The sequence below is a fragment of the Streptomyces antioxidans genome, assembly GCF_000968685.2.
GTDB lineage: Bacteria > Actinomycetota > Actinomycetes > Streptomycetales > Streptomycetaceae > Streptomyces > Streptomyces antioxidans.
Map to the genome: position 1 here is coordinate 1 of NZ_LAKD02000014.1, position 53,531 is coordinate 53,531.

The 53,531-nt window shown below is 71.2% G+C and carries 38 protein-coding genes and 1 pseudogene; 13 read left to right on the forward strand and 26 right to left on the reverse strand.

Translation table 11 applies throughout. The features are described from left to right. The 3 genes from VT50_RS07625 to VT50_RS07635 form a co-directional block, all read right to left on the reverse strand. On the reverse strand, positions 1-8,454 hold an 8,454-nt coding region (locus VT50_RS07625), incomplete at its 3' end, for a non-ribosomal peptide synthetase (protein ID WP_143645191.1). 64 nt (positions 8,455-8,518) lie between these two features. Continuing rightward, a complete protein-coding gene (locus VT50_RS07630) occupies positions 8,519-10,486 on the reverse strand; it encodes an ABC transporter ATP-binding protein (RefSeq protein ID WP_046088587.1) in 1,968 nt (655 codons plus the stop codon). Between the two features lie 54 nt (positions 10,487-10,540). Further along, the gene (locus VT50_RS07635) at positions 10,541-10,747 is read right to left on the reverse strand and encodes an MbtH family protein (RefSeq protein WP_046088588.1); all 207 of its coding nucleotides are present in this window, start codon (positions 10,745-10,747) and stop codon (positions 10,541-10,543) included. Positions 10,748-11,023: 276 nt separating this feature from the next. Between VT50_RS07635 and VT50_RS07640 the strand changes: the two genes are divergently transcribed. Both VT50_RS07640 and VT50_RS07645 read left to right on the forward strand, forming a co-directional pair. Next, the gene (locus tag VT50_RS07640; RefSeq protein WP_020866837.1) at positions 11,024-11,677 is read left to right on the forward strand and encodes a response regulator transcription factor; all 654 of its coding nucleotides are present in this window, start codon (positions 11,024-11,026) and stop codon (positions 11,675-11,677) included. 8 nt (positions 11,678-11,685) lie between these two features. Next, positions 11,686-13,107 carry a sensor histidine kinase gene (locus VT50_RS07645; RefSeq protein ID WP_063893251.1) on the forward strand — a complete coding sequence of 474 codons (1,422 nt, stop codon included), beginning with the start codon at positions 11,686-11,688 and terminating at the stop codon, positions 13,105-13,107. On the opposite strand, the pseudogene VT50_RS07650 reads toward VT50_RS07645, so the two are convergent. The 7 genes and pseudogenes from VT50_RS07650 to VT50_RS07680 all read right to left on the reverse strand — a co-directional run. Further along, positions 13,106-13,897: pseudogene (locus tag VT50_RS07650) on the reverse strand (alpha/beta fold hydrolase); the annotation flags it as partial. The gene VT50_RS07645 and the pseudogene VT50_RS07650 sit on opposite strands and share 2 nt — an antisense overlap. 2 nt (positions 13,898-13,899) lie before the next feature. Then, the gene (locus tag VT50_RS07655; protein ID WP_046088591.1) at positions 13,900-15,393 is read right to left on the reverse strand and encodes a tryptophan 7-halogenase; all 1,494 of its coding nucleotides are present in this window, start codon (positions 15,391-15,393) and stop codon (positions 13,900-13,902) included. A 63-nt stretch (positions 15,394-15,456) separates the two neighbouring features. After that, entirely contained in the window at positions 15,457-16,770 is a 1,314-nt protein-coding gene (gene dpgC, locus VT50_RS07660; protein WP_420822170.1) for a (3,5-dihydroxyphenyl)acetyl-CoA 1,2-dioxygenase DpgC, read from the reverse strand. Then, the gene (gene dpgB, locus VT50_RS07665) at positions 16,767-17,426 is read right to left on the reverse strand and encodes an enoyl-CoA-hydratase DpgB (protein WP_053048704.1); all 660 of its coding nucleotides are present in this window, start codon (positions 17,424-17,426) and stop codon (positions 16,767-16,769) included. The genes dpgC and dpgB overlap by 4 nt, the downstream gene beginning before the upstream one ends. A gap of 41 nt (positions 17,427-17,467) precedes the next feature. Further along, complete coding sequence (gene dpgA / locus VT50_RS07670; RefSeq protein ID WP_046088593.1) at positions 17,468-18,541, reverse strand: 3,5-dihydroxyphenylacetyl-CoA synthase DpgA; 1,074 nt, start codon at positions 18,539-18,541, stop codon at positions 17,468-17,470. 88 nt (positions 18,542-18,629) lie between these two features. Next, positions 18,630-20,003: an aminotransferase-like domain-containing protein gene (locus VT50_RS07675; RefSeq protein ID WP_046088594.1), complete on the reverse strand. Its 1,374-nt coding sequence runs from the start codon at positions 20,001-20,003 to the stop codon at positions 18,630-18,632. A gap of 135 nt (positions 20,004-20,138) precedes the next feature. Next, on the reverse strand, positions 20,139-21,329 hold the full coding sequence (locus tag VT50_RS07680; protein ID WP_075200467.1) for a prephenate dehydrogenase: 1,191 nt from the start codon (positions 21,327-21,329) through the stop codon (positions 20,139-20,141). A gap of 190 nt (positions 21,330-21,519) precedes the next feature. Here VT50_RS07680 and hppD point away from each other — a divergent pair, with 190 nt between their 5' ends. Together hppD and VT50_RS07690 are read left to right on the forward strand one after the other, a co-directional pair. Beyond that, complete coding sequence (gene hppD, locus VT50_RS07685; protein WP_046088596.1) at positions 21,520-22,659, forward strand: 4-hydroxyphenylpyruvate dioxygenase; 1,140 nt, start codon at positions 21,520-21,522, stop codon at positions 22,657-22,659. Then, on the forward strand, positions 22,643-23,788 hold the full coding sequence (locus VT50_RS07690; RefSeq protein ID WP_420822171.1) for an alpha-hydroxy acid oxidase: 1,146 nt from the start codon (positions 22,643-22,645) through the stop codon (positions 23,786-23,788). Before hppD ends, VT50_RS07690 begins: the two co-directional genes overlap by 17 nt. 70 nt (positions 23,789-23,858) lie before the next feature. On the opposite strand, the gene VT50_RS07695 is transcribed toward VT50_RS07690, so the two are convergent. The 3 genes from VT50_RS07695 to VT50_RS07705 all read right to left on the reverse strand — a co-directional run bounded on the left by VT50_RS07695 (position 23,859) and on the right by VT50_RS07705 (position 27,228). Beyond that, the gene (locus VT50_RS07695) at positions 23,859-24,920 is read right to left on the reverse strand and encodes a fatty acid desaturase family protein (protein WP_046088597.1); all 1,062 of its coding nucleotides are present in this window, start codon (positions 24,918-24,920) and stop codon (positions 23,859-23,861) included. Between the two features lie 195 nt (positions 24,921-25,115). After that, positions 25,116-26,081, reverse strand: a complete 966-nt coding sequence (locus tag VT50_RS07700; protein ID WP_075200468.1) for a ParB/RepB/Spo0J family partition protein — start codon at positions 26,079-26,081, stop codon at positions 25,116-25,118. Positions 26,082-26,670: 589 nt separating this feature from the next. Then, complete coding sequence (locus tag VT50_RS07705) at positions 26,671-27,228, reverse strand: LmbU family transcriptional regulator (RefSeq protein ID WP_240529078.1); 558 nt, start codon at positions 27,226-27,228, stop codon at positions 26,671-26,673. A gap of 269 nt (positions 27,229-27,497) precedes the next feature. Between VT50_RS07705 and VT50_RS07710 the strand changes: the two genes are divergently transcribed. Further along, positions 27,498-27,788: a DNA gyrase inhibitor YacG gene (locus VT50_RS07710; protein ID WP_046088600.1), complete on the forward strand. Its 291-nt coding sequence runs from the start codon at positions 27,498-27,500 to the stop codon at positions 27,786-27,788. Positions 27,789-28,045: 257 nt separating this feature from the next. Beyond that, positions 28,046-29,170: an alpha/beta fold hydrolase gene (locus VT50_RS07715; protein WP_046088601.1), complete on the forward strand. Its 1,125-nt coding sequence runs from the start codon at positions 28,046-28,048 to the stop codon at positions 29,168-29,170. Positions 29,171-29,189: 19 nt separating this feature from the next. Here VT50_RS07715 and VT50_RS07720 read toward each other — a convergent pair whose 3' ends face one another. The 3 genes from VT50_RS07720 to VT50_RS07730 form a co-directional block, all read right to left on the reverse strand. Further along, positions 29,190-29,810, reverse strand: coding sequence for a class I SAM-dependent methyltransferase (locus VT50_RS07720; RefSeq protein ID WP_046088602.1), 621 nt, complete (start codon positions 29,808-29,810; stop codon positions 29,190-29,192). 464 nt (positions 29,811-30,274) lie between these two features. Then, positions 30,275-30,487: a DUF397 domain-containing protein gene (locus VT50_RS07725; protein ID WP_046088603.1), complete on the reverse strand. Its 213-nt coding sequence runs from the start codon at positions 30,485-30,487 to the stop codon at positions 30,275-30,277. A 1-nt stretch (position 30,488) separates the two neighbouring features. Continuing rightward, complete coding sequence (locus VT50_RS07730) at positions 30,489-31,319, reverse strand: helix-turn-helix domain-containing protein (protein WP_240529079.1); 831 nt, start codon at positions 31,317-31,319, stop codon at positions 30,489-30,491. Positions 31,320-31,578: 259 nt separating this feature from the next. Here VT50_RS07730 and VT50_RS07735 point away from each other — a divergent pair, with 259 nt between their 5' ends. Continuing rightward, entirely contained in the window at positions 31,579-31,890 is a 312-nt protein-coding gene (locus tag VT50_RS07735) for a hypothetical protein (protein ID WP_046088605.1), read from the forward strand. Between the two features lie 7 nt (positions 31,891-31,897). After that, entirely contained in the window at positions 31,898-33,004 is a 1,107-nt protein-coding gene (locus VT50_RS07740) for an NAD(P)-binding domain-containing protein (RefSeq protein WP_046088606.1), read from the forward strand. Here the strand turns inward: VT50_RS07740 and VT50_RS07745 are convergent. Next, positions 32,975-33,991, reverse strand: a complete 1,017-nt coding sequence (locus VT50_RS07745; RefSeq protein ID WP_046088607.1) for a LacI family DNA-binding transcriptional regulator — start codon at positions 33,989-33,991, stop codon at positions 32,975-32,977. The two genes, VT50_RS07740 and VT50_RS07745, sit on opposite strands and share 30 nt — an antisense overlap. Positions 33,992-34,204: 213 nt before the next feature. Between VT50_RS07745 and VT50_RS07750 the strand changes: the two genes are divergently transcribed. Next, positions 34,205-35,623, forward strand: coding sequence for a sugar porter family MFS transporter (locus VT50_RS07750; protein ID WP_046088608.1), 1,419 nt, complete (start codon positions 34,205-34,207; stop codon positions 35,621-35,623). 81 nt (positions 35,624-35,704) lie between these two features. After that, a complete protein-coding gene (locus VT50_RS07755; protein ID WP_046088609.1) occupies positions 35,705-36,064 on the forward strand; it encodes a universal stress protein in 360 nt (119 codons plus the stop codon). Positions 36,065-36,125: 61 nt separating this feature from the next. On the opposite strand, the gene VT50_RS07760 is transcribed toward VT50_RS07755, so the two are convergent. From VT50_RS07760 to VT50_RS07800, 9 genes are all read right to left on the reverse strand, one after another. Continuing rightward, positions 36,126-37,145: a LacI family DNA-binding transcriptional regulator gene (locus tag VT50_RS07760; RefSeq protein WP_046088610.1), complete on the reverse strand. Its 1,020-nt coding sequence runs from the start codon at positions 37,143-37,145 to the stop codon at positions 36,126-36,128. Between the two features lie 137 nt (positions 37,146-37,282). Further along, positions 37,283-38,296, reverse strand: a complete 1,014-nt coding sequence (locus VT50_RS07765; protein WP_046088611.1) for a LacI family DNA-binding transcriptional regulator — start codon at positions 38,294-38,296, stop codon at positions 37,283-37,285. Between the two features lie 11 nt (positions 38,297-38,307). Further along, the gene (locus VT50_RS07770; protein ID WP_046088612.1) at positions 38,308-39,732 is read right to left on the reverse strand and encodes an L-fucose/L-arabinose isomerase family protein; all 1,425 of its coding nucleotides are present in this window, start codon (positions 39,730-39,732) and stop codon (positions 38,308-38,310) included. Positions 39,733-39,752: 20 nt separating this feature from the next. Then, complete coding sequence (locus VT50_RS07775; RefSeq protein WP_046088613.1) at positions 39,753-41,192, reverse strand: BNR repeat-containing protein; 1,440 nt, start codon at positions 41,190-41,192, stop codon at positions 39,753-39,755. 13 nt (positions 41,193-41,205) lie between these two features. Continuing rightward, entirely contained in the window at positions 41,206-41,535 is a 330-nt protein-coding gene (locus VT50_RS07780; protein ID WP_046088614.1) for an L-rhamnose mutarotase, read from the reverse strand. 11 nt (positions 41,536-41,546) lie between these two features. Further along, a complete protein-coding gene (gene rhaS / locus VT50_RS07785) occupies positions 41,547-42,623 on the reverse strand; it encodes a rhamnose ABC transporter substrate-binding protein (RefSeq protein WP_046088623.1) in 1,077 nt (358 codons plus the stop codon). An 80-nt stretch (positions 42,624-42,703) separates the two neighbouring features. Next, positions 42,704-43,675, reverse strand: a complete 972-nt coding sequence (locus tag VT50_RS07790; RefSeq protein WP_046088615.1) for an ABC transporter permease — start codon at positions 43,673-43,675, stop codon at positions 42,704-42,706. A gap of 13 nt (positions 43,676-43,688) precedes the next feature. Beyond that, positions 43,689-44,750, reverse strand: coding sequence for an ABC transporter permease (locus tag VT50_RS07795; protein ID WP_046088616.1), 1,062 nt, complete (start codon positions 44,748-44,750; stop codon positions 43,689-43,691). After that, on the reverse strand, positions 44,747-46,582 hold the full coding sequence (locus VT50_RS07800) for an ATP-binding cassette domain-containing protein (RefSeq protein ID WP_420822172.1): 1,836 nt from the start codon (positions 46,580-46,582) through the stop codon (positions 44,747-44,749). Before VT50_RS07800 ends, VT50_RS07795 begins: the two co-directional genes overlap by 4 nt. Positions 46,583-46,806: 224 nt before the next feature. Between VT50_RS07800 and VT50_RS07805 the strand changes: the two genes are divergently transcribed. From VT50_RS07805 to VT50_RS07815, 3 genes are all read left to right on the forward strand, one after another. Further along, positions 46,807-50,049 carry an alpha-L-rhamnosidase gene (locus VT50_RS07805; protein ID WP_046088617.1) on the forward strand — a complete coding sequence of 1,081 codons (3,243 nt, stop codon included), beginning with the start codon at positions 46,807-46,809 and terminating at the stop codon, positions 50,047-50,049. A gap of 30 nt (positions 50,050-50,079) precedes the next feature. Beyond that, positions 50,080-51,240 (forward strand): L-rhamnose isomerase, encoded by a 1,161-nt coding sequence (rhaI, locus tag VT50_RS07810; RefSeq protein WP_046088618.1) that lies wholly within the window; start codon positions 50,080-50,082, stop codon positions 51,238-51,240. A gap of 124 nt (positions 51,241-51,364) precedes the next feature. Continuing rightward, the gene (locus VT50_RS07815; protein WP_079343784.1) at positions 51,365-53,401 is read left to right on the forward strand and encodes a bifunctional rhamnulose-1-phosphate aldolase/short-chain dehydrogenase; all 2,037 of its coding nucleotides are present in this window, start codon (positions 51,365-51,367) and stop codon (positions 53,399-53,401) included. Positions 53,402-53,531: the final 130 nt, after the last annotated feature.

Here is a 53,531-nt window from a genome sequence, read left to right on the forward strand (position 1 = left end):
GGCCACGCCCACCCCACACCGGCCGACCATCTCCGCCAACGCCCGCGGATCCCTACGCTCCTCCGCACTCGCCACCGCCAACGTCCCACCAGCGGCAAGAGTGACCGCAACATCGAGAATTGCCGCGTCAAAGCTGAACGACGCGAACTGCAACGCCACCACGCCCGCGTCCATCCCCAACACCGGACGCATCGCCTCGGCCAGATTCACCACCCCACCGTGAGCGACGGCCACACCCTTCGGCCGCCCCGTCGAACCCGACGTATAAATCACATACGCCAACTGCTCCGACGCGATCACCGCCCCCAGCGGCTCCGCCGGGAAGCCGCTCGCCTCCTCCATACGCACAACGCGCGCAACACCGACCGAGACACCATCAAGGCAATCGACCGTGCCCAAGACCACTTCCGCGCCACTGTCCGCGATCACGAAACCCAACCGGTCGGCCGGATACTCCGGATCCAGCGGAACGAACGCCCCACCGGCCTTCCACACCGCGAGCTCGGCCACCACCATGTCCACCGACCTCGGCAGACACAGCGCGACCCGCGACTCACGACCCACACCAACGCCGTACAACAACCACGCCAACCGATTCGCCCGCCGGTCCAACTCCCCGTACGACAGCGCCTCATCACCACACCGCACCGCCACCACATCCGGCGCCGCCCCGGCCCACGCCTCAAACCGCTCCACGATCGAACCGCCTGGCACCACAGCGTCGGTGGCATTCCACTCCTCCACCACCCGGGCCCGCTCCACCTCCCCCACCACATCAATCTCACTGGCCCGCACCCCAGGATCAGCAGCCACCGCCTCCAACACCCGCACCAAACGCCCCACCAAACCCCACGCCGTACCCTCATCAAACAAATCCACCGCAAACAACAACGCCCCACCCAACCCCGCCGGTGCCCCCGCACCATCACGGTGCTCGGCCAGGTCCAGCGACAGATCGAAGCGCGCCGGGACCTGGGCGGCCGCCGGGATCCGCCGGACCCGCAACCCCGGCAGGCCCCATTGCGGCTCGGGGACGCTCTGCAGGGCCAGCAGGACCTGGAACAGCGGGTTGTGGGAGAGCGAACGTGACGGGTTCAGATCCTCGACCAGCCGCTCGAACGGCACGTCCTGATGTGCGTACGCCGCCAGATCGGTCTCCCGCACCCGGGCCAGCAGCTCCGCGAAGGACGGGTCCGCGCTGAGGTCGGCACGGACGACCAGGGTGTTGACGAAGAACCCGGCCAGGTCGTCCAGTGCCGGGTCGCCACGGCCCGCGATCGGCACGCCTATCGGGATGTCCTCCCCCGCACCCACCCGGCTCAGCAACACGGAAAGGGCGGCGTGCACCACCATGAACATGGTGGCGCGCCCACGGCGGGCCACGTCCAGCAGCCGGGCATGGGTCTCCGCGCTGATGCGGATCGGCACTTCGCCACCGCGGAACGAGGACACCGAGGGCCGGGGCCGGTCGGTCGGCAGGGCGAGTTCCTGAGGCGCACCGGCCAGCGCCTCGCGCCAGTAGCCGAGTTGGCCGCTGATCACGCTGCCCGGGTCCCCGGGGTCGCCCAGCACCTCGCGCTGCCACAGCGCGTAGTCCGCGTACTGCACCGGCAGCGGCGCCCACCCCGGCGCGCCACCCGCCCGGCGAGCCGCGTACGCCGCGCCCAGGTCGCGCGCCAGCACACCCATCGTCCAGCCGTCGACGGCGATGTGATGCGCGACGATCAGTAGCACATGCTCCGACGGTCCGGTCCTCAACAGCCGTGCCCGCCACGGCAGATCGACGGTCACATCGAAGCCGCGGTCCGCGTGCGACCCGAGCTCGGCCGCGAGGAGTTCCCCGCTGGTCTCCACGACGACGAGTCGCGGCCGACCCGCCTCGCCCTCCAGCACCTGCTGGCGCGGCTCGCCATCGGTCTCGGGAAACAACGTGCGCAGGCTCTCGTGCCGGTCGGCGACATCGCCCAGCGCGGCCTCCAGCGCGGCGATGTCCAGCTCTCCCGATATCCGCAACGCCAGCGGCAGGTTGTAGACGGCTCCGGCCCCCGGGTTGGTCTCCTCGAGCCGGTTGAGGAACCACATGCGCCGCTGGGCGTACGAGAGCGGCAGGACCTCCGGCCTCGGCCTCGGCGTCAGCGCGGCCCGGGGGGCCGTGCTCCCCGCCCCCGCGACGAGGCGGGCGACCCCGGCCACCGTGGGCGCGGCGAACAGCTCGCCGATGTTGAGCTCGGTGTCGAGGACTGCGCCGATCCGGGCGATGAGCTTCATGGCGAGGATCGAGTCGCCACCGATGGTGAAGAAAGACACCTCGGCGCCGACGCGTTCTAGCCCGAGAACCTCGCAGTACAGGCCGCAGAGGATTTCCTCAGTCGGCGTGGCCGGGCCACGCCCGGTGGCATCGGAGAAGTCGGGTGCGGGGAGGGCGGCGCGGTCCAGCTTGCCGTTGACGGTGACCGGCAGGGCATCCAGGGCGACGACCGCGGCGGGAACCATGTGGTCCGGCAGCCGCCCGGCCACGTACTCGCGCAGCCCGGCGGTGTCGGCGTCTCCACCAGGAACCACGTAGGCCACGAGTCGCTTGTCGCCGGGGCGGTCCTCCCGTACGACGACGGCGACCTGTGCGACGCTCCGGTGTTCAGCGAGAACGGCCTCGATCTCACCCGGCTCGACACGGAAGCCACGTACCTTCACCTGCTCATCGGCCCGGCCACCGAAGATCAGCTCACCATCGGTCGTCCACGTGGCGAGGTCGCCGGTGCGATACATCCGCCCGCCCGTGAACGGGCAGGCCACGAAGCGTGACGCCGTGAGCCCAGGACGCCCGAGGTAGCCACGCGCGAGCCCCGGCCCCGCGACATACAGCTCGCCCAACACGCCCACGGGCACAGGCCGCAGAAACGCGTCCAGCACGAACACCCGCGTATTGGCGATCGGCCCGCCGATCGGCACCGGCCCGGACGGTGACGGCTGCAGCGGCGCGCTCATCGTCGCGCAGACCGTGACCTCCGTCGGCCCGTACGCATTGACCATCCGCCGCCCCGACGCCCACCGCTCCACCAACCCCGGAGCACACACCTCACCCGCCGCCACCAACGTCCGCAGACCCTCCGGCAACTCCTCCACCGCCGCCAACACCGACGGCGGCACGGTGGCATGCGTGACGCCGTACGCGGCCACCGTCTCGCTCAACGACCCCTGCGGCGGCAACCTGTCCGCGTCCGCCACCACCAACACCGCACCCGACAGCAACGCCATACACATCTCGGAGACCGCGGCGTCGAAGCTCAACGACGCCAACTGCAGCACCCGTGCCTCGGCGTCCACCGCGAACCGCTCCACCTGCGCGGCCGCCAGATTGCCAATGCCACGATGGGTCACCACCACCCCCTTCGGCCGCCCCGTCGACCCCGACGTATAGATCACATACGCCACATCATCCAGACCCACCGACACCACCGGCGCCGACACACCCTCCACGGACGAACCCCACACCAAGCACTCCACCCCAGCCGGAACCAACCCCCGCGTCCCCTCAGAACACACCACCAGCGCAGGCCCGGCGTCCTCGACCATCCACCCAACCCGCTCCACCGGATACGCCGGATCCACCGGAACGAACCCCGCACCCGCCTTCACCACCCCCAACAACACCGCCACCAGCTCCGCGGACCGCTCCAGCACCACCGCCACGAGATCACCACGCCGGACCCCGCGCGCGGCCAACGCCCCGGCCACCCGATCCGACCGCTCCCCCAACTCCCCGTACGACCACTCCAGACCCCCCGCACCCACCACCGCCACCGCATCCGGCGACTCGGCCACCCGGGCATCGAACAACTCGCCCAGCGGCCCCACCGGCACCACCCGCTCCGTGGCATTCCACCCCGCCACCACCCGAGCCCGCTCCCCGCGCCCCAGCACCTCGACCTCGCTCACCCGCCGCGCCGGATCCGCCGCCATCTGCTCCAGCACCCGCACCAGCCGCCGTACCACGCCCCGGGCGGCCTCATCGTCGAACGCGTCCGGGCGGTAGTCGAGCCAGAACGTCAGCTCGTCCGCCGGGTCCACTCCCAGCGTCAGCGGGAAGGTGGTGGCCATGCGGGTCGTGCTGGCGCTCAGCCGCAAGGGGGCGGCCGGTCCGGTCTCGTCCGCGTGGAAGTTCTCGAAGGCCATCAGGGTGTCGAAGGTGGCGCCAGGTCCGGCCAGGCGCTGGATCTCCTTGAGGCCCAAGTGCTGGTGGCCGAGCAGCGCGGACTGCTGGGCCTGCACGACCGTGAGCAGGTGGGCGATCGAGTCGGCCGGGCGCAGCCGGACCCGTACGGGGATCGTGTTGATGAAGAGCCCCAGCATGTCCGCCATCCCCGCCAGCTCCGGTGGACGTCCGGCCACCGCGGCGCCGAACACCACATCGCTCCGGCCGGTGAGCTTGCCGACGACCTGGGCCCAGGCCACCTGGAGGACGGTGTTCAGCGTGACGCCGTGGGTGCGGGCGAGCTCTCGCAGCGCACCGGCCAGATGGTCGTCGGTCTCGGCGAGGACCTTGCGGGTGAGGACGGGTTTGGCCTTCGGGTCGAGCGCGGCGACCGCCGTCGGTTCGGTCACGCCGTCGAGCGCCCGCCGCCAGGCGGCGCGGGCGGCCTCCCGGTCCTGGCGGCGCAGCCAGGCCAGATACTCGCCGTAGGGCGTGGTCGGCGCCAGTTCGCGGGGGTTGCCTCCGGCCGCGTAGACGGCCCACAGCTCGCGGATGAGGATCCGTAGCGACCAGCCGTCGAGCACGATGTGGTGCAGGGTCACCACCATGCGGTGGCGGTCGGGGCCGGTCTTCACCAGCAGGATCCGCACCAGGGGCGGGGCCGCGAGGCCGAAGCGGCGGGCCCGTTCCGCGCTCTCCAGCCGGTCCGCGCGGTCCCGCGCCACCTCGGGATCGAGGTGCGAAAGGTCCTCCTCGCGCCAGGGCAGGGTGATGTGGCGGGCGATCACCTGGACGGGTTCGTCCACGCCGACCAGGCGGCGGAAGCCGGTGCGCAGACTGCCGTGTCGCTCGGCCAGCGCCTGCCATGTCGCGCGCAACTTACCTGCGTCCAGGGGCCCTTGGAGCTCCAGGACCTTCTGCTCCACATAGATGTCCCGCTCCCGCTCATCGAACATCGCGTGGAAGAGCAGGCCCTCTTGAAGCGGGGACAGCGGCAGTACGTCGACCACTCCGCCCGCGACCTCGGCCTCAAGCTCTTCGATCTGGGCTTGGTCGAGTGCCATCAGCGGGAAGTCGGAGGGCGTATGGCCGCCGCCGGAGTGTGCGGCGAGGCCGGACAGCATCTCCGCCCACGCTTCGAGCAGCCTCCGGGCGGTCGGTTCGGTGCGGAGGGGTTGCGTCCAGTCCAGGCTGAGGACCAGTTCGGCTCCCTCGACGCGGGCGGCCACTTCGAGGGGATGCGTGGGCGGCGAGTGGTCGTCGCCCGGGGCCGTGAAGCCGAGCCGCGGGGTGGGCAGGGCGGCGAGGGCGGCGGCCGTGTCGGGGTTGAGATGGCGCAGCAGGCCATAGCCGAGTCCACCGCCGGGGACGGCTCGCAGCTGTTCCTTGATGTGCTTCATGGCCCGGCCCGCGGCAGGCCCGCCGAGGCGGATCTCCGCGAGGTCGAGTGTCCCGGTGTCGAGCCGTACGGGGTGGCGGTGGGCGAACGAGCCCACGGTGCGGGAGAGGTCGGCGCCGCTGCCCAGGGTGCCGCTGTCCAGAGCGCCGCCGCCGAGAGCGCCACTGCCCAGGACACCGCTGCCCGCAGCACTGCTGTCCAGGTCACCGCTGCCCAGGGCGCCACGTCCGTGGTCCGGCGCCGCCACGTCCACGAGGAAGCCACCGGTTCGGCCCCGGCCGTCGCGCCAGGTGGCGAGGGCCGCGGTCAGCCCGGTCAACAGAGCGGTCTCGGGGCCGGTGTGGAACGCGTCCGGCAGTGCGGTCAACACTGCCGCCGTGGTGTCGGCCGGGATGCGTACGGAGACGCGGAGCACCGGGGCGTTCGCGTCGCGGGGCGGGTCGGCGGGGCGGTTGGTGAGCAACGGGTCGCCGGGGGCGAGGAGTTCGGTCCATGCGGGCAGCTCGGCACGCCGCCGCGGACTGTCGGCCTGCGTGGCCAGGGCCCGGGTCCAGTGGCGGAACGACGTCGTAACCGGCGGGAGCTCCCGCCCCGCGATCGCGGCGGCCACGTCCTCCAGCAGGATCCGCCAGGACACCGCATCGACCACCAGCCGGTCCGCGACGACGAGCAGCCGCCCCGGCGCGCCAGACCCGCCGTCGTACCACACGGCCTGGGCCATCACCCCGGCCCGGCGGTCCAGCCGCCGCCCGGCCGCGGCCGACTCGGCGGTCAGCAGCCGCTGGAGGCGATCGGCGTCCATGCCGGCCGCCGCCACCCGCCGTGTCCACGGCCGTACGGACACCGAGCCCGCCGGGGGCACGGTCAGCCGTCGTTCCGGCGTGGTCTCCAACCGGGCCCGCAGCATGTCGTGGCGGTCGACGACGGCCTGCAGCGCACGGGCGATGTCGTCCAGGTCCAGCCCGGCCGGGACGTCCAGGACGTCCGACAGCACCGCCGACAGCGCGGCCGGCCGGAAGCCCGCGGCCCCCTCGGGTCTCGAGGGGGCCTGAAGTCCCTCGTGGTCAAGCAGTTCATGCATGGCCGGGGAGAGCGGCAGGTGTCCGGCGCCACGGGCCCGGTCGCCCGCCGTGGCGCCCTTGTCCAGCGGTTCGGCGACATCGGCGAGGCGGGCCGGGGTGGCGAGCTCGAACACCTGGTACGGGGCGATCACCAGCCCGGCGCGCCGGGCCACCGACACCAGCAGCATCGTCAGAATCGAATCGCCGCCGAGCTCGAAGAAGGAGGCCTCCGCGCCGACCCGTTCCAGGCCGAGGATCTCGCCGTAGAGCCCGCACAGCAGCTCCTCGGTGGGTGTCCGCGGGCCACGGCCCTCCGCCGCGTCGGTGAAGTCGGGGGCGGGGAGGGCGGCGCGGTCCAGCTTGCCGTTCACCGTGACCGGGAGCGCGTCCAGGGCGACGACCGCGGTGGGCACCAGGTACTCCGGCAGCCGCCCGGCCACGTACTCCCGCAGCGCGGCGGTGTCCACGCGGCCCCCGTCGGGGACGACGTAGGCGACGAGCCGCCGGTCCCCGGGGCGGTCCTCCCGTACGACCACGGCGACGTGGCCGACACCCCGGTGCCCGGCCAGGACGGCCTCGATCTCGCCCGGCTCCACCCGGAAGCCACGCACCTTCACCTGTTCATCGGCGCGCCCGCCGAAGACCAGCTCACCCTCAGCGGTCCGCCGGGCGAGGTCGCCCGTGCGGTACATCCGCCCGCCCGTGAACGGGCAGGCCACGAAGCGTGACGCCGTCAGCCCCGGGCGGCGCAGATAGCCCCGGGCAAGCCCGGGCCCCGCGACGTACACCTCGCCCAGCACCCCTTCGGGAACCGGCCGCAGTCGCTCGTCCAGTACGCGGACAGTGGTGTTGGCGATCGGCCCGCCGATCGGCACCGGCCCGGACGGTGACGGCTTCAGCGGCGCGCTCATCGTGGCGCACACGGTGACCTCGGTCGGGCCGTACCCGTTGATCATCCGCCGTCCTGGGGCCCACCGCTCCACCAGTCCCGGCGGGCACGCCTCACCCGCCACCACCAGCGTCCGCAGGCTCTCCGGCAGCTCCTCCACGGTCGCCAGCACGGACGGCGGCACGGTGGCATGCGTGACGCGGTACTCGGCCACGGTCTCGCTCAACGACCCCTGCGGGGGCAGCCTGTCGGCGTCCGCCATCACCAGCGCGGCGCCCGAGAGCAACGCCATGCAGATCTCGGAGACCGCGGCGTCGAAGCTCAGTGACGCCAGTTGCAGCACCCGCGCACCGGCGTCCACCGCGAACCGGTCGATCTGCGCGGCGGCCAGGTTGCCGATGCCGCGATGGGTCACGAGCACACCCTTGGGGCGGCCCGTCGAGCCCGAGGTGTAGATCACATACGCCACGTCATCGGCGGCCACGGACACCGCGGGCGCCGACTCGCCCTCCGCGGCCGGATCCCAGAGCAGGCACTCCACCCCGGCCGGAACCAGCGCCCGTGTCCCGGCGGAGCACACGGCCAGCACCGGCCCGGCGTCCTCGATCATCCATCCGATGCGCTCGGCCGGATACGCGGGATCCACCGGAACGAACCCCGCCCCGGCCTTCGCCACCCCCAGCCACACCGCCACCAGCTCCGCGGACCGGTCCAGCACCACCGCCACCAAGTCACCGCGCCGGACCCCGTGCGCGGCCAGCGTCCCGGCCACCCGGTCCGCCCGCGCCCCCAACTCCGCGTACGACCACTCCAGACCCCCCGCACCCACCACCGCCACCGCGTCCGGCGACTCGGCCACCTGGGCGTCGAAGAGCTCGCCCAGCGGTCGCCAGGACTCGGTCGTGCCATGCATGGATGTCTCCCTCTGCTGCGGTACGCGATGGCGGTGGTCGGGCTACCCGATGGTGGTGGTCGGGCTACCCGATGGTGGTGGGCGGAGCTCCCTGCGCGTGTCCATTGCCCATCGGCCCGTGGCCAGGAGGCGGCACCGGTCCGTGTCCGTTGGGCGGCGCCTCATGGCCGCCCGGTCGTCCGCCACGCCCCGCGAACTGCGTGCGGTACAGCTCCGCGTAGAGCCCGTCCCGGGCCAGAAGTTCCTCATGGGTGCCGCTCTCCCGCACCCGGCCGCCGTCGATCACGAGGATCTGGTCGGCGTCGCGGATCGTGGACAGCCGGTGGGCGATCACCAGCGAGGTGCGCCCCGCGAGCGCGGTCTCCAGCGCCCGTTGCAGCGCGGCCTCGGACTCGGAGTCGAGGTGTGCGGTGGCCTCGTCGAGCACGACCACCGGTGGCGCCTTGAGCAGCAGCCGGGCCATGGCGATGCGCTGTTTCTCACCGCCGGAGAGCCGGTAGCCGCGGTCGCCGACGACGGTGTCGAAACCGTCGGGCAGGGACTCGATCAGGCCCCGGATCTGGGCGGCCTCACAGGCGTCGATCATCTCCTGCTCGGTGGCCTCCAGGCGGGCGTAGCGGAGGTTGTCGCCGATGGTGGCGTGGAAGAGGTAGGCGTCCTGGGTGACCACGCCGACGGTGTCGTAAAGGGACTCCAGCGTGAGGTCCCGCAGGTCGTGTCCGTCGATGCTGACGGCGCCCTCGCCGGGGTCGTACAGCCGGGGTACGAGATGGGTGATGGTGGTCTTTCCGGCGCCCGAGGGGCCGACCAGAGCGGTGAGTTTCCCGGCGGGCAGCCGGAAGCTCAGCTCGCGCAGCGTCCAGTCGTTCCTGGCGCGCTCGGACCGCGGTATGGCGATCGACTCGAGGGAGGCGAGCGAGACGTCGGCGGCGGCCGGGTACGAGAACGAGACGCCGTCGAAGACGATCTCGGGCGCGCCGTCGCGGGGCAGGGCGATCGCGTCGGGCTTCTCGGAGATGAGCGGCTTGAGGTCGAGGATCTCGAAGAGCCGGTCGAAGCTGACGAGGGCGGTGACCACGTTGGCCTGGGCGCTGGAGAGCTGGTTGATCGGGCCGAAGAGCCGGGTGAGCAGCGTGGCCAGGGCCACCAGGGTGCCGATCTCGAACGCGCCGTCGATGACGAGGCGGCCACCGACGCCGTAGACCACGGCGGTGGCGAGCGCGCTGAGGAGGACCATCGACAGGAAGAGCAGCTTGCCGTTGACGGCGGTCAGCACGCCGAGGTCGCGGACCCTTCCGGCCAGCTTGGTGAACTGGCGCAGCTCCCGGCCGGGCCGCCCGTACAGCTTGGCCAGCAGCGCTCCGGTCACGTTGAACCGCTCGTTCATCAGCGCGCCCATCTCGGCGTTCTGCTCCATCTGGGAGCGCATGAGCCGCTGCAGCCGACGCCCGACGACCTTGCCGGGGAGGATGAAGAAGGGCAGTACGACCAGGGAGATCAGGGTGATCACCCAGGACAGGTAGAACATCGTGATGAGGACGAACAGCAGGGTGAACGCGGCCGAGACGACCGTGGACAGCAGGGAGGTCAGGGCCTGCTGGGCCCCGACCACATCCGCGTTGAGCCGACTGACCAGGGCGCCGGTCTGGGCCCGGGTGAAGAACGCCAGCGGCTGGCGCTGCACATGGTCGAAGACCTCGGTGCGCAGCCCGTAGACGAGCCCTTCACTGACCCGGGCCGAGTACCACGCCTCGCCGAACCCCAGCAGCGCGCCGAGGAGCGCCAGCCCGCCGACCGCCACGGCGATACCCACGACGACATCGGAATCATGTTCGGCGATGCCATTGTCGATGAGGTATTTGAAGAGGATGGGGACGGCCACGACAATGGCGGCGTTCGCCACGGTCATGAGCAGCAGCAGACAGATGCTGACGCGGTACGGCCGGGTATACGGAACGATCCGTTTCGCGGTCCCTGCCTTTATTTTCTGCTTGGTCACGGATGGGTCGGGGCCCACCGCGCGAATCATCATCGGCCCTGGGCCGCCTATGGACACGACGCTCTCCTCGGCTTGGGTCGGTCCGACCTATGTGAGCTGGTCGATGAGGCTCTTGGGGCGCATGTCGCGCCAGTTCTCCTCGATGTAGTCCAGGCAGTTCTTGCGGGTGTCCTCGCCGAATACGACGCGCCAGCCGGCCGGTACCTCGGCAAAGGCGGGCCACAGCGAATACTGGCCCTCGTCGTTCAGCAGGACCAGAAAGGAACCGTTTTCGTCGTCGAACGGATTGGTCATCTTCACTCCTTCCAACTTCCCCGGAGCGGGCCGAAATTCAAGGTAACGAGGGCCCATCGGGAGCGGCAAGGTCGACTATTGAAGTGCCGTCCAACCGCGTATTCTCGGCACTTGGACAAGGGGGCAGCGGATCGACGGTCAGCCGGTCAAGGGCCAAACCGATCAACGGGTCAACGGGTGAAACCACGCGGAAACCGGAGCCGGGGCATTCTGGATCCCGTTGTCCAGGGGGCAAGGCCGGGCGGGGCCGTTGGACAGACCGAGGAGGGGGAGCGGGTGCGCGTGCTCGTGGTGGAGGACGACCAGGAAATGGCGCAGGCGGTGGCCGTCGGCTTACGGCGGGCCCAGCTGGCCGTCGACGTGGCGTTCGACGGGGAGAGCGGTCTTGAGCGGGCGCTGCTCAGTGACTACGACGTGATCGTGCTGGACCGGGATCTGCCCGGGATGCACGGCGATGAGATCTGCTCCGAGCTGATCGCGTCCGGCTGCCGCAGCAGGGTGTTGATGCTGACCGCGGCGGCCTCGGCGGAGGATCTGGTCGACGGGCTCAATCTGGGGGCCGATGACTATCTGGCGAAGCCGTTCGACTTCCCGGTGCTGATCGCCCGGATCGGGGCGCTGGCGCGGCGGGCGCATCCGGCCGTGCCGCCGGTGGTGCACCACGGCGATCTGGTGGTGGACACGGCGCGCCGCAAGGCCGCCCGGGCGGGCCGACCGCTGGAGCTGGCGCCCAAGGAGTTCGGCGTGCTGGAGCTGCTGCTGTCGGCGAAGGGGCGGGCGGTCTCCGCGGAGGAGCTGCTGGAGCGGGTGTGGGACGAGGCGGCCGATCCGTTCACCAGCGCCGTGAAGATCACCATCAGCAGGCTGCGGGCCAAGCTGGGTGATCCTCCGGTGATCGAGACCGTCGCCAAGCGCGGCTACCGGATCTGAGGCCGCCGATGCCTGTCGTGTCCCGGCTCATGTCCGCGCCGTCCCGGCTCATGTCTCCGCTCTCCCGGCTCACCGCCCGGCTCGTGCGTGCGCCACTGCCCCGGCGTACGGTCCGGCTGAAGCTGACGCTGCTGTACGGGGCGCTGTTCCTGCTCTCCGGGGCGGCGCTGCTGACGATCACGTATCTGCTGGTGCTGGGTTCGGGCGGCGGCTCGCTGTCCGGCGGGCAGCCCGCACCGGACGGCGGTGGGCCGCGGGCGGGCGAGACCGACGGCCACTCCGCGCCGGTGCCACCGCCACGGGGACACATCGGGGAGAACACCCGTGATGTCCTCCCGGCCGCGGCGCGGGAGATCATGGAGCTGCAGCGGGACGCCGTGCTGCACGACCTGCTGGTGCAGTCCGCGATCGCGCTCGGCCTGATGTCGGTCATCTCGATCGCGCTGGGCTGGGTGGTATCCGGGCGGATACTGCGCCCGCTGCGTACGGTCATCGGCGCCGCCCGGGAGATCTCGGCGACCAGCCTGCACCAACGGCTCGCCCTCGAGGGCCCGAGCGATGAACTCAAGGAGCTGGGCGATACGTTCGACGGTCTGCTCGGCCGGCTGGAGACGTCGTTCGAGGCACAGCGGCGGTTCGTCGCCAACGCCTCCCACGAGCTGCGCACCCCCCTCGCCCGGCAGCGGACGCTGGGGCAGCTGGCCCTGTCGGATCCCGACGCGGACGTGACATCGCTGCGCGCGGCGCATGAGCGGATCCTGGCCGCGGGCGCCCAGCAGGAGCGCATGATCGAGGCGCTGCTGACCCTGGCCCGTAGCCATGCGGGGATCGAGGTGCGGCGGCCGTTCGACCTGGACCGGCTGGCGCGGGAGGTCGTGGCGGGCCGCCGGACGGATGCGGAGCAGCGGCGGGTCACGCTGCGCCGTGCGCTGGCGGCCACGGTCGCCGCGGGCCATCGCCCGCTGGCCGAACGGCTCGTCATCAACCTGGTGGACAACGCGTTGCGGCACAACGAGCCGTACGGCTGGGTGGAGGTGGCCACGGCGGACGCGCCGGACCGGGCCGTACTGACCGTGGCCAACTCCGGTCCGGTGGTGCCGCCGAGCGCGCTGGACCAGCTGTTCCAGCCGTTCCAGCGGCTCGGCGACCCGCGGACCAACAAGGACGGTCTGGGCCTCGGGCTGTCGATCGTGCAGGCCATCGCGGTGGCGCATGACGCCACGCTCGCCGTGGAGGCCCGCCCGGAGGGGGGCCTCGTCTTCACGATCGGCTTTCCGCACCCACCGGGACACCGACCGGGACCGCCACGGGACCACCGGAAGGAGCCGCCACGGGACCACCGGCCGGGATCGCCACCGGCCCACCGGAAGGAGCCGCCACCCGCCCACGGCCCGGTGCCGCCACCGCAGCGGCGGGGGGAGCACCGGTGAAGAAGCCGACGAGCGCGGCGTTCACCGCCGTTGGCTTCTCCAGATAGCCGTAGTGTCCGCAGCCGGGGATCTCGGTGTAGCGGGCGCCCGGGATGGCGTCGGCGACCTCCCGGGTCAGCTGCGGCCGTACGATCAGGTCGTGCTCGAAGCCCAGGACCAGGCACGGGCAGCGGATGGCCGCGTACGCGCGCAGCCGGTTGGGGATCAGCTGCAGGCCGAGCTGGCCACGGACCGAGGCCAGGTCGACGGCGGAGATCTCGAAGATGTCCAGCCAGTCGCGCAGCCGCTGGTCATCGGCCAGGGTGTGCGGGGACAGGCTCTGCAGCGCGTTGACATAGGCGGCGTAGCGGGGCGGCAGCTTCACCCCGCTGTCGGCCAGGTCCATCTCCGCGATCGCCTGGGCGGTGGCGAAGGTGTCGGCCCGGCCGCTGGTCGCCATCAGCACGGCCGACCGGACGAGTTCGGGCCGGGCCAGGAGCAGTTCCTGGACGATGATGCCGCCCAGGGAGAAGCCCACGATCCGGCACGGGCCCGCGCCGAGGTGTTCGATGAGGCCCGCGATGTCCGCCGCCATGTCGTCGAGGGTGAAGCCCTCGGCGCCGGGATCGCTCGGCGGGATCCCGCGGTTGTCCACGGTGATCACCTTGAAGCCGGACGCCCTGAGCGCGGGCACCTGGTGGGTGCGCCACATCCGGCCGGGGGCCCCGGTGCCGGTGACCATGACGATCGGGTCCCCCGTTCCGTGCTCCTCGTAGTGCAGCTGTATCCCGTTGATCCGGACGACGGGCATCGTCAGGCCGGTCCCGGCTGCCAGAGCATGCCGTCGTCGGAGGTGATGAGCCCGCCGGGGAACATCGGCACATCGGGGCCGAGGTCCTCGCCGAGGAAGGCCCGGCTCTGCACCTGCGCACCCTCCTGCATCGCCTGGCGCACCGCGGAGGAGCGGAACAGCGGCGTCATGTTCCCCTCGGCGTCGGTGGACATCTCGTCGATGGCGGAGACGAACTCGGCCGACTTGGACTTCATGCGCAGCGCGGCCGACTCGGCCCCGTCGAGGTCGAACTCCGAGGACGACACGCCCGCCACCAGCTCGACGAACGACTCCAGCTCGGTGTGCTGGTTGTGGGTGACCTTCTTGGCCGACCAGAAGTAGGAGTCCTCGTCCACGTGCATGTCGTAGAAGGACATCAGGAACTCGTAGAAGACGCCGTACTCCCGGCGGTAGCGGGCCTCGAACTCGGTGAACGCCGCCTCCTCGGAGACGATCCCGGCCAGGCTGCTGCTGATCGAGCGGGCCGCCAGCAGCGCGCTGTAGGTGGCCAGGTGGACGCCGGAGGAGAAGACCGGGTCCACGAAGCAGGCGGCGTCGCCGATGAGCACGAGTCCGGGCCGCCAGAACGTGGTCTGGTGGTACGAGTAGTCCTTGCGCACCCGCAGCTGGCCGTACTGGCCCTCCGTCACCCGGGTGGCGTCCGACAGATGCTCCTTGATCAGCGGGCATTCGTCGATGAGCGCCATCAGCGCCCGCTCCGGATCGCCCTGGATCCTGTCGGCGTTCTCCCGGCGGACGACGGCGCCGACGCTGGTGAGGTCCGGGGTGAGCGGGATGTACCAGAACCAGCCGCTCTCGAACGCCACGGAGAGGATGTTGCCCGCGTTGGGGGCGGGCAGCCGCTTGCCGCCCTCGAAATAGCCGAACAGCGCGAGGCTGCGGAAGAACTGCGAGTACTCCCGGGTGCCGCCCACCCGCTTGTGCAGCCGGCTGCCGTTGCCGGACGCGTCCACGACGTACGTGGCCCGCACCTCGTGTTCGGTGCCGGCCGCGTCGGTGTACCGCACACCGGTGACCCGCTCACCGTCCTCGAGCACATCGGAGACCGACGCCAGGAAGCGGACCTCGGCGCCCTTCTCCACCGCGTGTTCCAGCAGGATGGTGTCGAACTTCGAGCGCTCGACCTGGTACGCGTGCGAGGTGGCCCCCGCGATCTTCGGGGACACCGAGAAGGAGAACGTCCACGGCTCGGGGTTGGCACCCCAGCGGAAGGTGCCGCCCTTCTTGGGGGTGAACCCGGCCGCGGCCAGCTTCTCCGCCACTCCGGTCATCCGGCAGACGCCGTGGATCGTGGACGGCAGCAGGGACTCGCCGATCTGATACCGCGGAAACGTCTCCTTCTCCAGGATCAGGACCCGGTGGCCCCGCATGGCGACGAGCGCGGCCAGTGTCGAACCACCGGGACCGCCCCCGACCACCACGACGTCGTACTGTTCACGATCCTCACTGCTCATCGCTTCCCCCTACCTGGCGTTGTCCATTGCTCTTCTCGGTTGTGCACCGGGGCGCGGCAGCGGTCATGCGCTCCGCCCCGCGAACCGGCCGACCTTGCCGATGACGTCCTCGCCGTACAGGCGCAGCGCCTGCTGGAGCGCGAACTCGGCCATATAGCGGCGGAACTCCTCGACCGGCTCCTCGGCCCCGCGCAGCATCCGCCGGTTGGGCACGACCGCCGGGCCGCCGAGCCGCTGCACGGCACCGGCCACGGCCGTGTCCATCTCCTCGGGCTCGACCACCTCGTCGATCAGCAGCCGGGCGTCGGGTTCGGTGGCCCGGATCCGGCGACCCTGCAGGATGACCTGCCGGGAGATCCGCGGTCCGGTGTGGCGGCCGAGCCGGAAGTTCGCGGCCCCCGGCACGATGCCCTCGCGGGCCGCGGGCAGGCTGAGATGGGCGTCCGACGCGGCGAGCACGTGGTCGAAGACGAGCAGCAGCTGGGTGCCGCCGCCGATGGCGAACGTGTCGACGGCCGCGACCCACGGCTTCTCGACCGTCGGGGAGTGCCAGGGGGCGGTCTCGGTGCGCACTCCCCTGACCAGCTTGTGGAGATAGCCAAGCTCGCGGCGGAGCAGAAAGCCGACCAGCGAAATGGCCCCGGCGTGGAGGCTCTTGAGGTTGATGCCCGCGCTGAACACCCGTCGGCCGCGGTAGCGGGGATGGCTCATCGGGCCGCCGCGCACCACCCCGACCCTCACCTCCGGGTCGAGCAGCGCGAGGTCCACGGCGGTCTCCATGTCGTCGACCTGCTGCTCGTCCTCGGCGTTCAGGCAGTCGTCCCGGCACATCGTCAGGTGCGCCGCGCCGTCGCGCCGCTCCATCCGTACGGATGTCGTCTCGAGGACGCCGGTCCTGGTGAACTCCGGCAGCAGCCGCAGCGCGCGTGGCGTCGGCCGGAGCATCGCGTCGAGCAGCCGCGGCCCGGACCGGGGCGAGGCCAGTACGGCGCGCAGGAAGATGCCCTGGTCGATCTCGTGCCCCTCCTTGTCCGCCTGCCGCCGGGCGCGGTCGGCGGCGAGCTGACCGGCCGTGGGCAGCAGCGCGGGGAAGGCGTCCGCGGCGGCGGCGACGAGTTCGGCGATGTGGAGCTCATCGGCGCCGCCGCTGGTGAGGTGGTCGTACACGGCGTCGGCGTGGGTGTGGAGATAGCGGGTCCGCAGCGCCCGGGCGGTGTCCTTGGCCGCGGCGAGCTCGGCCCGCTCCTCGGGTGTCCGGACGCCGGGGTCGGGCAGCTTCGCCACCAGTTCGTCGACGCGGTGCGCCGCCTGCCGCAGCTCCGGCCAGAGCGGGACGGACGCCTCCGGCGTGGTCATCAAGCCCATCGGCACCGTCATGACGCCTCCGCGACGGGCCGCCGCAACTCGCGGTCACAGGCGGCCAGATGGGGGCCGAGGGCGTCCTCGAAGCTGGTCGTCGCGGCGTCGAAGAGCAGTTGCCGACGGATCGCGAGTTCCTTTCCCGCCAGCCCGCCGGCCAGCCGGGCGGCGGCCGCGATCGCACCGGCCGGATCGTCGGCCAGCTCGTCGGCCACGCCGAGCGCAATCGCCTCGGGGGCCTCGATGGGCACGCCGAACAGCAGTGCCCGGCGGACCCGCGCGGGCCCGGCGAGCTGGACGAGCCGATAGGCCGCCATGCCGGGCCAGGTCGCCGTGGTGTCGCCGTGGACGAGCAGCCGGGTGCCCGGGGTGACCACCCGGATGTCGCAGGCGAGGAAGGCGTCCAGGGCCGCGCCACCGCAGTCGCCCGAGGCCACCGCGACGGTGGCCCGGGGCAGCCGCTCCAGACGGCGCAGCGCCCGCTCCCACTTGCTGATGCGCATCACATCGAGGTCGCCGGTCCAGCCCGTGGCCGGGGCGCCGCCGACCCGTACGGCGACGAGTCCGCGGCCGGGGCGGTCCTCGGCCTGGTCGCATGCGGCCTGTACGGCGCTCACGGTCGCGGCGGTCGGCGGCTCGGCCCCGTCGATCACCACGGTCAGCGGTTCTTCCATGACACCCTCCGCGCTCATCACCGGGCCAGCGCCTTCCGCGCTCACCACTGGACCAGCGCCGTCTCGATGGTGGAGCCGGGCCCCATGGTCATCAGCACGCCGTACTCACCCGGTTCGGCGACTCCCTCGTCCAGGAGCCGTTCGTAGGAGAAGAGGAACGAGCCGCTGGACACGTTGCCGTAGTCGCGCAGCACGCCGACGGTGTGCCGGACGTCGTACCGGGTGAGCCCCAGGTTGACGACGACGGCGTCGATGACCTTCTTGCCGCCCGAGTGCACCAGCCAGTGCGAGATGTCCCGGCGGCGCAGCCCGGTGTCCGCCAGCAGCCGGTCCACGACCAGTTCGGCGTGGGCGCCGACCACATACGGGATCTGCGGGTCCAGGTAGAAGCTGAAGCGGCCCTGTTCGCGGTCCCAGTCGTAGCGCATGGCGTCGGAGGCGTCCGGGATGATGCAGCTGGCGAACTTGAGGATGCGCGGCCCCTCGGGATCGGCCACGCCGTCCGGCCCTGAGCGGAGCGCGATCGCGCTCGCGCCGTCCCCGAAGAGGCTGTTCACAACGGCGGTGCGCATCGTGGAGTCCATCGCGTACGCGGCGGAGCAGGCCTCGGCGCAGAGCACGACGGCGAGTTCGCCGGGGTGGGCGGCGGCCCAGCCCGTGACCACGCCCAGCGCGTTCAGCCCGGCGTTGCAGCCCATGCCCACGATGTCCGAGCGGCTGCAGTGCCGGTCGATGCCGAGCTCCTTGATGAGCAGGGCGCTCAGCCCCGGGGTGAGCAGTCCGGTGGAGGTCACACAGCACAGGTGGCGCAGCTCGGCCAGCTCGGCACCGGCCCGCTTGAGGCAGGCGCGCAGCGCCTCGGCGCCCATCTCGATGGCCTTGGCCTTGTGCTTGTCGAGCAGATCGCCCTGCGGTTCGGGGACACGGCCGCCGTTGCCGTCCGGTGGCGGAAGCGTCAGATGGCGGCGGTCGATGGCGCTGTTGAGGAACACCGAACGGATCTTGGGGTCGATGATCTCGAAGGCGTCGAGCACTTCTTGCTGGGTGTACGACGTGGAGGTCACCGCCGTCCCCACGCCGAGGGCGCGGGGCCGCAACTCGGCTGCCAGGGTCATCGGAAGGTCCACCCCCACATGCGGGGCTTGCTCCGGGGTCGGCGACTGCGACTCAGTCCGGACACGGGCCTCACCTTTCTCGCTCTTCTCACTGGGATCCGCTGGTGCCGTGCGGCGCGCTGGACGTGGTGTGCGGCGCGCAGTGCGCCTCGATGAAGCGCGCGAGCCTCGCCGTGCCCTCATCGATCTCGGCGTGGGTCAGATAGCTGATGGACAGCCGGATGCCGTGGTGGCCGCCGGTGCCGGGGTAGAAGTGCGTCATCGGCGTCCAGATCACGCCGAAGTCCTGTGCGGAGGTGGTCAGTACGGTGTTGTCCACCCGGAACGGGACCCGGAGGGTGAGGAAGAAGCCACCGCTGGGCTCGTTCCAGCGCACCCCGAGCGCTTCCCGGCGGGCGGCGGGCAGCCGGGCGTCCAGCCGCCGCAGCATCTCCCGCATCGCCTCGCCGTAGTACGCGGCCGCTTCGGCGTTCAGCTCCGACAGGCGGCCCCGGGCGCCGAGCAGCGCGCCCGCCACGGCGGCCTGGCTCAGCGATGGGGTGTTGACCGTCACCATGCTCTTGATCTTGGCGAGTTCGTCGGCCAGCAGCCGCTCACCGCCCGCGGTGTCCCGGACCCGCTGGTCGGCCACGGCGAACCCGACCCGGGCGCCGGGGAAGACCGTCTTGGAGTATGAGCCCAGCTGCACCACGCGGCGGGCCCGGTCCCCGGACTTCAGCGTCGGCAGCGGGGTCCCGGGGCTCACCTGCCGGTAGGGGCTGTCCTCCAGCACCAGGAAGTCATGGCGCTCGGCGAGCTCCAGCAGCTCCTCCCGGGCCTTCGGACCCATGGTGTTCCCGGACGGGTTGGAGTGGTCGGGCACCACGTAGAACGCGCGGGGGCGGCGGCCGCGCGCCCGCTCCGCCAGCACCGCGGCCTCCAGGTCGGCGGCGTGGAACCCGTCCTCGCGCTCCTCCACCGGGCGCACCGGCACGTCCAGCAGCCGGGCCGCGCCGGTGATCCCCACATAGCAGGGGCTGGATACCAGCAGGACGTCGTCGGGGCCCGCGAAGAGCGCGCGCAGCACCAGCAGCATCGCCTCCTGGGCGCCCACGGTCACCACGATGGACTCGGGCGGCACCTCGGTGTCCTCGTCCACGCGCAGCGAGTCGGCGATGATCTGCCGGATCTGCCCGGCGGTCGGCCCGTACTGGTAGAGCGCGGTACGGATGTCGGCCGGTGAACTCCCCCGCTCCGCCAGGTGGTCCAGATAGTGGCGGATGTGGGTGAAGACCTGCTCGGTATCGAAGAAGCCGTCGTACGGACGGCCCGGGGCGAAGGAAATCGCGTCCGGATAGCGATGGGTCACCTCATTGAGGAAGTTCATCGTGTCCAGCACCGGCTCGGAAATGCTGCCGTGCAGCTCTGCCATTTCCAGATGGTCCCGTGGCCGGGTCTGCGCGGCGATGGTGGTTCCTGCCATGAATTCCCCCGGGCGGTAAATGAATGAGGGCGGCTCGGATGCTTCAGCATCACACGCCCGTCGGTCTTTCGACAATGCCGTCCAATTGCTCGAACTGCGCGCTTGGACGGGCTTGTCGGCGTCCCTCGTGGAGCGCTATCGGGCGGGCACCGATTCGGCCGCTGCCCGCTCCCAGCCGTCGGCGCCCAGCTTGGCCCCGATCCGCTCGGCGTCGGTGGCGGGAACGGGCACGCGCACTTGTAGACCGCTGTCCTCGGCGGCCTCTGCGGGCTCCACGGTCTCGGCCGTCCCTGCGGTCTGCGCGGTCTGTGCGGTCTGTGCGGGCTGTGCGGGCTGTGCGGGCTCCACCGTGACGTCGTCCGCGGCGATGCCGAGCGCCGCGACGGCTGCCAGCAGCCGGGCCAGCTCCCCCGGGCGGTCCGGGACCAGGATCCGTAGCGCCGCCTGGGGCGCGGGCGGGCCGACGCCAGGGCGGCGCGGCAGCCCCGCGAGCCCGGCGGCGCCCCGGGCCAGCAGGTCCTCCAGGGTCCGTACGCCCTGGTCATGGCCTGCCTCATGACTTGCGTCCTGGTCCTCGGCGAGCGCGGCGAGCGCCGCCGCCACCCGGGCCAGATCGGCCCGCAGCTCCGTCACCACCCCGGCCATGGCGGCCGCGTTGGACCGCAGGATGTCGCTCCACAGCCGGGGGTCCCCGGCGGCGATCCGGGTCACATCGCGCAGCCCCTGACCGGCGAGCAGCGGCACCCCGGCCGGGCCGTCGCGCAGCCGGGCGGCCATCACGCTGGCCAGCAGATGCGGAACGTGCGAGGTCAGCGCCACCACCTCGTCATGCTCCCGGCTGCGCATCACCACCGGGGCGGCGCCGCACAACTCCGCCAGCTCCAGGCCCCGGTCGAGGGCGGCGCGCGAGGTCAGCCGGTGCGGTGTCAGCGCCCAGGGACGGCCCCGGAACAGCCCGGCCCGCGCCGCCAGCGGCCCCGACCGCTCCCGACCGGCCAGCGGATGGCCGCCGATGTAGCGGGAGGGCTCGGGGGCGCGGGCGAGCACGGCCCGCTCCGGGCGCTCCTTCACGCTCGCCACATCGGTGTAGGCGCGGGCCAGACCGCGTTCCTGGGCCGCGATCAGCACCTCGGCGATCCGGCTCGGCGGCACCGCGAGCACGGCCAGGTCGACCGGCTCCGGCGGGTCCTCCGCCCGGCCCGCGCCCAGCGCGGCGGCGGTCCTGGCGGCGGCCCGGCTCCGGTCGGAGAGGTACACCGACACGCCCTCCTCGGCAGCGGTGAGCGCGACCGACGTACCGATGAGGCCGGTGCCGATGACGGCCATCGTGCGTATCACAAGACATCACCCGTCCAAGGGGAGCGCGACCCGGAAACACAGAACACGGCGCAGCTTATGGAGAGGGCCCGGCGTCCACGAGTTCCGCTAACCGCCGGAATGGCGTCGATGGCTGGACGCGCCGATGGCCGCCTAGAGTTCTGCGGGCTCGGTTTTCTTCCGCATCTGGGGGTCCATTGTGAGGAATTCACCGAAAGCCGCTGAGCCGCTGGCGGATCTCGCCATCGACTACGTCGAGTTGTATGTGGAGAACCTGGATTCGAGTGCGTTCCAGTGGGTCGACCGGTATGCGTTCGCCATCGTCGGGAGCGGCGGTTCCGCGGACCACCACAGCCTGGCGCTGCGGCACGGAGGGATCACGCTGGTGCTCACCCAGGCGACCTCCGACCGCCACCCCGCCTCGGCGTATGTGCTCAGCCACGGCGACGGAGTGGCGGACATCGCGCTGCGCACCGCCGACGTGCGGGCGGCCTTCGGGGCGGCGGTGGCGAACGGCGCCGGTGTCCACCGGCAACCGGTCCGGCACACCGGTGACGGCCCGTCCGTCACCGCCGCGGTGCGGGGCTTCGGGGACGTGGTCCACACGCTGGTGCAGCGCGCGCCGGACGCGGGCCCCGGGCTGCCCGCGGGTTTCGTACCGGCGGATTCCGTACCGACGGAGAACCGGGCGCGGCCCGGGGGGCCGGGCTCCGAGGCTGACGTGGCCGAGGGCGCGGGCCTGCTCGACATCGATCACATCGCGGTCTGCCTCGGCACCGGCGACCTCGGCCCGACCGTCGCGTACTACCAACGGGCGCTGGGCTTCCGTGACGTCTTCGCGGAGCACATCGTCGTCGGCGCCCAGGCGATGCACTCGAAGGTCGTACAGAGCCCGTCCGGCACCGTCACCCTCACGCTCATCGAACCCGATGACACGGCCCTGCCGGGCCAGATCGACGAGTTCCTGAAGAGCCACCAGGGCCCGGGCGTACAGCACCTGGCCTTCTCCTCGCACGACGCCGTCGGCTCCGTGCGCACCCTGTCCGACCGTGGCGTCACGTTCCTCACCACGCCCGGCGCGTACTACGACCTGCTGGGTGAGCGAATCGGCCTCAGCCCGCGGCGGCTGGCCGATCTGCGCGCCACCGGGGTGCTCGCGGACGAGGACCACGACGGGCAGCTGTTCCAGATCTTCACCGCCTCGACCCACCCGCGGCACACCCTCTTCTACGAGGTCATCGAGCGGCAGGGCGCCCAGACCTTCGGCAGCGCGAACATCAAGGCGCTGTACGAGGCCGTGGAGCTGGAGAGGACCGGACAGCGTGACTTCCGGCGCTGACCGCACCGCTGGCGGTGCGGCGGGGGCAGGCACGACCGGGACAGGTGCCAGCGCCGTCGACGGTATCGAGTGTCTCGCCGATCTCGAGCGCGCCGCCGCTGCCGTCCTGCCCCCCGACGTCCGGGACTTCGTGGCGGGCGGCAGCGGTGACGAGCTGACGCTGGCCGCCAACCGCGCGGCGTTCGACCGCACCTTCCTCGTGCCCCGGGTGCTACGGGACGTCTCGCGGTGCACGACGGATGCCACGCTGCTCGGCCGTCCGGCGGCGATGCCGCTGGCGGTGGCCCCGGTGGCGTATCACCGGCTGGTGAGCGGGGACGGCGAACTGGCCACCGCCCGGGCGGCGAAGGCCGCGGGGGTGCCGTTCGCGGTCTCCACGCTGAGCAGTGTGCCGGTCGAGGAGATCACCGCGGTCGGCGGGGCCGTCTGGTTCCAGCTGTACTGGCTGCGCGACGGCGCTCGGACGCTGGAGCTCGCGCGCAGGGCGGAGGACGCGGGCTGCGAGGCGCTGGTGCTCACCGTCGACGTCCCGTGGATGGGCCGCCGGTTGCGGGACGTCCGCAACCGGTTCGCGCTCCCGGCCGAGGTGCGCGCCGCCAACATCGACGCGGGCGGAACGGCACACATCCGGCCCGCCGGTGACTCGGCGGTGGCCGCGCACACCAGCGAGGCGTTCTCCCCCGCGCTGACCTGGGCCACGGTGGACCGGCTGCGCGAGCACACGCGGCTGCCGCTGGTGCTCAAGGGTGTGCTGGCGCGGGAGGACGCGCTGCGCGCGGCCGAGGCCGGGGTCGACGCGCTGGTGGTCTCCAACCACGGCGGCCGTCAGCTCGACGGAGCCGTGCCGAGCCTGGACGCGCTGGCCGAGCTGGCGCCCGTGCTCGACGGCCACCGCTGCGAGCTGTTGCTCGACGGCGGTGTCCGCAGCGGTACGGACATCCTCAGGGCCCTGGCCCTCGGCGCCGCCGGGGTGCTGGTGGGACGGCCGGTGATCTGGGGGCTGGCCGCGGCGGGTGAGGCGGGGGCGCGGCGGGTGTTCGAGCTGCTGGCCACCGAACTGCGGACGGCCCTGGGGCTGGCGGGCTGCGCCGATGTCACCGTGGCCCGGACCTTGCGCACCGTACGGTGAGCGGCGTCCGCAGGGGCGGCAGCGACACCATCGGCCGGCTACTCCCCCAACGACGCCGCTGAGCGGTCACCTACACCTCCAACGACGCCGCTGACCGGCCGACCGTGTGCATGTGCCGCAGCCCCTGCCGATAGGAGTCCAGCAGCCCCGTCTCGGCGTACGGCAGCCCGAGGAGGTGGCAGTGCTGTCGCACGAGTGGCCGTGCGAGCCTGAGGTGGGGCCTGGGCATGCTCGGGAAGAGGTGGTGTTCGATCTGGTAGTTCAGTCCGCCGAGCAGCCAGTCGGTGACCGCACCGCCGCGTACGTTGCGCGAGGTCAGGACCTGTCGGCGCAGATGGCCCCAGCGGCGTTCGGCCGCCGGGTCGGGCATCTCCATGCCCTTGTGGTTGGGGGCGAACGCCATGCCCAGATGGAGCCCGAAGAGCGCCTGGTGGAGCAGGGCGAACACGATGGCCTTGTCCACCGGCAGGCAGATGAGCAACAGGGCTCCGTAGCCGATGGCGTGCAGCGCCAGGAGGGCGCCTTCGACGGCCCGTTCGCGAACCGGCTGCCGTCGCAGATCCCGGACACCGCTCACCTTCAGCGCGATGCCCTCGAGAAGCAGCATCGGGAGGAACAGCAGGGCCTGATGGTGCGTCACCCAACGGGCGGGGCCACGGCGTGCGGCGGCTTGCTCCGCGGTCCATACGAGTGCGCCGACACCGACGTCGGGGTCCTTCTCGATGTGGTTGGGGTTGGCGTGGTGCCGGTTGTGCTTGTCGTTCCACCAGGCGTAGCTCATGCCCAGGAGCAGATTGCCGTGGAGGAGCCCGAGGGCCCGGTTGGCCCGGCGGCCGGAGGCGATCTGGGCGTGTCCGGCGTCATGGCCGACGAAGGCGGTACGGGCGGACAGGACCGCGAGCGGCGGGGCGAGCAGCAGCGACCACCAGGTGTTCCCGGCGAGGGCGAGCACCGTCACCACGGCGGCCAGGGCGAGGAGGTTCACGGTGATCATCCGCGTGTACCAACCCCTGCGCCGCTCCAGCAGCCCCTGCCTCCTGACCTCCCTCAGGAGGGGAGCGAACTCACTCCCCTGCGACACGGTGCCACGGGCGAGTGCGCGGGGCTCGGACGGCATGGTGGCCTGCGGCATGAAGGACTCCGGTCCTGTAGCGGCCATAAGACTCTGACCTGCACAAACGTAGGGACCGAAGGCCAATCGGCGCTATGGCGGCACCACCCCGACCGCAGGGGGGCCAGCCCCCAGGTTCCACAGGGGGCTGGCTACACCTCTCCTGCTCCCGGTGTCCCGACTCACCGGGCCGGATGGCGAAACGCGGCTGCGGTACTAGGCGAGCTGGAGATCCACCCGGACCGCGATCTCGTCCCACATCCCCGCGCACTCACGGGCGAGACTGGCGACGATGCCGCTGCAGTGCGGCGGCACGTTCGCGATGATCTCCTGCCATTCCTCGGCACTGAGCATATTGACGTTGAGCAGCCTGAGCAGCCTGCGGCCCGTTTCGTTGAACCGCAGGGCGGGGTCCGAGGTGAGGCGGTGTACGGCCGCGAGGCGGTCCGCCATCGGGACCACCTCGGCGGTGGCCGCGCCCGCCGTGGACCGGCTCAGCGCCTCGGTCCGCCGACCCCCGGCCTTCGCCGCGCCGCGCGACCTCGGCAGGGGGTCCTCGCCCCTGTTCATTCGGTTCCTGACGTCCCGCGCGGTCTCCGGGGAGATCCCCGCGGCCCGGGCGATCTGGCGCAGCGACAGACCCGGGTTCGCCGTGATCAGCCTGCTCGCCAGCTCGCGCCCGGCGGCACTGTTGATGGGACGGACCCGGCCGTCCTGACCGATACGGCTGCCACCGGCCGCGTCCTCGGCCGATGTCCGCCGCCGGATCTCCGCGACGGTACCCGCCGAGATGCCCGAGACCGACGCGATCATGCGGTCCGACCACTGGGGGTGCGACACGATGATGCGCGCGGCCGCGGACTTGCGGTCCGCCATCGACAGCGGCAGGCCATGGGTGATGTTGGAGCCGACGGCCAGGACGAACGCGTCGGCCTTGCTGCCGTCGAAGAACGTGACGCTGATCTTCTGGTCGCCGCGGAGCTCCGCGGCCCGTAGCCGGTGGGCGCCGTCGACCACCCGCATCGTGGACCGGTGAACGATGATGGGCGGTAACGTGGCGTCCGTCTCCGCCAGTGCTTGGATGTGCTCCGGGTCCTCCCCTGAACTTCGTGGTGACTCCGCCGTCGAAATCGACGCGATGTCGACTTCGACGACCACTTCCTCAAGTTGCTGATCGAACATCGCCAAACCCCCCGCTCCAAGGCGAGCTCGCCTCGAAAGAAACTCCATCCGGGGGTGGCAGGCATACCGTGAACACCACGTCGAAGATCGCCGACCGTGGCCGATTGCGGCTGATCTTCGTCGATCGTCGCTGATTGCCGCCGATCGTGGCCGATCAATATCGACCACCCCCCGTTGCGCCACTTCGCGAAATCGCGAAAGGCCGTTCCAGCTTTCGACGCAGACTCTAACAGCGGTCAGACGGTTTGACACCTCGTATCCCCGCGCGGCGCGCCGCCGTTACTCAACTAGAACTCACGGTTTCGGATAGGGCGATCACCATCGGAAGCGAGACGTTCTGTATGTGCTTACTGATACCAGCGGGACAGGACGCGCCAGATGAGGCGAATGCAGCTCCGTTCGGCCACTCACCTGGTCTTTCCCATCTCTCCCCGGAACCTTCCGGAGCCCTGGAGCGTGTACGAAATGCTTTCACGGGACATGCGGAAACGCCAAATGAGGGGACCACGCGAATGCCGCTCCCGAATCCATCCCGCTGTCCCGCCGGCGGGACGAAACGCATTGGCTAGAAGGTTCTACGAAGCGCTGTTTACGCCCCCAGGGCAGAGGGGTCGGCGGCGGGTCCGGGAATGTGCGGAACCGGACCGTCGGCCGCCTCGTCCAGCATCTGGACGATCCAATCCATAAGCCCGAGCCCGGCGATCTCCGCCGCGCGCTCCCAGCGGATTCTGCGCTCGGCGACCACGCTCACCTGTACGACGCCCGACTCGTCCGCAGCTTCCGGGGACTGCCGCCACATCCGTATCTGGCGACGTAATGCGTTGCGGGTCCAGCCGCCCTCCTCGGCCCGGGTCAGCCACTCCTCCTGCTCGGACTCGGCAAGGGCCGCCACCTCCGCATGGTGCTGGAAGCTCAGCTTGCCCCGCCGCCTGTCCGGCTCGAACTTGCGCGCCACCCATGCGTAGTTGCGCAGCGTCTGATAGTCGAGCGAGGTCTGCTTCAGCGCCTGCCGGTAGCGGTCGGGGTAGTGGTCCTGGCCGAAGATGAGCCAATCGCCCAGCCACCACGCGGAGGAGTCGGCGATGACGTGGATCTGCTGACCGAGGTGGCGCCACTCGGACAGCGGCAGATCGGGAGGGAGTGACAATCCCGTTCGCCGGGTGGTTGTCCGCCCGTTCGCGGGGATGGACATCGTGCACACCTCACCTGCCCTCGTCTTCGGCGCACTCATCCTCCGCGGCGGGAGGTTTCGGTGAGGTTTCATCGCGTCTGGCCTTGGTCTGGCCGGTTCTCAACGGCCGGCAAGCACATGCCGCGCGGGCAACCGGGGGCGTTACGGTGCCGAAACCCCTGCGCCGGTGTACTGGGCGGATGCATGCGGAACCGGTCTCACCGCGAACCGACAGAGGAGGCTCCATGGACACCGCGGCCCGGCGGTGTGCCGAATGCGGCGCCGAGTTCACCTGGACCAGCAGGAACCCGACGCGCCGGTTCTGCGGCTCCAGATGCAAGACCCGATGGTGGCGCGCCCACCGGCGCGATACGGACACCGCGGACACCAGGGACACCGCCGACCGGACGCATCACCGGTCGCCGCCACTGCCGCTGCCCCCGCTCAGCACCGGGCACGAGTGCCCGAACTGCGGTCAGCGCATCACCGTGCTCAACCTGATCGTCGCGGCCGAGGCGAACGCGTCCTCCACGTAGCGGAAGACGAACGGCGGAAGGCCGGGAACACCACGCCCGGCTTCACCGGCCGCCCGCCGCGGGCTGTCCCCCTGCCCGCCCCTTGCCGCAACTGGGGCTCCGCCCCACACCCCGGACCGGGCACCGCTCCGCCCTAGACCGCGGTGGAGCTGGCGAGGGCCCCGCCGGGGCGCCGTAGTGTCTTCCTTGCCGGAGGGGGTAGGTGCCGGTCGTTCCATTCGATCAATGCCGCCTTCCCCTACGGCCAGGAGAGACACGTGCCCAGAGCGCTCGTCACCGGGATCGCCGCCACCGCCCTCGCCACCGTCCTGCTCACCGGCTCCGGAGTAGTGAGCGCCACCGCCACGGCCACCGGGCCACGTCAGCCGCACGCCACCGATGTCCACCGGGTCCATATCCAGGATGACTTCGACTCGCTCGGGCCCGAGGTCCGGGCGCTGAAGCTGGGCTCGGGGCGCACCGCCCACTACATCGACGACGGTCCCCGGGACGGAAGGCCGGTGCTCTACATCGGCGGCACCGGCACCAGTGCGCGGGTGGCCCATATGACGGACTTCCTGCGCAGCACCCGGAAATCCCTCGGGCTGCGGCTGATATCGGTCGAGCGCAACGGTTTCGGGGACACCGGGTTCGACAAGAGCCTGGGCAAGGCCGACTTCGCGAAGGACGCGCTTCAGGTGCTGGACCGCATCGGGGTGCGCAAGGTCAGTGTAGTCGCCATCTCGGGCGGCGGACCGTACGCCGCCGAGCTGGCGTCCCTGGCCCCGGACCGCGTGCAGTCGCTGCACCTGGCCGCCGCCCTGCCGCCGTACGGCGCCAAGCCGTCGTACTGCTCGATGTCCGACGAGGAGCTGGGCAAGTCCCTGGAGAAGCAGGTCGCCGACCCCCGGGTCTGGTGGGCGTTCCCGGACGACAGCCCGACCAAGCGCATCCCCGGCTTCGGGGACACCGCCTTCGAGGACGGCGCCCGCACCTACAACCAGCACGGCCAGAAGGCCGACCCCGCGGCTCAGGTGCATGAGCAGAAGCTCTACTGCCAGCGGCCCGGCCCCGATCTGTCACGGCTGACCGCCCCCGTCACCCTCTACAGCGGGAAGAAGGACACGACCGTGCCGCCCAGCACGGTCGACACCTGGAAGCGGCACCTGCCCGGCGGCCCGGCCGTGCGCAGCTACGCCGACTCGGGTCACGATGTGCAATACCGCCACTGGGACCAGATCCTCGTCGACCTCGCCGGACACACGGACCGCACGGTCATCTGCTACCGGGGCCACAGCACGATGCCACCGGCCCGGATCGCCGACCCGCTGGTCGAGAAGGGCCGCGCCACGCTTGGCAGCTGCGCCTGGCAGAAGGCCGGTGAGGACGGCCCGGTCGGCTGAGGCGAGGTCCCGGGATACGTCACGGTCGGCGCGCCCAGAACAGGGCGTGGCCGCCGTCCCCCTCGGGGGCGAACTCCTCTCCCGCGACGGTCAGTCCGGCCTCGGTGAGCCACGCCCGATAGGTCGCGGCGTCGGCGTGGCTCCACCACATCGTGGCGCCGCCGCCGAGCCAGTTGTCGTCGGTGCCGGTCCAGGCGGTGTGCCCGGTGGTGGCCAGCAACCAGCCGCCGGGGCGTAGCCAGGTGGCGATCCTGGTGAGGAGGGGAGGTTGTTCGGCCAGTGGGATGTGGATCAGGGCGTAGAGGGAGACCACGGCGTCGAACGTGGCGGCCGGGAATTCCACGGCCGTGGCATCGGCCTGACGGAACTCGGCCTCCGGCACGAGCTCCCGGGCCCGGCGGATCTGCTCCCCGCTGATGTCGACACCGGTCACCCGGTGTCCGGCCGTGGCCAGAGTGCGGGCCACCGGTACGCCGCTCCCGCACCCCAGGTCCAGCACGGTGGCTGCGGCCGGGATGCGCTCCTTGAGGGCGCCGAGCCAGAGCTGGTACTTGGTCTCGGTGGCGTAGGACTGCTCGTAGTGGCGGGAGAGCGCGTCGTATCCGCGCCTGACCACGTCCTTGGGGTCGTCAATGTCCACGGCGGGGCACGGTAGTTCGGGGCGCGCGCGTGCCGCGAACGGTTTTCGTGCGTCGCGCGGCGCCGTTCGCGCCTTCGGCGCCTTTGAGCATGGGTCGGGGGTGCCCTGGCCGGGCTCCGTCGCCGACCACCGGGCCGGTGGAGCGAAGCCCGGTGGCGGCCCCCGCCAGGTCATGTTAGGGACCGTTCCGGACTGCGGCGGGGGGTACCCATGGAAAGTGTTTGACAAATTGGTTGTGCCAGATCAAGCGTTCTGGAAGGGGGTACCCGGGAGGGGCGGGAGCGAATGCGACGCCGGGTCAGCCGGGGCCTTCCCTGGGCGGTCCAGCATCGCACTCGATGAGATCTTGCCCCACCGGCCCGGCGGACGGCGACGGTGCCGCGCCCCCGCCCCCCACCGCCGCTGCTCACATGCGCCGAAGGCGCGAGACGGTGCCCGCGCCCGGTCGCCCGTCCCCAACGCCGTCAGACCTTGCGCACCGCAGCGACGAACTCCGCCCAGGCCCGCGCTGGAACGACCAGCGCGGGCCCGCCCCTGTGCTTGGAGTCGCGGATGCCAACCTGGGCGGTCTGGGACAGGTGCGCGATCTCCACGCACGCGGTGCCGTTGTTCTCGCTGTAGGACGACTTGAACCAGGCACCTTCGGGTGCGACATCAGAAGCTATGCGGTGTGTCATGTCAGATCTCCCGTACTAGTCGTTGCAGGAAAGCGGGTGTCTCGCCAGGCGCGAGAGCGCCTGCCCGCAGGGCTTCGAACCTGCGGGCGAAACTCCAGATGGTGGTGTCCTTGTCGCTGATCTCCGACCCGTCGGCGGCATCGCTTTGCACCACTGTCGGAAGCGGGCTGCCGAACTCCAGCAGGGTGAAGTTGGCACCTGTCCGGTAGGTGGCCGTGGTCATCGGGAGGATCTGGACGGTCACGTTGTCCAACTGCGCGAAGGCAAGAATCGCCTCATACTGCTCACGCATGACCTCCGGGCCACCCACCACCCGCCGCAGTGTCGCTTCCTCTTGGATGACCCAAAGCTCCACCGGGCTGTCTCTGCGCGTCAGAGCCTTCTTGCGTTCCATTCGGATCTGGATGTGTCGCTCGACGAACTCCGTCGTCGTCTCCTCAACCGGCTTGGCAGTCTGGAACATCTCACGGGCGTATCGCTCGGTCTGCAACAACCCGAGGACCACATTCGGCTGCCAGGCCCGGATGGTCCGAGCACCGCTCTCCAGCCCGATGTACATCCCCATGCCGGACGGCAGCACGCTGCGATAGAGGGACCACCAGCCCCGGTTGAGCGAGTCCCGGTGGATCTCGACCAGGAAATCCACGTCCTCCTCTTCCTCGACTCCATAGCGGTCCAGCAGAGTCCGCAGCTCCGCAGTGGTCCTGAGGCCGGTCAGCCCGTTCTCCACCCGATGGAGCTTCGAAGGGGAGAACGTCAACCCGTTCACCGCCTCCGCCAGGGTGAATCCAGCCTTGTCTCTCAACCGCTTGAGCTCCCAGCCGAGTTGCATGCGACGGACCGTGGGTCCTGTTGGCGCTGCCACGAGTATGCCTCCCGGTGGGTTGAGCCTGCCATGCCGTGGTGCGAGTTCCGAGTCTGGCACCGGAAACCCGCTTTGTTCCGACAACAGCCCACTCGGTCACATATGCCATCTCAAGCGAGAAATTCAATCACCCTTGCACAGCAACTCTTACGGCCATGAAGCTGTTTCCGCCACCGCCTCCTCACTCGCGGTAGCCGAACGAACCTCGAAACGCCATGGAGCCCGCATGCCTTCCTCACGCCCCCGTCTGCTGCCCTGGCCCGGACTGAACGGGCAGCCCTGCTTCCTCGTCACCGACAACACCGGCACCGGCTACCTCTCCCGGCTGGCCGACGAGATGGAGGCCGTCCAGCTACGGACCGGGGCCGACCTCCTCGGGCATGCCCGGCCGCTGCTGCGGGACCGCAAGGTCGACGCCTGTGAGCTGCGCTTCGTGGGGCACCGGCTCGCCGAGGCGCTGCATGACGCGCTGCGGGTGGCGCAGAGCCGGGGGCGGCGGCTGGAGGACGGGGAAGAGACCGCGACCGGGGAGAGTTAGTAGAAACATGAACAACAGCGTGGACGTCGTGGTCATCGGTGCCGGACAGGCGGGGTTGTCCGGGGCCTATCACCTGAGGCGGGCCGGGTACGAGCCCGGGACCGGCTTCGTGGTGCTTGACCACGCGCCCGCGCCCGGCGGGGCGTGGCAGTTCCGGTGGCCCTCGCTGACGTACGGCAAGGTGCACGGGATGTACGACCTGCCCGGCATGCGGCTGACCAGCGACGACGCGGATCCCGAGCGGCCCTCGTCCGAGGTCATCCCGGCCTACTTCGCACGCTACGAGCGCGCCTTCGACCTGCGGGTGGTGCGCCCTGCGCACGTCGGCGCCGTACGGGACGGGGACAGCCGTCGACTGCTGGTCGAGACCTCGGCCGGGACCTGGGCCGCGCGGGCGCTGATCAACGCGACCGGGACCTGGGACCGGCCGTTCTGGCCGCGCTACCCGGGGCAGGAGACGTTCCGGGGGCGGCAGCTGCACACCGCGCGGTACCCGGGGCCCGAGGCGTTCGCCGGGCGGCGGGTGATCGTCGTCGGGGGCGGCACGTCCGGGGTGCAGCATCTGCTGGAAGTCGCGGAGGTGGCGGCGGAGACGACTTGGGTCACCCGCCGCCCACCGGTCTTCCGCACCGGGCCGTTCGGCCAGGACCAGGGCCGCGCCGCCGTCGCGCTGGTCGAGGAGCGGGTGCGGCGGGGGCTGCCGCCGCAGAGCGTGGTGTCGGTGACCGGGCTGCCCATGACGGAGGCGATGGAGCGGGCCAGGGAGAGGGGGATACTCGACCGGCTGCCGATGTTCGAGCGGATCACCCCGGACGGGGTGACCTGGGCGGACGGGCGCCACGTGGAGGCGGACACCATCCTCTGGGCCACCGGTTTCCGCGCCGCGATCGACCATCTCGCCCCGCTGCGGCTGCGTGAGCGGGGTGGCGGGATCGCCGTCGAGGGGACCCGGGCGGTCCGTGATCCCCGGGTGCATCTGGTCGGCTACGGGCCGTCGGCCAGTACGGTCGGCGCCAACCGGGCGGGCCGGGCGGCCGTACACGAGATCCGGGCGCTGCTGGACGCCGACCCGCATCCGGCGTGGTCAGCGGAGAAGGCCGCCGTCGGGCGGTGACGGGGTGCGGGGCGGGCCGGTGCTCCCCCGGACCACGAGGGTGGGGTCGAGGACGATGTCACGGTCGGCGGTGCGCCCCTCGTCGAGCCGTTCCGCGGCGGCCCGGACGGCGAGCTCGGCCGCCTCGGCGGCCTCCTGGCGTACGGAGGTCAGGTCGATGAAGGACAGCCGGGCGAGCTGGCTGTCGTCGTAGCCGACGATGGACACGTCGTCGGGCACCCTGAGGCCCGCGCGCAGCAGCGCGCCGAGCAGACCGTGCGCACAGCGGTCGTTCCCGGCGATGACCGCGGTGGGCAGCTGGGCGGGGGCCCGCGCGAGCAGGGCCCGGGCCACCCGGGCGCCGGATTCCTCGGTGTAGTCGCCGGGGTGCACCCGGATGTGGTCGGCGAGCCCGTGGCGGCGCATGGCGGCGCGGTAGCCGCGTCGCCTCTCGGTGGCGCCGGGCATGCGACCGCCGTCGATGTGCGCGATGGCGCGGTGCCCCAAGGCCACGAGGTGGTCGACGGCCTGGCGTATCCCCTTGCGCTCCGCGGTCCGTACGACGTCCACACCGGCGGCCCTGGTACGCGGGTTGATCTCCACGATGGGCGTCCGGCCGACACCCGTGGTCAGGTGCTCCCAACTGGACGTGGCGCCAATGGTGATGACGGCTTCACTGCGCAGTCCGAGCAGTTCCTCCATCGACTGGCGCTCACCGCGGGTGGCGACCATGGCGTTGAGCACGAGGGTGTAGCCGTGCTTCCGGGCGGCGGGGTACAGCGCCTCGACGACGCCCACGTCGAACGGGTGGCGCATGGTGAACAGCACACCCAGCTGCCGGCTCCGGGTGCGCCGCAGCAACTGGGCGGCGGTGTCGGGACGGTAGCCAAGTTCCTCGGCGGCCTGGAACACCCGTCGGCGGGTGTCGGCGCTCGCCCCGGGTTGGTTGCGGAACACCAGTGACACCAGGGCCTGGGAGACCCCGACCCGCGCGGCGACATCGGACATGGTCGGCCGTTTGCGGCGCCCCGCCGAGGTTCCCGGCCCGCCCGAGGCGCCCGCTCCCCCTGGATCCCCCATCCCGCTGCCTCCTCGCGCTTCATGTCTTGACATGCGTCACACGCCGCTCCCATAGTACGTAGCGCTTGTACGTACTAGTTGTACTGACAAGCAGACAAAGGCCACCGGCCTGATGACCGACGGCGTCGGAGCGCACTAGCCATGACCGGAACCCCCTCCCACCCGACATCCACCGAACTGCCCGCGGACACCAAGGGCCCGCACTCCCGACGGCTCGGGCTGGTCGCCGTCATCGTGACCTTCGGCGGGCTGCTGTTCGGCTATGACACCGGCGTCGTCAACGGCGCCCTCGACCCGCTCACCGACGACCTCGGTCTCACCGCGTTCACCGAGGGAATCGTGGTCAGCAACCTGGTCTTCGGGGCCGCCTTCGGCGCCATGATCGGCGGGGTGCTGTCCGACCGGCACGGCCGCCGCCACAACATTCTGCTGCTGTCCCTGGTGTTCATGATCGGCACCCTGGGCTGTGTGCTGTCGCCGAGCTGGCAGGTGCTCGCCCTCTTCCGCTTCGTCCTCGGCCTCGCCGTGGGCGGCGCCTCGGCGACGGTCCCGGTCTATCTGGCCGAGATCGCCCCGGTCGAACGCCGCGGCTCCATCGTCACCCGCAACGAGGTGATGATCGTGACCGGCCAGTTCGCCGCGTTCGTCATCAACGCGTTCATCTTCAACCTCTGGGGCGAGACCGACGGCATCTGGCGGCTGATGCTCCTGGTCGCCATCCTCCCGGCGATCGGGCTGTTCCTCGGCATGCTGCGGCTGCCGGAGAGCCCGCGCTGGCTGGTCTCCCAGGGCCGTGACGAGGAGGCGCTGGCGGTGCTGTCCCAGGTGCGCACCCCCGAGCGGGCCCAGGCGGAGATGGCCGAGGTCCACCGGCTCGCCGAGGAGGAGCGGATCGCCAAGACCGCGGGCCGGGTGGACCTCGGGGTGCGCTGGGTGCGGCTGCTCATCCTGATCGGCGCGGGCCTCGGCATCTGCCAGCAGTTCACCGGCATCAACTCCGTCATGTACTACGGCACGCAGCTGCTCGGCGACGCCGGGTTCTCGGGGAACTCCGCCATCATCGCCAACACCCTCAACGGCGCCTTCAGCGTCATCGGCATCGCGGTGGGCGTATCGGTCATCAACAAGCTCAAGCGGCGCACCATGCTGCTCGGCGGGTTCGCCCTGACCACCACGTTCCACCTGCTGGTCGGGCTCTCCGCGATGCTGCTGCCCGAGGGCGGGGCGAAGGCGTGGTTCATCCTGGTGTTCGTCGTGCTCTTCGTCTTCTCCATGCAGGCCACCATCGGTCCGCTGGTGTGGCTGATCCTCTCCGAGATGTTCCCGCTGAAGATCCGCAGCCTGGCCATCGGGATCAGCATCTTCGTGCTGTGGATGGCGAACGCCCTGGTAGCCCTCGGCTTCCCGCCCGTCGTGAAGGCGCTGGGGATCTCGAACACCTTCCTCGCCTTCGCCGCCTTCGGCGTGCTGGCCATCGCCTTCATCGCGACCTGTGTACCCGAGACCAAGGGCCGCTCGCTGGAAGAGCTGGAGGACGACTTCCGTGCCCGCTACTCCTGATCCGATCCGGTCCGGCAGATTCCTGACCCGGTCCGCTCCGGTAGATGACCCGATCCGCTCCGGAAGAAGGGCTCCCGCACCATGACCGTCATCACCGCCGTCGCCGAGGGCCGCGAGGGAGACCACGCGCTGGCCGCGGGAATCGCCGAGGCCCGGCTGCTGGGCACCGATCTGGTACTGGTCAACTTGCGTCTGTCGTCGCTGGACCGCTCCGGGGTGCCCGGGGACCCGGAGACCACGGTCGTCGAGCGCAGCGGTCCGGGTGACCGCGACCCCGTGGACGCCGTGCTGGACGAGATCGGGGCCAGGCCCGGCGTCGACCGGCTGGTCATCGGCCTCCGTCGGCGCTCGCCGGTGGGGAAGGCGCTGCTGGGGAGTGTGAGCCAGCGGCTGCTGCTGGAGAGCCCGGTGCCCGTCGTGGCGGTCAAGCCCCCGGCCTGACCGCGTGGTCAAACCCTCCGATCCGGCGTACGTCGTCAGGCGCCCGGCGTGACCCCCGTGGTCACATCCCCGGCCTGGACGCGAACGTCGAGTCCCGCACCACCAGTTCCGGCTGCAGCACGATCCGCCGGTGCTGGTGGATGTCCGCCTCGTCGCCCGTCTCCTCGATCAGCAGCTCGGCCGCCGTACGCCCCATCCGGAACGCGGGCTGGCGCACCGACGTCAGCGGTACGGCAGCCGCCGCCGCGAACTCGATGTCGTCGTACCCCACCAGCGCCACCTCCGCCGGCACCGACACCCCGGCCGCGAAGAGTGCCTGCAGCACCCCCAGCGCCAGCAGGTCATTGGCGCAGAACACCGCCGTCGGCCGGGGTGAGATGCCGAGCAGCCGGGCGCCCGCGTCGCGGCCCGAGGCCACGTCCAACCGCTCGGCCTCGATGTGCACCACCGCCTCCTCCGCCAGCCCCTCCTCCGCGAACGCGCCGAGCAGCCCGGTGCGCCGGTCCTGGCACTGCGGGAGCACCATCGGGCCGCTGACGTAGACCGCGGAGCGGTGCCCCTGGGCGATCAGATGGCGCCCGGCGAGCGCACCGCCCTCGATGTCGTCGACCGACACCGAGCAGCCGTCGGCGCTGGGCACCTCGCGGTCCACGAAGACGAACGGGATGTCATGGCGCCGGAAACCCTCCAGGTTGCCGCCGGTGACATCGGCCGGGGTGACGAGCACTCCGCGCACCCGGTGCTCGGCGAAGAGCCCGAGGTAGTCGGCCTCCTCCTCCGGGCTCTGCGCACTGTTGCACACCATCACCCCAAGGCCCACCTCCCGCGCCGCGCGCTCGGCACCGCTCGCCACGTCCACGAAGAACGGGTTCGCCATGTCCAGCACCAGCAGCGAGATGATCCGGCTGCGCCCCGCACGCAGCTGCCGCGCCGACTCCTGGCGTACGTAGCCCAGGCGCTCGATCACGGCCTGTACCCGGTCGCGGGTGGCCTCGGCGACCATCTCGGGCCGGTTGATCACGTTCGAGACGGTGCCGACCGACACTCCCGCCTGCCGCGCGACGTCCTTGATCCCCACCATGCGTCCCACGACCCGGGCCTCCGCCTTCCCGCGACCCACCGCGGTCGCGGGAACATCGTAGTGCGCTGTTCGGCGGGCCGGGCGGGACCGGGCCGCCGCATGGGCACTGGGACCGACGCGGGGTGGCGGACCCCCGCTCAGCCCCGGGCGCGTACCAGGCTCGAACCGCGGACCACGAGCTCGGGCTGGAGGACGATCCGCTGGTGGCGGTGGTCCCCGGCCCGCTCTCCCGTCTCCTCGATCAGCAACTCGGCCGCCGTACGACCCATCCGGAACGCGGGCTGGCGCACCGACGTCAGCGGTACGGCAGCCGCCGCCGCGAACTCGATGTCGTCGTACCCCACCAGCGCCACCTCCCCCGGCACCGACACCCCGGCCCCGTACAGCGCCTGCAGCACCCCCAGCGCCAGCAGGTCATTGGCGCAGAACACCGCCGTCGGGCGCGGGGACATGCCCAGCAGCCGGGCGCCCGCGTCCCGGCCGCAGTTCACATCCAGCCGGTCCACCTCGACGTGGCGCAGCGCGGACTCACCGAGCCCCCGCTCGCGCAGGGCGCGCAACACGCCCTCGCGGCGGTCGCGGCACTGGGCCAGCCGCATCGGCCCGCTCACATAGGCGACGCCGCGATGGCCCAGGCCCAGCAGGTGGCGGGCGGCGAGCTCACCGCCGGTGACGTCGTCGACCGACACCGAACACCCCTCGGCGCTGGGCAGCACCCGGTCCACCAGGACGAACGGGATGGGCTGCCGCCGGAAGGAGGCGAGGTTGCGCCCGGTCATATCGGCCGGGGTCATCAGCACCCCGCGCACCCGCTGCTCGGCGAAGAGCCCGAGGTAGTCGGCCTCCTCCTCCGGGCTCTGCGCACTGTTGCACACCATCACCCCAAGGCCCGCCTCCCGCGCCGCGCGCTCCGCGCCGCGCGCCACGTCCACGAAGAACGGGTTCGCCATGTCCAGCACCAGCAGCGAGATGATCCGGCTGCGCCCCGCACGCAGCTGCCGCGCCGACTCCTGGCGTACGTAGCCCAGGCGTTGGATGGTGGACAGCACCCGGGCCCGGGTCTCCTCGGACACCGAGTCCGGGCGGTTGATGACGTTGGAGACCGTGCCGACCGAGACCCCGGCCTGGCGCGCCACCTCCTTGATGCCCACGCCGTGAGTCCTCAAGCGGCGACTTCCACCAGGTCCAGGCCGGTGAGATCGGCCAGTGCCCGCAGTTGGGGCAGCAGCGATCCGGTGGCGAGCGCCCAGTGGTGGCCGACGCCACTGGCGCTCCAGGCGTCCGTCCACTCACCGGGGTCGACCCCGAAGTCCACGCGCGACGTGGTGTTGCCGATCCGCAGCAGGGGTCCGCCCACCACCTCGCCCTCGGCGGCCACCAGCCGGTAGCGGCCGTCCCGGGTCTGGCCGAGGCCGACGAGGGTCACCGGGCCGTGCCGCACGTCGAATTCGACCGACACGCCCCAGCCGCGCTTGCCGTGGTACACGCCGAGGCCGCGCAGCAGGGGCCGGCGCTCGCTGATCGCGAGGTGGCCGGGTCCGTCATGGCCCATCTCCACCACGCCGTCGCGGAAGTTGAGGGCCTGGAGTTCCGTGAAGGAACCGCCCGCGCCGAGCCGGTCACAGATCAGCATGGCCAGCGAGGTGCGCAGCTCGTATTCGCCGGCCGCGGGGACGCCGCGGGCGGTGAGCAGCGAGGCACCGAGGATCATGCCCGCGCCGAGCTTCTCGTGGATCTCACCGCCGAGTCCGCGGTGGTAGTAGGCGAGCGAGTCGAGGTCGAAGTCGGCGACGAGGCGGTCGAGGCCGACGGAGACCCGTGCGGCCCAGGCCAGGTCCTCGGGGACGACGGAGTCGGCCAGCTCGAAGACCTCGCGGGTCTCCGCCAGTTTGGCCTCCACCTCGTCGTCCCCGGCCTTGTCGACCCGGGTCCGCAGATCGTCGAACTCCAGCACCTCGACATGGCCGCCGAGGCTGGCGGGGACCATGGTGAGGTCGGTGGAGACGTCGTACATTCCCGGGTAGAGGTGGCCCATCAGCCCGTGCCGGCCCTCCCGCAGCACGGACCGCACGCCGGCGGCCCGGATCCACTGCCCGATCCGGGCCCAGGCACGCTCGTCCTCCAGGTAGCCGGAGACGGAGCGGAACGGGATCCCGGTCCGCTCGAAGGCATTGGCCATCTCGGGCAGCGGGCAGGCACCGCAGTAGGCGAGCCAGGCACCGGTGTCGAAGGACTCGTGGTCCATGGACTCGGTGGGCTGGAGGTTGATCAGCAGCACCGGGGCACCGCCGCGCCGGGCGATGGGCACCAGCATGGTGGCGGTCATGTAGGTGGTGAGGAAGCCGACGATGAGATCACAGTCGGCGGCGCGCAGCTTCCCGGCGGCCACGGAGCCCTCCTCGGCGTCCGAGATGAAGCCCACGTCGACGACATCGGCGTCGAACATCCGCATCCGTTCGGCCACCCGGGCGGCCGAGTGCCGCAACTGAGGCAGCAGCTCCGGGAATTGGGGCCAGTACGCGCCGAGTCCGCCCGCGACGAGTCCGATCCGTGGCTTCCGGGAGACAGCGGGAATGCGTGCGCTCATACCGTTCCGTTCCTTTGGCATCAGGAGGGGAGCCTGAAGTCGATGACGTGCAGGGCCGAGGGGGTGGTGCCGCTCGACTTCCGCTGGTACATGAACGACAGCACACCGTCCTGGGCGAGGCGGGTGTCGTCCACGACGACCTCGCCGAAGGCGTCCAGCCCGCTGCCGTCGAAGAGGGTCTTCCAGTCGGTGTATCCGGACGCGCTGGAGGCGGCGACGATGCGGCCGTACGGCATGACGGCATAGGCGTTGTCGTATCTGTCGAAGGCCAGATGGGTGCGCTGGCTGGAGTTGAGCGCTTCCGGGATCTCGGTCTTCCGCCAGGTGCCCGCGGCGTTCTCGAAGAGGTGGAAGGTGCGGCCGCTCCTGGTGCGGTCGGCCACGTAGTCGGTGGTGCACTGGCCGAAGCGGCCGGGGACGTAGCTGATGAGGGCGTGCGGGCGCCCGGCGGAGTCGGTGGCCTGGCTCTCCTGGTTCATCAGCGAGTGGTCGGGGTTCAGCGGGTCGACGACCGTGCCGGGGTCGCTCACGGTCACCTGGTCGGCGCCGCCGGTGGTGCCGACGACCGTGCCCGCCGCGTTGCGCCAGGTGCGGCCGCGGTCGGAGCTGTGGACGTAGCCGGTGTCGTGGTTGGTGAGGCCACCGGCGTCGCACATCACCGCGTTGTTCTGCTCGCGCCAGGTGTAGAAGGCGTGCAGGCGGCCGTCCGGGCCGTAGTCGATGCCGTGCAGATACATGTTGCGGGCGGTGCTGGAGCCGTGCCCGCTGGTGTACGTACCGGTGGACGCGGACCACTCGCCGAGGTTGGTCCACTTGGTGCCGTCGTACTCGGCCAGCGCGTTGCGGCCGTTCCCGGAGACACCGGCCCGGTAGCTGAGCTGAAGGCGGCCCTCCGGGGTCGCCACGAACTGCGGGTAGGTGAACTGGGAGGTGAGCGCGAGCCCGTCCAGAGTGGTCTGCACGGCGCCGAACCGCGTGCTGTCCCAGGGGTGTCCCGCGGGGTCGTCCACCAGCCCGGCCACCGACTTCACGTAGAAGAAGCCGCTGCTGTGCGAGTCCATGTTGAGGTGCAGCCGGCCGTCGACGCGTGAGACCCCCATGGAGATCACGTTGTGCGAGTCGTCTGCGGTGAGCTTGTGCGGCAGCCGCACGGTCTGCCAGGCCGTCTGGTTCAGCGCACGGCGCCCGATGACGGCGGTGCGGTCACCGGTGTACCAGGCGGCGTACTGGTAGCCCCGGTACGTCAGCAGCCCGTTCTTCTGGAACGCGTTGTTGTTGACCAGGCCGTTGTACGACTCGAAGTAGACGGCCCGGGAATCGAGCCGGGTGTCGGCGATCTCGCTGACCGCAGGGGCGGGGGCGCTCGGGGCCACGGCGGTCGCGCTCTCGGCGGGGACGGCGGCGGGGACGGCAGCGGTGAGCAGTGCGGTGGCCAGCACCGCGGCGGCCAGTGGTCTCATGTCCGGCTGTCTCCTAGGTGTCTTGGGCGAGGTGGAACACTTCGGTGAGCGGCTTCATGGCCTCATCCGGCGTGGCGCCGTCGAGCGCTTCGAAGAAGCCGGCCATCTCCGCCTGCCACCGCGCGTTGACCTCGGTGGCCGCCATCGCGGCCTGGGCCGCCGCGAAGTCCTCGGTCTCCAGATAGCCGACGAGCAGCCCGTCCTCGCGCAGGAAGAGCGAGTAGTTGTGCCAGCCGGCCGCGGAGAGCGCCGCCCGCATCTCGGGCCACACGGCTTCGTGCCGCTCCCGGTACTCGGCCAGCCGATCCTGGCGGACCTTCAGCACGAAGCACACTCGGGGCATCACGGACCGCCTCAGAAGTGGTACTTGTCGATGTTGGACTTGTCGAAGACGGTGGGCGGGCCGAGGATGACCTCGCCGTCCTTGCCGACCGTGTACTCGCCCAGCTTCCCGGCCTTGAACTTCTCCCCCTCGGCCCCGGTGATCTGCCCGGAGGCGAGCGCCGCCGCGGCGTACGAGCCGAGGTAGCCGAGCTTCTTGGGGTCCCAGAGCGCGAACTGCTCGACGGTGCCGTCCTTGACGTACTTGCGCATCTGGTTGGGCGTGCCGAGGCCGTTCAGCACCACCTTGCCCTGGTACGAGGAGCCGCTGACGTAGCGGGCGGCAGCGGCGATGCCGACCGTGGTGGGCGAGATGATGCCCTTGAGCTTGGGATACGCCTTGAGCAGGCCCTGGGTCTCCTGGAAGGACTTCTGGTCGTCGTCGTCCCCGTACACCGTCTTGACCAGCTTCATGTTCTTGTAGGCGGGCTTCTTCAGCTCGTCCTTCATGAAGCGGATCCAGGTGTTCTGGTTGGTGGCGTTCTGGGTGGCCGAGAGGATCGCGATCTGGCCCTTGTAGTCGAGCTGTTTGGCGAGGTGCTGGACCTGGCTGCGGCCGATCTCCTCGGAGCTGGCCTGGTTGATGAAGAGCTGGCGGCAGGCCGGGGCGCTGTCGGAGTCGTACGCCACCACCTTGATGTCCTTCTTCATCGCCTGCTTGAGCGGGCCGCACACCGCGTTGGGGTCGTTGGCCGCGATCAGGATGGCGTCCTGGCGCTGCTGGACGAGGGTGTTGATGTACGACACCTGGGAGGAGGCGCTGGCGTCGGACGGGCCGACCTCCTTGCCCTTGCCGTCGAACTCCCCGGCCGCCGTGATCCCCGCCTCGTCGACGATCTTCTCGTAGGGGTTGTTGATCTGCTTGGGCAGGAAGGCCAGCTTGAGGCCCTTCTTCAGGGGGGCGTCGGGGTCGGCCTTGGCATCGCTCTTCGCGGCGCCACCGTTGTCGTCGTCGTTCTTGGTGGTGCCGCCGCAGCCGGTCAGGGCCACGGCCAGGGCACAGACCACTGCGGCGGCGGTGGCGGCGCGGCGGCGCCCGGGGGAGCTCATCATGAGAGGACCTTTCGCGGTGCGTGGGGTGCGTGAGGTGCGTGGGGTCGTGTGGTGCGTGCGGTCATGGGGTGCGTGGATCAGCTGGTCGAGGCGGCGGCGCGCCGGTGACGCCAGGCGCTCACGGTGGTGATCAGACGGGGGGTGAGGACGGAGGCCACCAGCAGCAGTCCGGTGACGATCACCTGGACCTCGTTGGCCACGTCATTGAGGGTCAGCAGGTTCTTCAGGACGCCGATGAGCAGCACTCCGGCGACGGCGCCGAACAGCGTGCCCTTGCCGCCGTCGAAGTCGACCCCGCCCAGCAGGACGGAGGCGATGACGAGCATTTCGAAGCCCTGGCCGTTGTCGGCCCGCGCGCTGCCGTACCGCAGGGTGAACACGACCCCCGCGAACGCCGAGACCAGCCCGCTGACCACGAACAGCAGCAGCTTGACGCGTTTGACGCGGATGCCCGCGAAGTACGCGGCGTCCTCCTGGGCGCCGATGGCGAACAGCGACCGGCCCACGCCCGTGGCGTGCAGCACCACGGCGGCGACGACGGCCAGCACGATGAACAGCGCCACCGGATAGCTGAGGAAGGTGCCGGGCACGGTGGTGGTGTCCACGGCCCACTTGGCGTACGTCTCGGGGAAGTCGGTGATGGCGTTGGAGCCGAGCACCACCGACGCGAGACCCCGGTAGAGCGCGAGCGTCCCGATGGTGACGGCCAGCGAGGGCAGCCCGACCCGGGTGACCAGCCAGCCGTTGAGCAGCCCGCCGACCACCCCGACCAGCAGCACGATCGGCACGATGGTCTCGAACGCCCAGCCCGCGTCCCACAGTTGGCCGGTGAGCGCGCTGGACAGGCCGAGCATCGAGGCCACCGACAGATCCACCTGCCCGGCCACCACCAGCAGTGTCATCGGCAGCGCCATCAGCGCCACCTCGACGATGTCATTGAAGGCGAAGGCGAGGTTGTCGCGGCTGCCGAAGCCGTCCGTGGTGCCGAGTCCGGTGAGGAAGACGGCCACCAGCAGCACTCCGACGGCGGTGTCCCACCTGAGCTTCATCGGGCACTCCTCTTCATCGTGCGCTCCTCTTCCTCAGCGCGCGGGTCATGCGCACCCGTACGATCCGGTCCACGCTGATGGCCGCCAGCAGCAGCGCACCCGTGATGGCGTCCTCCCAGAAGGAGTCGACCTTCAGCACGGCCAGGGCGCTGCCGATGGTGGTGAGCAGCAGCGCGCCCAGCGCCGCGCCCCACACCGTGCCGGTGCCGCCGACGATGGCCACGCCACCGACCACCACCGCGCTGACCACGGTGAGTTCCCAGCCGTGGGCGTTGTCGGCGACGACGGTGCCGAAGCGGGCCAGCCACAGCGCTCCCGCGAAGCCCGAGACGGCGCCGGAGAACACATACGCGGTCAGCACCCGCCGTCGGATCGGCACCCCGGCCAGCCGGGCGGCCTCCGGGCTGGAGCCGATGGCGTACAGCTCACGGCCCGCGCGATAGGTGCGCAGGACATACGCGGTCCCGGCGAGCACCACGAAGGCGATCAGCGGGAGGTACGGGATGCCCAGCACGCTGCCGCTGCCGAGGTCCAGCACGGGCTGCGGCACATCGGCGGCGTTGATCTGCTCCCCCTGCGCCCACCAGTAGTCGACGCCCTGGATGATGTAGAGCATTCCGAGGGTCACCACCAGCGCGGGCACCCGTCCGAAGCTCACCAGCGCACCGCTGACGATGCCGCAGCCCGCGCCGACGAGGAGGCCGAGGGCCAGGACCGTCAGCGCCCCGTGGTCGGTGCCGGAGACGAACTTGCCGCAGGCGAAGGCGGACAGGCCCACCACGGAGCCGACCGACAGGTCGATGTTGCGGGTGATGACCACGACCGACTGCCCGACCGCGAGCAGCACCAGGATGGCGGCGTTGAGCAACAGGTCCTTGATGCCCTGGCCGTCGAGGAAGCGCGGTTCCGCGATCCAGGTGAACAGCACCAGCAGCGCGAGTGCCCCGGCGATGCTGATCTCGCGGGCGCGGAAGACGGCGTCGACGAGCGAGCGGGCCGAGCGCGGCGAGCGGACCGTCTCCGGTGCGGCGGCGGGCTGTTCGGGCTTCTCGGGTTTCTCGATGGTCACGCTCACGTGCGGGTCCCTTCTGCGGTGGCGCCGGTGGACCCGGTGGTGCCGGTGGACCCGGTCGCGCCCGTGGGCCCGGTCGCTGCGGGGTCGCCAGCGGGCCCGGCCCCGGCGGCCTCACCGGTGTGCTCGGCGGCCCCGGAGGGCCCGGTCGCGCCAGTGGGCCCGGTGGCGCCCGCGTCACCGGTGGCATCGGTGTGCCCGCTCGCTGCCGCGTCACCGGTGGCGCCGGTGGGCCCGGTGGCTGCGGGGTCGCCAGCGGGCCCGGGCGCGCCGGTGTCACCAGCGACACCAGCACCACCGGTGGCACCATCGGCGCCTCCGGCGCCATCCGTGAGTCCCGTAGCGGCGGCCATCACGGACTCCTCGGTCGCCGCGTCACGCGGAATCTCGGCCACCAACCGGCCCTCGTGCATCACCAGGACCCGGTCGGCCATGCCCAGCACCTCGGGCAGATCGGAGGAGACCATCAGCACCGCCAGCCCCTCGGCGGCCAGCGACGACAGCAGCCGGTGCACCTCGGCCTTGGTGCCCACGTCGATCCCGCGCGTGGGCTCGTCCACGATCAGCACCGTGGGCTCGGTCGCCAGCCACTTGGCGAGCACGACCTTCTGCTGATTGCCGCCGGAGAGCATCCCGACGTGATCGGCGAGGCTGCCGTACTTCAGCTGCAGCCGGACCGCCCAGTCGGCCGCCCGGCCGCGCTCCAGCGCCCGTTTCACCAGGCCCGCGCGGCCCAGCCGGTCCAGGCCGGTCAGCCCGATGTTGCGCTCGATGGACATCTCCATCACCAGCCCCCGCTGGCGCCGGTCCTCGGGGACGAGCGCGAGACCCGCGTCCATAGCGGCGGTCGGCGAACCGGGCCGCAGCACCACCCCGCCGACCCGCACCTCGCCCGCGTCCGCCCGGTCCACGCCGAACACGGCCTGGGCGACCTCGGTGCGCCCGGCGCCGACCAGCCCGGCGAGCGCGACGATCTCACCGCGCCGCACCTCGAAGGAGACGTCCCGGAAGACGCCCTCGCGGGTCAGCCGGTGCACCGACAGCACGGTCTCGCCGACCCGGCTGTCCTGCTTGGGGTAGAGCTCGGCCAGGTCCCGGCCGACCATGCGGCGGACCAGGGCGTCCTGGGTGAACCCGGCCAGCGGCTCGGAGGCCACCCACCGGCCGTCCCGCAGGACGGTGACCCGCTGGCAGAGCTCGAAGATCTCCTCCAGGCGGTGGGAGATGAACAGCACGGCGGCGCCCTCGGCGCGCAGCGTCTCGACCACCGAGAAGAGCCGGGCGGTCTCGCTCCCGGTGAGCGCCGCCGTCGGCTCGTCCATGATCAGCACCCGGGCGTCGAAGGAGAGCGCCTTGGCGATCTCGACGATCTGCTGGTCGGCGATGGACAGACCCCTGGCCGGCCGGTCCGGGTCGAGTTCGACGCCGAGCCGCGCCATCAGGGCGGCGGTGGCGATCCGTACGGCCTTGTGGTCGATCCGGCCGAGGGCCCGGCGCGGCTGACGGCCCATGAAGATGTTCTCGGCGATGGACAGATCGGGGAAGAGCGTCGGCTCCTGGTAGATGACGGCGATGCCGGTGTCACGGGCGTCGGCGGGGCCGTGGAAGACCACCGGCCCGCCGTCCAGCAGCACCCGGCCGGAGTCGGGCCGGTGCACCCCGGCGAGGGTCTTGATGAGCGTCGACTTGCCCGCCCCGTTCTCACCGGCCAGGGCATGGGCCTCACCGGCGAAGAGCTCGAGCGAGACGTCCCGGAGGGCCCGTACGGCGCCGAAGGATTTGTTCACCCCCTCGAGGGCGAGGACCGGCACACCGGTCGAAGCAGACTGGCTCACGGAGTCTCCTGACGCGTACGCAGGGGCAATAAATGAAATGTTTCAATGCCGGATTCCGGGAAGCTAGCCGCGCCCCATGCGGTCGTCAAGGGGGTGTGCACGGGATATGCCCACATCGGTGCAGCCCCCTTGACGGGCCCCGAGCCCCGGCCCTACGGTCCAGGCGCCTTGGGTTGAATCGTTTTCATCGATCGTTCCCATCCAGCCGTTACGGGAGGACGCCCGTGATCAGCAGACGCCATCTGCTCGCCACCACCGCTGTCAGCGCCGCCACCGGTACGGCCCTCACGGGTCTGCCGGCCCTCGCCCCGTCCGCCGCCGCCGAGGACCGCTCCGCCGCCGCCGAGGACGGCCCGGGCGCGGGGCTGCGGGTCCGGAGCACCACGGTGGAGTACGCGCCCCATCCGCTCGGCCTCGACACCGCCCGTCCCCGGCTGAGCTGGATCCTCGACTCGGACGCCCGGGACCAGCTCCAGAGCGCGTACCACATCCGCGTCGCCACCTCCCCCGACCGGCTCGGCGAAGCGGACGTCTGGGACAGCGGCAAGACCGCGTCGCGCCAGTCGGTCCTGGTCCCCTACGACGGCCCGGCGCTGCGCCCGCGCACCCGCTACCACTGGTCGGTGCGGGTCTGGGACGGCCACGGCCGCCCCTCCCCGTGGTCCGCCCCCGCCTGGTGGGAGACCGGGCTGTTGAACTCCGGCCAGTGGCAGGCCCGTTGGGTCGCCGCGCCCGTCGCGCTGACCGCGCCCCCGTCCCTGGAGGGCGCCTCCTGGATCTGGTTCCCCGAGGGGGATCCGGCCACCGAGGCCCCGGCGGCCACCCGGTGGTTCCGTACCTCCGTGCACGCCCCGGGCCCCGTCCGGCGCGCCCGGCTGGTGGTGGCGGCCGACGACGGCTTCACCGCCCGGGTGAACGGCACCGAGGTCGCCGCCCGCGAGGCCGTGGGCGTCCTCAAGGCATGGAGCCATCCGGCCACCGTCGACGTCACCGAATTCCTCGACGGGGGCGCCGCCACCCTCGCCATCGCGGCCACCAACGCCGAGCAGAGCCCGGCCGGACTGCTCGCCACCCTGGAGCTCACCACCGAGGACGGCACCACCCACCACCACACGGACGCCACCTGGCGCACCACCGCCACCGAACCCGCCGCCACCTGGGCGGACCCGGACTTCGACGACAGCGGCTGGGCCACCGCCAAGGAGCTGGCGGCCTGGGGCAGTGGCCCCTGGGGCGACGTGTCCCCGCTCCAGGCCCCCGCCCAGCTGCGCCGCACCTTCCGGCTCACCAAGCCCGTGGCGCGCGCCCGGCTCTACGCCACCGCCCTGGGCCTCTACGAGGCCCACCTCAACGGCGTCCGCGTGGGCCGTGACCAGCTGGCGCCCGGCTGGACCGACTACCGCAAGCGCGTGGCGTACCAGACCCACGACGTCACCGACGCCCTGCGCCGAGGGGCGAACGCCCTCGGGGTGACCCTCGCCCCCGGCTGGTACGCCGGAAACATCGCCTGGTTCGGCCAGACCCAGTACGGCGACCACCCCGCGCTGCTCGCCCAGCTGGAGGTCACGTACACCGACGGCAGCACCGAGCGCATCACCACCGACCAGCAGTGGCGCGCGGCCACCGGCCCGCTGCGCACCGCCGACCCGCTGATGGGCGAGGAGTACGACGCCCGCGCGGAGACCCCGGGCTGGACCTCACCGGGCTTCGACGACACCGGCTGGCAGCCCGCCGTCACGGCCACCGACATCACCGCCGAGGTGGTGGCCCAGACCGACGCCCCGACCCGGGTGGAACGCGAGATCAAGCCGGTTGAGGTCACCGAGCCCGCCCCCGGTGTCCACCTCTTCGACCTGGGCCAGAACATGGTCGGCAGCGTCCGCCTCAGCGTCTCCGGCCCGGCCGGTCATAAGATCCGGATCCGCCACGCCGAGGTACTGAACCCGGACGGCACCGCCTACACGGCCAATCTGCGCACCGCCCGCCCCGTCGACACCTACACCCTCAAGGGCGGTGGCCGGGAGACCTACGAGCCGCGCTTCACCTTCCACGGCTTCCGCTATGTCGAGGTCACGGGCTACCCCGGAAAGCCATCCCCCGACGCGGTCACCGGCCGGGTGATGCACACCGACGCCCCCTTCACGCTGTCGTTCCACACCGACTCGGCGATGCTCAACCAGCTGCACTCCAACATCACTTGGGGGCTGCGCGGCAACTTCCTGTCCATTCCCACCGACACCCCGGCACGGGACGAACGGCTCGGCTGGACCGGCGACATCAACGTGTTCTCCAGCACCGCCGCCTACACCCTGGAGTCCGCCCGCTTCCTCACCAAGTGGCTCCAGGACCTGCGCGACGGCCAGACCGACGAGGGCTCCTTCCCGGATGTGGCGCCGCACCTCGGCGATGTCGGCAACGGCGTGGCGGGCTGGGGCGACGCGGGGGTGACCGTGCCCTGGAACCTCTACCAGGCGTACGGCGACACCCGGGTGCTGCGCGAGAACTGGCCCGCCATGCGCCGCTGGATCAGCTACCTGGAGCGGCACAGCACCGATCTGCTGCGGCCCGCCGAGGGCTACGGCGACTGGCTCAGCATCGAGGCGGACACCCCCAAGGACGTCATCGCCACCGCCTACTTCGCCCACGCCACCGATCTCGTCGCCCGCACCGCACACGTCCTGGGCGAGGACCCGGCCCCGTACGAGGACCTGCTGACCCGCGTCAAGGCTGCCTTCAACCGCGCGTATGTCTCCGCCGACGGCAGGATCAAGGGCGACACCCAGACCGCGTACGTCCTGGCCCTCTCCATGGACCTGCTCCCCGGCGACCTGCGGACGCCCGCCGCCGGTCGGCTCGTCGCCCTCATCAAGGACCGCGATTGGCATCTGTCCACCGGCTTCCTCGGCACCCCCCGGCTGCTTCCGACGCTCACCGAGACCGGTCACACCGATGTCGCGTACCGCCTGCTCCACCAGCGCACGTTCCCCTCCTGGGGGTATCAGATCGACCGGGGCGCGACCACGATGTGGGAGCGCTGGGACTCGATCAAGCCGGACGGGAGCTTCCAGGACGTCGGGATGAACTCGTTCAACCACTACGCCTATGGCTCGGTCGGCGAGTGGATGTACCAGAACATCACCGGGATCGCTCCCGCCGCCCCCGGCTTCCGCGAGATCGTCGTCCGGCCCCGCCCAGGTGGCGAGGTGCGCTCCGCCGAGGGCCGCTACGAATCCCTCTACGGTCCGGTCACCACCCGGTGGTCGCGGGGCAAGGGCAGCGGCGGGGACTTCACCCTTACGGTGTCCATCCCCGTCAACACCACGGCCCAGATCTGGGTTCCGGCGCGCCGCGCGGCGGATGTGACCGCCCACGGCGCCCGGCTGCTGCGCATGGCGGACGGCTGTGCGGTGTTCGCCGTGGGGTCGGGGACCCACCACTTCTTGACGCGTGGCGGACCGCGCGGCTAGGTTTCTTGAATCGTTTCATGAAGGAGATTCATGTCTGACGTTCCAGCCGTGAAGGCGGCCCTCAAGAGCCAGGCGGTCGAGACGCCGTCATGGGCGTACGGCAACTCCGGAACCCGCTTCAAGGTCTTCGCCCAGCCCGGCGTCCCGCGCTCCCCCCAGGAGAAGCTGGACGACGCCGCCCAGGTGCACGCCGTCACCGGGGTCGCCCCCACGGTCGCCCTGCACATCCCCTGGGACCGGGTCGAGGACTACGGGGCGCTCGCCAAGTACGCGGAGGAACGCGGTCTGAAGCTGGGCGCCATCAACTCCAACGTCTTCCAGGACGACGACTACAAGCTGGGCTCGGTCACCCACCCCGACCCGGCGGTCCGCCGCAAGGCGCTTACCCACCTCCTGGAGTGCGTCGACATCATGGACGCCACGGGCTCCCGGGACCTCAAGCTGTGGTTCTCCGACGGCACCAACTACCCCGGGCAGGACGACATCGCGGCCCGCCAGGACCGCCTCGGCGAGGCGCTGGGCGCGGTCTACCAGCGCCTCGGTGAGGACCAGCGGATGCTGCTGGAGTACAAGTTCTTCGAGCCCGCCTTCTACGCCACGGACGTCCCGGACTGGGGCACCGCCTACGCCCACTGCCTCAAGCTGGGCCCCAAGGCCCAGGTCTGCGTGGACACCGGCCACCACGCGCCCGGCACCAACATCGAGTTCATCGTCGCGCTGCTGCTGCGCGAGAAGAAGCTCGGCGCCTTCGACTTCAACTCCCGCTTCTACGCCGACGACGACCTGATGGTCGGCGCCGCCGACCCCTTCCAGCTCTTCCGGATCATGTACGAGGTGGTCCGGGGCGGCGGGCTGACCTCGGGGGTCGCCTTCATGCTCGACCAGTGCCACAACATCGAGCCCAAGATCCCGGCGATCATCCGCTCCGTGATGAACGTCCAGGAGGCCACGGCCAAGGCCCTCCTGGTCGACCGCGACGCCCTCGCCACGGCCCAGCGCGAGGGCGATGTGCTCGGCGCCAACGCGGTGCTGATGGACGCGTACAACACCGACGTACGGCCGCTGCTGGCCGAGGTCCGCGAGGAGTTGGGCATCGGCCCGGATCCGATGGCGGCGTACCGGGGCTCGGGGTGGGCGGAGCGGATCGTGGCGGAGCGGGTGGGGGGAGAGCAGGCGGGGTGGGGCGCGTAACGCCTGACGACGGGCCTTCCCCAACCCGCCCCTCCCCGAACCCGGGCCCATCGCCCCTAGGGCGCGGCCCTATCCGAGGCGCCCCGCTCACCGAAACCCACCGCGAAAGCACGCAGAGGACGACATGACCGCAGAAACGCATCCCGAGGCGGGCGCGCTGTTGGAGCGCAGCCATCGCCTCGGGGCCGACCCTCGTAACACCAACTACGCGGGGGGAAACACCTCCGCCAAGGGCGTCGCGACCGATCCGGTCACGGGCCAGGACGTCGAGCTGATGTGGGTCAAGGGCTCGGGGGGCGATCTGGGTACCCTGGCTCGCTCCGGGCTGGCCGCGCTGCGGCTGGACCGGCTTCGGGCACTCACCGGTGTGTATCCCGGGGTGGAGCGCGAGGACGAGATGGTGGCGGCGTTCGACTACTGCCTGCACGGCAAGGGCGGGGCCGCGCCCTCCATCGACACCGCCATGCACGGCCTGGTGGACGCCGCCCATGTGGACCACCTCCACCCCGACTCCGGTATCGCGCTCGCCTGCGCGGCCGACGGTGAGGCGCTGACCAAGGAGTGTTTCGGCAACCAGGTCGTCTGGGTGCCCTGGCGCCGTCCCGGCTTTCAGCTGGGCCTGGACATCGCCGCCGTCAAGAAGGCCAATCCGCAGGCCATAGGCTGCGTCCTCGGCGGCCACGGCATCACCGCCTGGGGCGACACCTCCGACGCGTGCGAGGCGAACTCGCTCCGCATCATCCGTACCGCAGAGGAATTCCTCACCGCACGTGGCAAGGCGGATCCGTTCGGCCCCGTCCTGCACCCCTCCCTTCCCGAGTCCGAACGCCGGGCCCGTGCGGCGGTCCTGGCCCCCGTGGTGCGCGGCCTTTTGTCCACCGACCGTCCGCAGGTGGGCCACTTCACGGACAGCGACACCGTCCTGGACTTCCTCTCCCGCACCGAACACCCCCGACTGGCGGCCCTCGGCACCTCCTGCCCGGACCACTTCCTCCGTACGAAGGTCCGCCCGCTGGTCCTGGACCTCCCCCCGGACGCGCCCCTCGACGCGGCGATCGAACGCTTGAGGGAACTCCACGCCGCGTACCGCACCGACTACGCGGCCTACTACGAACGCCACGCCGCCGACTCCCCGCCCATGCGCGGCGCGGATCCCGCCATCGTGCTGATCCCCGGGGTCGGGATGTTCAGCTACGGCAAGGACAAGCAAACGGCCCGCGTGGCGGGCGAGTTCTACGTCAACGCCATCAACGTCATGCGCGGCGCCGAAGCCGTCTCCACCTACTCCCCCATCGAGGAGTCGGAGAAGTTCCGCATCGAGTACTGGGCGCTCGAAGAGGCCAAGCTCCGGCGCATGCCCAAGCCCAGGCCGCTCGCCACCCGCATCGCCCTGGTGACCGGCGCGGGCTCGGGCATCGGCAGGGCGATCGCCCACCGCCTCGTGGCCGAGGGCGCGTGCGTGGTGGTGGCGGACCTCAACGCCGGATCGGCGGCTGAAGTGGCCACCGAACTGGGCGGCCCGGACAAGGCGATCGCCGTCACAGCGGACGTCACCGAGGAAGACGACATCAAGGCGGCCTTCACCGAAGCGGTCCTGGCCTTCGGCGGCGTGGACATTCTCATCAACAACGCGGGGATCAGCATCTCCAAGCCCCTGCTCGAAACGACCACCGCCGACTGGGACCTCCAGCACAACATCATGGCGCGAGGCAGCTTCCTCGCCTCCCGCGAGGCAGCAAGGACCTTCATCGCCCAGAACATGGGCGGCGACATCGTGTACATCACGTCCAAGAACGCCGTGTTCGCGGGCCCGAACAACATCGCGTACTCCGCGACCAAGGCCGACCAGGCCCACCAAGTCCGTCTTCTAGCCGCAGAGTTGGGCGAGCACGGCATCCGCGTCAACGGGGTGAACCCCGATGGCGTCGTCCAGGGCTCCGGCATCTTCGCGGGCGGCTGGGGCGCACAGCGCGCGGCCGTGTACGGCGTCCCCGAGGAGAAGCTGGGCGAGTTCTACGCCCAGCGCACCCTGCTCAAGCGCGAAGTGCTCCCCTCCCACGTGGCGAACGCCGTCTTCGCCCTCGTCGGCGGCGACCTCACCCACACCACGGGGCTGCACATCCCGGTCGACGCGGGCGTCGCGGCGGCGTTCCTGCGCTGACACGCACGCGAGGGGGACGGGGTCGGAGGGGTGGGGTCCTGGACAGTTACGTGTATTTGTGGCGCCAGTCTCCGGCCCACCCAGGCCCCCGGCCAATGGCACCGTAAATATACGGTCCAGGGCCCCGCCC

Coding starts and splice junctions, on each gene's coding strand:
- VT50_RS07630 (WP_046088587.1), bottom strand. CDS start 10,486: ATGATGATTCGCGCGGTGGGCCCCGACCCATCCGTGACCAAGCAGAAA.
- VT50_RS07635 (WP_046088588.1), bottom strand. CDS start 10,747: ATGACCAATCCGTTCGACGACGAAAACGGTTCCTTTCTGGTCCTGCTG.
- VT50_RS07645 (WP_063893251.1), top strand. CDS start 11,686: ATGCCTGTCGTGTCCCGGCTCATGTCCGCGCCGTCCCGGCTCATGTCT.
- VT50_RS07655 (WP_046088591.1), bottom strand. CDS start 15,393: ATGAGCAGTGAGGATCGTGAACAGTACGACGTCGTGGTGGTCGGGGGC.
- dpgC (WP_420822170.1), bottom strand. CDS start 16,770: ATGACGGTGCCGATGGGCTTGATGACCACGCCGGAGGCGTCCGTCCCG.
- dpgB (WP_053048704.1), bottom strand. CDS start 17,426: ATGGAAGAACCGCTGACCGTGGTGATCGACGGGGCCGAGCCGCCGACC.
- dpgA (WP_046088593.1), bottom strand. CDS start 18,541: ATGACCCTGGCAGCCGAGTTGCGGCCCCGCGCCCTCGGCGTGGGGACG.
- VT50_RS07675 (WP_046088594.1), bottom strand. CDS start 20,003: ATGGCAGGAACCACCATCGCCGCGCAGACCCGGCCACGGGACCATCTG.
- VT50_RS07680 (WP_075200467.1), bottom strand. CDS start 21,329: ATGGCCGTCATCGGCACCGGCCTCATCGGTACGTCGGTCGCGCTCACC.
- VT50_RS07695 (WP_046088597.1), bottom strand. CDS start 24,920: ATGCCGCAGGCCACCATGCCGTCCGAGCCCCGCGCACTCGCCCGTGGC.
- VT50_RS07700 (WP_075200468.1), bottom strand. CDS start 26,081: ATGTTCGATCAGCAACTTGAGGAAGTGGTCGTCGAAGTCGACATCGCG.
- VT50_RS07710 (WP_046088600.1), top strand. CDS start 27,498: ATGGACACCGCGGCCCGGCGGTGTGCCGAATGCGGCGCCGAGTTCACC.
- VT50_RS07725 (WP_046088603.1), bottom strand. CDS start 30,487: ATGACACACCGCATAGCTTCTGATGTCGCACCCGAAGGTGCCTGGTTC.
- VT50_RS07730 (WP_240529079.1), bottom strand. CDS start 31,319: ATGCAACTCGGCTGGGAGCTCAAGCGGTTGAGAGACAAGGCTGGATTC.
- VT50_RS07735 (WP_046088605.1), top strand. CDS start 31,579: ATGCCTTCCTCACGCCCCCGTCTGCTGCCCTGGCCCGGACTGAACGGG.
- VT50_RS07740 (WP_046088606.1), top strand. CDS start 31,898: ATGAACAACAGCGTGGACGTCGTGGTCATCGGTGCCGGACAGGCGGGG.
- VT50_RS07745 (WP_046088607.1), bottom strand. CDS start 33,991: ATGTCCGATGTCGCCGCGCGGGTCGGGGTCTCCCAGGCCCTGGTGTCA.
- VT50_RS07750 (WP_046088608.1), top strand. CDS start 34,205: ATGACCGGAACCCCCTCCCACCCGACATCCACCGAACTGCCCGCGGAC.
- VT50_RS07755 (WP_046088609.1), top strand. CDS start 35,705: ATGACCGTCATCACCGCCGTCGCCGAGGGCCGCGAGGGAGACCACGCG.
- VT50_RS07760 (WP_046088610.1), bottom strand. CDS start 37,145: ATGGTGGGGATCAAGGACGTCGCGCGGCAGGCGGGAGTGTCGGTCGGC.
- VT50_RS07770 (WP_046088612.1), bottom strand. CDS start 39,732: ATGAGCGCACGCATTCCCGCTGTCTCCCGGAAGCCACGGATCGGACTC.
- VT50_RS07775 (WP_046088613.1), bottom strand. CDS start 41,192: ATGAGACCACTGGCCGCCGCGGTGCTGGCCACCGCACTGCTCACCGCT.
- VT50_RS07780 (WP_046088614.1), bottom strand. CDS start 41,535: ATGCCCCGAGTGTGCTTCGTGCTGAAGGTCCGCCAGGATCGGCTGGCC.
- rhaS (WP_046088623.1), bottom strand. CDS start 42,623: ATGAGCTCCCCCGGGCGCCGCCGCGCCGCCACCGCCGCCGCAGTGGTC.
- VT50_RS07790 (WP_046088615.1), bottom strand. CDS start 43,675: ATGAAGCTCAGGTGGGACACCGCCGTCGGAGTGCTGCTGGTGGCCGTC.
- rhaI (WP_046088618.1), top strand. CDS start 50,080: ATGTCTGACGTTCCAGCCGTGAAGGCGGCCCTCAAGAGCCAGGCGGTC.
- VT50_RS07815 (WP_079343784.1), top strand. CDS start 51,365: ATGACCGCAGAAACGCATCCCGAGGCGGGCGCGCTGTTGGAGCGCAGC.